At 75.0% G+C, this 57,671-nt stretch carries 51 protein-coding genes, 1 tRNA gene and 1 pseudogene (1 of these 53 running past the window's edge); 28 read left to right on the forward strand and 25 right to left on the reverse strand.

The features are described from left to right. Nucleotides 1–196 precede the first annotated feature (196 nt). The 3 genes from ACI795_RS09035 to ACI795_RS09045 form a co-directional block, all read right to left on the reverse strand. On the reverse strand, nt 197–652 hold the full coding sequence (locus ACI795_RS09035; RefSeq protein WP_457075288.1) for an acetamidase/formamidase family protein: 456 nt from the start codon (nt 650–652) through the stop codon (nt 197–199). Next, nucleotides 577–1,149, reverse strand: a complete 573-nt coding sequence (locus tag ACI795_RS09040) for an acetamidase/formamidase family protein (protein ID WP_457075161.1) — start codon at nt 1,147–1,149, stop codon at nt 577–579. The genes ACI795_RS09035 and ACI795_RS09040 overlap by 76 nt, the downstream gene beginning before the upstream one ends. 80 nt (nt 1,150–1,229) lie before the next feature. After that, nucleotides 1,230–1,517 (reverse strand): HU family DNA-binding protein, encoded by a 288-nt coding sequence (locus ACI795_RS09045; RefSeq protein ID WP_457075162.1) that lies wholly within the window; start codon nt 1,515–1,517, stop codon nt 1,230–1,232. Between the two features lie 336 nt (nt 1,518–1,853). On the opposite strand from ACI795_RS09045, the gene ACI795_RS09050 reads away from it, so the two are divergent. After that, nucleotides 1,854–2,783, forward strand: a complete 930-nt coding sequence (locus ACI795_RS09050) for an aldo/keto reductase (protein ID WP_457075163.1) — start codon at nt 1,854–1,856, stop codon at nt 2,781–2,783. 51 nt (nt 2,784–2,834) lie between these two features. Here ACI795_RS09050 and ACI795_RS09055 read toward each other — a convergent pair whose 3' ends face one another. Beyond that, complete coding sequence (locus ACI795_RS09055; protein WP_457075164.1) at nt 2,835–3,008, reverse strand: DUF1059 domain-containing protein; 174 nt, start codon at nt 3,006–3,008, stop codon at nt 2,835–2,837. 51 nt (nt 3,009–3,059) lie between these two features. Beyond that, the gene (locus ACI795_RS09060) at nt 3,060–4,154 is read right to left on the reverse strand and encodes an EAL domain-containing protein (protein ID WP_457075165.1); all 1,095 of its coding nucleotides are present in this window, start codon (nt 4,152–4,154) and stop codon (nt 3,060–3,062) included. A gap of 170 nt (nt 4,155–4,324) precedes the next feature. Between ACI795_RS09060 and ACI795_RS09065 the strand changes: the two genes are divergently transcribed. After that, the gene (locus ACI795_RS09065) at nt 4,325–7,144 is read left to right on the forward strand and encodes a SpoIIE family protein phosphatase (protein ID WP_457075166.1); all 2,820 of its coding nucleotides are present in this window, start codon (nt 4,325–4,327) and stop codon (nt 7,142–7,144) included. A 3-nt stretch (nt 7,145–7,147) separates the two neighbouring features. Here ACI795_RS09065 and ACI795_RS09070 read toward each other — a convergent pair whose 3' ends face one another. From ACI795_RS09070 to ACI795_RS09080, 3 genes are all read right to left on the reverse strand, one after another. After that, complete coding sequence (locus tag ACI795_RS09070) at nt 7,148–7,873, reverse strand: trimeric intracellular cation channel family protein (protein ID WP_457075167.1); 726 nt, start codon at nt 7,871–7,873, stop codon at nt 7,148–7,150. A 119-nt stretch (nt 7,874–7,992) separates the two neighbouring features. Continuing rightward, complete coding sequence (locus tag ACI795_RS09075) at nt 7,993–10,038, reverse strand: acyl-CoA dehydrogenase family protein (RefSeq protein WP_457075168.1); 2,046 nt, start codon at nt 10,036–10,038, stop codon at nt 7,993–7,995. Beyond that, nucleotides 10,035–10,745: a TetR family transcriptional regulator gene (locus ACI795_RS09080; RefSeq protein ID WP_457075169.1), complete on the reverse strand. Its 711-nt coding sequence runs from the start codon at nt 10,743–10,745 to the stop codon at nt 10,035–10,037. The genes ACI795_RS09075 and ACI795_RS09080 overlap by 4 nt, the downstream gene beginning before the upstream one ends. A 124-nt stretch (nt 10,746–10,869) precedes the next feature. Between ACI795_RS09080 and ACI795_RS09085 the strand changes: the two genes are divergently transcribed. From ACI795_RS09085 to ACI795_RS09135, 11 genes are all read left to right on the forward strand, one after another. Continuing rightward, nucleotides 10,870–12,153: an acetyl-CoA C-acetyltransferase gene (locus ACI795_RS09085; protein WP_457075170.1), complete on the forward strand. Its 1,284-nt coding sequence runs from the start codon at nt 10,870–10,872 to the stop codon at nt 12,151–12,153. 136 nt (nt 12,154–12,289) lie between these two features. Further along, complete coding sequence (locus ACI795_RS09090) at nt 12,290–13,645, forward strand: 3-oxoacyl-ACP reductase (protein WP_457075171.1); 1,356 nt, start codon at nt 12,290–12,292, stop codon at nt 13,643–13,645. Beyond that, nucleotides 13,645–14,493, forward strand: a complete 849-nt coding sequence (locus ACI795_RS09095; RefSeq protein WP_457075289.1) for a MaoC family dehydratase — start codon at nt 13,645–13,647, stop codon at nt 14,491–14,493. Before ACI795_RS09090 ends, ACI795_RS09095 begins: the two co-directional genes overlap by 1 nt. A 149-nt stretch (nt 14,494–14,642) precedes the next feature. Then, on the forward strand, nt 14,643–16,130 hold the full coding sequence (locus ACI795_RS09100; protein WP_457075172.1) for an aldehyde dehydrogenase family protein: 1,488 nt from the start codon (nt 14,643–14,645) through the stop codon (nt 16,128–16,130). 199 nt (nt 16,131–16,329) lie between these two features. Beyond that, nucleotides 16,330–17,859 (forward strand): ABC transporter substrate-binding protein, encoded by a 1,530-nt coding sequence (locus ACI795_RS09105; RefSeq protein WP_457075173.1) that lies wholly within the window; start codon nt 16,330–16,332, stop codon nt 17,857–17,859. Nucleotides 17,860–17,867: 8 nt separating this feature from the next. Next, entirely contained in the window at nt 17,868–18,800 is a 933-nt protein-coding gene (locus tag ACI795_RS09110; RefSeq protein WP_457075290.1) for an ABC transporter permease, read from the forward strand. Beyond that, entirely contained in the window at nt 18,797–19,792 is a 996-nt protein-coding gene (locus ACI795_RS09115) for an ABC transporter permease (protein ID WP_457075174.1), read from the forward strand. Before ACI795_RS09110 ends, ACI795_RS09115 begins: the two co-directional genes overlap by 4 nt. Continuing rightward, nucleotides 19,789–20,817 carry an ABC transporter ATP-binding protein gene (locus ACI795_RS09120; RefSeq protein WP_457075175.1) on the forward strand — a complete coding sequence of 343 codons (1,029 nt, stop codon included), beginning with the start codon at nt 19,789–19,791 and terminating at the stop codon, nt 20,815–20,817. The genes ACI795_RS09115 and ACI795_RS09120 overlap by 4 nt, the downstream gene beginning before the upstream one ends. Further along, entirely contained in the window at nt 20,814–21,848 is a 1,035-nt protein-coding gene (locus tag ACI795_RS09125) for an ABC transporter ATP-binding protein (RefSeq protein ID WP_457075176.1), read from the forward strand. Before ACI795_RS09120 ends, ACI795_RS09125 begins: the two co-directional genes overlap by 4 nt. A gap of 108 nt (nt 21,849–21,956) precedes the next feature. Further along, nucleotides 21,957–22,898 (forward strand): class E sortase, encoded by a 942-nt coding sequence (locus ACI795_RS09130; RefSeq protein WP_457075177.1) that lies wholly within the window; start codon nt 21,957–21,959, stop codon nt 22,896–22,898. A 9-nt stretch (nt 22,899–22,907) separates the two neighbouring features. After that, complete coding sequence (locus ACI795_RS09135) at nt 22,908–23,099, forward strand: hypothetical protein (protein ID WP_457075178.1); 192 nt, start codon at nt 22,908–22,910, stop codon at nt 23,097–23,099. A gap of 164 nt (nt 23,100–23,263) precedes the next feature. Here the strand turns inward: ACI795_RS09135 and ACI795_RS09140 are convergent, their stop codons facing one another. Further along, nucleotides 23,264–24,925 (reverse strand): helicase-related protein, encoded by a 1,662-nt coding sequence (locus ACI795_RS09140; protein WP_457075179.1) that lies wholly within the window; start codon nt 24,923–24,925, stop codon nt 23,264–23,266. Between the two features lie 268 nt (nt 24,926–25,193). Next, entirely contained in the window at nt 25,194–26,531 is a 1,338-nt protein-coding gene (locus tag ACI795_RS09145; protein ID WP_457075180.1) for an SGNH/GDSL hydrolase family protein, read from the reverse strand. 131 nt (nt 26,532–26,662) lie between these two features. Here ACI795_RS09145 and ACI795_RS09150 point away from each other — a divergent pair. From ACI795_RS09150 to ACI795_RS09170, 5 genes are all read left to right on the forward strand, one after another. After that, nucleotides 26,663–26,750 (forward strand) — tRNA-Ser (locus tag ACI795_RS09150). A gap of 238 nt (nt 26,751–26,988) precedes the next feature. Further along, nucleotides 26,989–31,236, forward strand: coding sequence for an ExeM/NucH family extracellular endonuclease (locus tag ACI795_RS09155; protein WP_457075181.1), 4,248 nt, complete (start codon nt 26,989–26,991; stop codon nt 31,234–31,236). A 151-nt stretch (nt 31,237–31,387) separates the two neighbouring features. Then, nucleotides 31,388–32,785 carry a TrkH family potassium uptake protein gene (locus ACI795_RS09160; RefSeq protein ID WP_457075182.1) on the forward strand — a complete coding sequence of 466 codons (1,398 nt, stop codon included), beginning with the start codon at nt 31,388–31,390 and terminating at the stop codon, nt 32,783–32,785. Continuing rightward, complete coding sequence (locus ACI795_RS09165; protein ID WP_457075183.1) at nt 32,778–33,473, forward strand: potassium channel family protein; 696 nt, start codon at nt 32,778–32,780, stop codon at nt 33,471–33,473. Before ACI795_RS09160 ends, ACI795_RS09165 begins: the two co-directional genes overlap by 8 nt. Nucleotides 33,474–33,562: 89 nt before the next feature. Next, complete coding sequence (locus ACI795_RS09170; RefSeq protein WP_457075184.1) at nt 33,563–34,582, forward strand: GGDEF domain-containing protein; 1,020 nt, start codon at nt 33,563–33,565, stop codon at nt 34,580–34,582. A gap of 35 nt (nt 34,583–34,617) precedes the next feature. Here ACI795_RS09170 and ACI795_RS09175 read toward each other — a convergent pair whose 3' ends face one another. From ACI795_RS09175 to ACI795_RS09185, 3 genes are read right to left on the reverse strand one after another with little or no spacing between them, the layout of a single operon-like run. Then, nucleotides 34,618–35,763 (reverse strand): NAD(P)/FAD-dependent oxidoreductase, encoded by a 1,146-nt coding sequence (locus ACI795_RS09175; protein WP_457075291.1) that lies wholly within the window; start codon nt 35,761–35,763, stop codon nt 34,618–34,620. A 1-nt stretch (nt 35,764) separates the two neighbouring features. Further along, the gene (locus ACI795_RS09180) at nt 35,765–35,953 is read right to left on the reverse strand and encodes a hypothetical protein (RefSeq protein ID WP_457075185.1); all 189 of its coding nucleotides are present in this window, start codon (nt 35,951–35,953) and stop codon (nt 35,765–35,767) included. Between the two features lie 46 nt (nt 35,954–35,999). Beyond that, a complete protein-coding gene (locus ACI795_RS09185) occupies nt 36,000–36,572 on the reverse strand; it encodes an LOG family protein (RefSeq protein WP_457075186.1) in 573 nt (190 codons plus the stop codon). Between the two features lie 184 nt (nt 36,573–36,756). Between ACI795_RS09185 and ACI795_RS09190 the strand changes: the two genes are divergently transcribed. Both ACI795_RS09190 and ACI795_RS09195 read left to right on the forward strand, forming a co-directional pair. Beyond that, a complete protein-coding gene (locus tag ACI795_RS09190; protein WP_457075187.1) occupies nt 36,757–38,448 on the forward strand; it encodes a hypothetical protein in 1,692 nt (563 codons plus the stop codon). Continuing rightward, on the forward strand, nt 38,448–39,035 hold the full coding sequence (locus ACI795_RS09195; RefSeq protein WP_457075188.1) for a hypothetical protein: 588 nt from the start codon (nt 38,448–38,450) through the stop codon (nt 39,033–39,035). The genes ACI795_RS09190 and ACI795_RS09195 overlap by 1 nt, the downstream gene beginning before the upstream one ends. A 71-nt stretch (nt 39,036–39,106) precedes the next feature. On the opposite strand, the gene ACI795_RS09200 is transcribed toward ACI795_RS09195, so the two are convergent. Together ACI795_RS09200 and ACI795_RS09205 are read right to left on the reverse strand one after the other, a co-directional pair. Continuing rightward, entirely contained in the window at nt 39,107–39,403 is a 297-nt protein-coding gene (locus tag ACI795_RS09200; RefSeq protein ID WP_457075189.1) for a hypothetical protein, read from the reverse strand. 63 nt (nt 39,404–39,466) lie between these two features. Continuing rightward, complete coding sequence (locus tag ACI795_RS09205; protein ID WP_457075190.1) at nt 39,467–39,820, reverse strand: VOC family protein; 354 nt, start codon at nt 39,818–39,820, stop codon at nt 39,467–39,469. A 116-nt stretch (nt 39,821–39,936) separates the two neighbouring features. On the opposite strand from ACI795_RS09205, the gene ACI795_RS09210 reads away from it, so the two are divergent. After that, a complete protein-coding gene (locus ACI795_RS09210) occupies nt 39,937–40,401 on the forward strand; it encodes an NUDIX domain-containing protein (RefSeq protein ID WP_457075191.1) in 465 nt (154 codons plus the stop codon). Nucleotides 40,402–40,446: 45 nt separating this feature from the next. Continuing rightward, entirely contained in the window at nt 40,447–41,124 is a 678-nt protein-coding gene (locus ACI795_RS09215; protein ID WP_457075192.1) for a Pr6Pr family membrane protein, read from the forward strand. On the opposite strand, the gene ACI795_RS09220 is transcribed toward ACI795_RS09215, so the two are convergent. Further along, nucleotides 41,111–41,896, reverse strand: coding sequence for an endonuclease/exonuclease/phosphatase family protein (locus ACI795_RS09220; protein ID WP_457075193.1), 786 nt, complete (start codon nt 41,894–41,896; stop codon nt 41,111–41,113). The two genes, ACI795_RS09215 and ACI795_RS09220, sit on opposite strands and share 14 nt — an antisense overlap. 116 nt (nt 41,897–42,012) lie before the next feature. Here ACI795_RS09220 and ACI795_RS09225 point away from each other — a divergent pair, with 116 nt between their 5' ends. The 3 genes from ACI795_RS09225 to ACI795_RS09235 all read left to right on the forward strand — a co-directional run bounded on the left by ACI795_RS09225 (nt 42,013) and on the right by ACI795_RS09235 (nt 44,057). Beyond that, entirely contained in the window at nt 42,013–42,903 is an 891-nt protein-coding gene (locus ACI795_RS09225; RefSeq protein ID WP_457075194.1) for a 1,4-dihydroxy-2-naphthoyl-CoA synthase, read from the forward strand. 22 nt (nt 42,904–42,925) lie between these two features. After that, on the forward strand, nt 42,926–43,255 hold the full coding sequence (locus ACI795_RS09230) for a hypothetical protein (protein WP_457075195.1): 330 nt from the start codon (nt 42,926–42,928) through the stop codon (nt 43,253–43,255). 178 nt (nt 43,256–43,433) lie between these two features. Continuing rightward, on the forward strand, nt 43,434–44,057 hold the full coding sequence (locus ACI795_RS09235; RefSeq protein WP_457075196.1) for a TetR-like C-terminal domain-containing protein: 624 nt from the start codon (nt 43,434–43,436) through the stop codon (nt 44,055–44,057). Nucleotides 44,058–44,063: 6 nt separating this feature from the next. Here the strand turns inward: ACI795_RS09235 and ACI795_RS09240 are convergent, their stop codons facing one another. After that, a complete protein-coding gene (locus tag ACI795_RS09240; RefSeq protein WP_457075197.1) occupies nt 44,064–44,762 on the reverse strand; it encodes a TetR/AcrR family transcriptional regulator in 699 nt (232 codons plus the stop codon). Continuing rightward, the gene (locus ACI795_RS09245) at nt 44,759–45,343 is read right to left on the reverse strand and encodes a DUF5946 family protein (protein ID WP_457075198.1); all 585 of its coding nucleotides are present in this window, start codon (nt 45,341–45,343) and stop codon (nt 44,759–44,761) included. Before ACI795_RS09245 ends, ACI795_RS09240 begins: the two co-directional genes overlap by 4 nt. 78 nt (nt 45,344–45,421) lie before the next feature. Here ACI795_RS09245 and ACI795_RS09250 point away from each other — a divergent pair, with 78 nt between their 5' ends. Continuing rightward, nucleotides 45,422–46,087 (forward strand): HAD family hydrolase, encoded by a 666-nt coding sequence (locus ACI795_RS09250; RefSeq protein WP_457075199.1) that lies wholly within the window; start codon nt 45,422–45,424, stop codon nt 46,085–46,087. Nucleotides 46,088–46,103: 16 nt separating this feature from the next. On the opposite strand, the gene ACI795_RS09255 is transcribed toward ACI795_RS09250, so the two are convergent. From ACI795_RS09255 to ACI795_RS09280, 6 genes are all read right to left on the reverse strand, one after another. Beyond that, nucleotides 46,104–47,096, reverse strand: a complete 993-nt coding sequence (locus ACI795_RS09255) for a glucosyl-3-phosphoglycerate synthase (RefSeq protein WP_457075200.1) — start codon at nt 47,094–47,096, stop codon at nt 46,104–46,106. A gap of 189 nt (nt 47,097–47,285) precedes the next feature. Next, complete coding sequence (locus ACI795_RS09260) at nt 47,286–49,424, reverse strand: phage holin family protein (RefSeq protein ID WP_457075201.1); 2,139 nt, start codon at nt 49,422–49,424, stop codon at nt 47,286–47,288. Continuing rightward, a complete protein-coding gene (locus ACI795_RS09265; RefSeq protein WP_457075202.1) occupies nt 49,421–50,098 on the reverse strand; it encodes a DedA family protein in 678 nt (225 codons plus the stop codon). The genes ACI795_RS09260 and ACI795_RS09265 overlap by 4 nt, the downstream gene beginning before the upstream one ends. Then, on the reverse strand, nt 50,095–50,910 hold the full coding sequence (locus tag ACI795_RS09270; RefSeq protein WP_457075203.1) for an MBL fold metallo-hydrolase: 816 nt from the start codon (nt 50,908–50,910) through the stop codon (nt 50,095–50,097). The genes ACI795_RS09265 and ACI795_RS09270 overlap by 4 nt, the downstream gene beginning before the upstream one ends. A gap of 31 nt (nt 50,911–50,941) precedes the next feature. Then, on the reverse strand, nt 50,942–53,545 hold the full coding sequence (locus tag ACI795_RS09275) for a diguanylate cyclase domain-containing protein (RefSeq protein ID WP_457075204.1): 2,604 nt from the start codon (nt 53,543–53,545) through the stop codon (nt 50,942–50,944). Continuing rightward, on the reverse strand, nt 53,542–56,202 hold the full coding sequence (locus ACI795_RS09280) for a putative bifunctional diguanylate cyclase/phosphodiesterase (protein WP_457075205.1): 2,661 nt from the start codon (nt 56,200–56,202) through the stop codon (nt 53,542–53,544). Before ACI795_RS09280 ends, ACI795_RS09275 begins: the two co-directional genes overlap by 4 nt. Before the next feature lie 85 nt (nt 56,203–56,287). Here ACI795_RS09280 and ACI795_RS09285 point away from each other — a divergent pair, with 85 nt between their 5' ends. Further along, nucleotides 56,288–56,731, forward strand: a complete 444-nt coding sequence (locus tag ACI795_RS09285; RefSeq protein ID WP_457075206.1) for a DUF5313 family protein — start codon at nt 56,288–56,290, stop codon at nt 56,729–56,731. A gap of 120 nt (nt 56,732–56,851) precedes the next feature. On the opposite strand, the gene ACI795_RS09290 is transcribed toward ACI795_RS09285, so the two are convergent. Further along, nucleotides 56,852–57,121, reverse strand: coding sequence for a hypothetical protein (locus ACI795_RS09290; RefSeq protein ID WP_457075207.1), 270 nt, complete (start codon nt 57,119–57,121; stop codon nt 56,852–56,854). A 263-nt stretch (nt 57,122–57,384) separates the two neighbouring features. On the opposite strand from ACI795_RS09290, the pseudogene fdh reads away from it, so the two are divergent. Further along, a pseudogene (fdh, locus tag ACI795_RS09295) lies at nt 57,385–57,671 on the forward strand (formate dehydrogenase); it runs 3,070 nt beyond the window's last position.

Below are 57,671 nucleotides of genomic sequence, written 5' to 3' on the forward strand. Positions count from 1 at the left end.
CCCCCCCCCCCCCCCCCCCCCCCCCCCCCCCCCCCCCCCCCCCCCCCCCCCCCCCCCCCCCCCCCCCCCCCCCCCCCCCCCCCCCCCCCCCCCCCCCCCCCCCCCCCCCCCCCCCCCCCCCCCCGGCCCCCCCCCCCCCCCCCCCCCCCCCCCCCCCCCCCCCCCCCCACGATCAGGTCACCTGATCCCGGGCGCCTCAGCGGATCGCGCCCCAGGGGAGGACGGCGTGCACGCCGACCACCTGGTTCACCACCTGGGTCACCCGCAGGTCGACCACCACGCTGGCCAGCGCGAGCGCGTCGGACCGGCTCATCCGGTGCACCGCGGCGACGACGTCGAGCATCGCGTCCAGCGCCACCGCCATCGCCTCGTCCAGGTCGTCGGCGACGCCCATGGTCACCCAGCCGGCCGGGGTCCTCGCCACCGGCGTGGTCAGCGCGCGGCCGAACAGGTCGGGCAGCACGTCGAGGGTGAGGTCGATCCGCTCCAGCGGGCACTCGATCGCGGTGCCGGCCACCTCGCCGTCGCCCTGGGCGGCGTGCCCGTCGCCGACCGACAGCAGCGCACCGGGCATGGTCACCGGCAGGTACAGCGTCGAACCGGCGACCAGCTCGCGGCAGTCCAGGTTGCCGCCGTGCCAGTAGGGCGGGATCGTCGAGTGCCGGCCCGGTTCCGCCGGGGCACGCCGACCACCCCGGGGAACGGTCGCAGCGCGACGGAGTGCCCGGCCTGGTTGCGCCCCACGCCGGCGGTCGCGTCGAGGGTCCACCGGTGGACGACGGGGGCGGCGGTCACCCCGAGCCACTCGTTGAGCGCCGTGGAGCGCAGCCCGACGTAGGTGGTGCCGAACGCCCCGGGGACGACGTCGTCGATGCGGACGGCGAGGACCTGCCCGGGCTCGGCGCCGCGGACGGCGACCGGGCCGGTGAGCGCGTGCCCGGCGGCCGGGTCGTGCGCGGGGTGGCGGGGGCGGGCGGCGAGGCCCTCGGCGGTGTCCGGGCCGGTGTAGGGGCCGGTCGACCAGCCGGAGTCCAGGGTGCCCAGCCGCACCGAGGAGCCCGGGTCGACGGTCAGCACCGGGGGGCGGTCGGGGTCCCAGGAGCCGTGCAGGGTGCGCTCGTCGGGCAGCAGGACGGAGTCGGGTGCCATGCGCTCATCCTCGCGGTCGCCCCGGACGCACCGACGCCCCCGTCCCGCGGCAGCGGGACAGGGGCGTCGGTGAGGAGGTCTTACTGCACCGGGACGGCGGCGGCGGCCTTCTTCAGGTTCGAGCCGGCGGTCACCTTGACGGTGTTGGCAGCGGCGATCTCGATGGACTCGCCGGTCTGCGGGTTGCGCCCGGTGCGGGCGGAACGCTGCGAGCGCTCGACGGTCAGCAGGCCGGGGACGGCCACCTTGTCGCCGCGGGTGATGGCCTCGACCAGCTCCTCCTGGAGACCGTTGATCACGGAGTCCACGGTGCTGGCGGGGACGTCGGCGCGCTTGGCGATGGCGGAGACGAGTTCGGCCTTGTTCATGCGAGTTCCTCTCGGTGTCGTGGTCGGCGGTCCGGCCCTCGGGCGGTCCGCCGTGGTCGTCGCGCCCGGTCCGACCGGGCGCGGCCCCCGTGCGTCCTGGCGGACGTCGGGGCCTCCACCAGGCCCGCCGCCGGTGTGGCGGGTGCCCGGTGGGCGGATCTGGCCGACCCCGTCGTCGACCAGCAACGGGCGGCACGTTGCCATGCCGACCTGGGTGTTGGCGAGCGCTGGGCCCGGATTTCCGGGGTTTCTCTACCCGCAGGTCACTTTCGTCACGCAGTTGATCACGCGGGGGCCGGCGCGCGCGGCACCGGGTGCCGCCTTAGCGTGATGGCCATGCCACAGCTCCCCGGGACCGACCTGACCGTCAGCGACCTCTGCCTGGGCGGCAACGTCTTCGGGTGGACCGCCGACGAGCCGACGTCCTTCGCCCTGCTCGACCGGTTCTCCGACGCGGTGCCCAGCACCCAGTCACCGTTCGTGGACACCGCGGAGATGTACGGCGACGGCGTCTCCGAGACGATCCTGGGCAACTGGATGGCCGAGCGCGGTGCGCGCGACCGCACGGTGGTGGCCACCAAGGCCAGCCCGGGGCAGAAGGAGCACCCGCTGTCGGCGGCGGAGATCCGGGCGGCCTGCGACCGGTCGCTGCGCAACCTGCAGACCGACCACATCGACCTCTACTACGCGCACTACGACGACGAGAGCACCCCGCTGGAGGAGACGCTGCGCGCCTTCGACGAGCTGGTGCAGGCCGGCAAGGTGCGGTACGTCGCCGCGTCGAACTACTCCGCGGCCCGGCTCACCGAGGCGCTGCGGACGTCGGACGAGCTGGGCGTCGCCCGCTACGTGGCGCTCCAGCCGCACTACAACCTGATGGAGCGCCCGGTCTACGAGGACGAGCTGCAGGCCGTCGCCGCCGAGCACGACCTCGGCGTCCTGCCCTACTTCGGGCTGGCCCGCGGCTTCCTCACCGGCAAGTACCGGGCGGGGCAGACGATCGACTCCCCGCGCGCCCAGGGCGCGGCGAAGTACGTGGGTGAGAAGGGTGACCGGGTGCTGGCCGCGCTGCAGCAGGTCGCCGACGCCCAGGGCGTGACCGGCGCCGCCGTCGCGCTGCGCTGGCTCGCCGACCAGCCCACGGTGACGGCGCCGATCGCCAGCGGCCGCGACGTCGAGCAGCTGGCCGACCTGCTGCCGATGCTGGACCTGGTGCTCACCGACGAGCAGCGGCAGCTGCTCACCGAGGCCAGCGCGGAGGGCTGAGCGCCCCTCGCCGGACCCGCACGAGCGGGTCCGGCGGGCGGGGCGGGGCGATCACACGGCGACGATGGCGGCGCGGACCTGCTCGACCAGCTCCGGCGGCACGCTGCCCAGTCCGTGGTCGGCGGTCGCGTGGGCGGCGACCTGGGAGAGGACGGCGTCCTCGTCCGGCGCGGTGAAGCGGGCGGTGCAGCCGGGGACGACGTCCCCGCAGGCGAAGGCCTTCACGGATCTCTCCTCGAGACTCGGCGGACCGGCCGTCGGGCGACGGCCGGGGGGTCAGGAGCTGGCGGCCGCGGAGGCCAGGTCCTCCATCCGCAGCAGGCCGAGGACCGCGCCGGTGCGGTCGGTGCAGATCACCGGGTCGAAGCGGTGCACCGGCGGGCGGGTCAGCGCCCGCTGCAGCGTCTCGGTCACCCCGGCCGAGGGGAGCACCCGCAGCGAGACGGGCGCGCGGTAGGCGGCGTTGGTGCGCGGGTCGGCGAGCACCAGCTCCACCGGCACCTCGTCCCGGTCGAGCAGCACGTACGGCGGGGGCGAGCCCGCGTCGTCACCGGTGCTGTGCTGCCGCACCGGGCGCAGCAGGCTGGCGACGCTCTCGCTGAGCTGGGCGCGGGCGACGCTGGCGCGCACCAGCTGCTCGGCCTCGGCGGACAGCGGGGCGAACCCGGGGGCGGGCCGGCCGAGCAGCCAGCCCTGGGCCAGCGGGACGCCGAGCCGAACGAAGGTCGCCAGCTCGCCGGGGGTCTCGATGCCCTCGGCCAGCAGCCAGGCGTCGATCCGGCTGGTGAAGGCGCCCACCATCTCGGCCAGCGCGGTCTTCACCGGGTCGGTGTCGGCGCCGGACACCAGAGCGCGGTCGAGCTTGACCAGCTGGGGGCGGACCTCGGCGATCTGCTGGAGCCCCGACCAGCCGGAGCCGGCGTCGTCGATGGCGATCAGCGCACCGCGGCCGCGCAGCGCGGCGGTCTGCCCGCGCAACGCGGCCAGGTCCGGGGTGGGCATGTGCTCGGTCAGCTCGATGACCACCCGGCGCAGCGTCGGTGGCTCGGCCAGCGCCGCCGCCACCGGGCCGCTGTCGAGCAGGTGCGGGCTGACGCTGACGGTGAGGAAGGTGTCCGGCGGCAGGTCCGGCAGGGCGGCGAGCGCCCGGCGCAGCGCGAGCGCCTCCAGCTGGGCGCTCAGCCCCGCCTCGGCCGCCGCGGCGAACCAGACGTCGGGGGAGGCCGTGCCGGGGAAGCGGGCGAGCGCCTCGTAGCTGGCGACGGTCGCGGTCGCGAGGTCGACGATCGGCTGGAACACGACGGTCAGGTCGTCGGCACCGGCCAACAGCGGACGGCAGTCCTCGCGCTGGGGAGGCAGGGTCGAGGTCACCTCCTCCAGATCGGCCCCACCGGGCGACTCCTTGAGCGTGACCGGGGCGGGCGCCGCTGACGCCGATCACCCGGTTCGTGCAGGTGACGTGCCAGCATGGTGGGCCGCACGCAGGCATCCGGACCCGCCGGACGTCGCCGCGCACCGGGACCAGGGGGAGGCAGGCCGGCGTGTCCGAGCTGCACCCGTCCCCGGACCCGCTCACCGACCCGCACCGGGTCGCCGCGGCTCGCAGCCTCGCCGCGGAGCTGACCGGCACCGCCCCGTTCGACCGGCTGGCGGGCATCGCCACCCGGCTGGTCGACGTGCCGTCGGCCCAGGTGGTGCTGCTGACCGACGTGGCCGTGGCCCTCGGTGGCGCCGGCTGGCCGATCGCGGTGGGGGAGGCCACCCCGCTGACCGACGTCCCCGGCACGGTCGCCGTCCGCGTCGGCTCGGCCCTCGTCGTCCCCGACGCCCGCGCCGACCCGCGGGTCGCCGGGCTGCCCGCGGTCGCCGCCGGGACGCTGGGCGCCTGCCTGTCGGTGCCGCTGCAGCTGGCCTCGGGGCACCGGGTCGGCGCGCTGAGCCTGCTCTCGCCCACCCCGCGGGACTGGAGCGAACGAGACGTCCGGGTCGCCCGGGAGGTCGCCGCGACCGTCGTCACCGAGCTCGAGCTGGTCGCTGCGTCGGCCGCCGTCCGCACCTCGCTGACCCGGCTGGAACTCGCGCTGGAGGCCGGTTCCGTCGGGGTGTGGGAGCGGGACCTGCGCACCGGCCGGGTCTCCTGGGACGAGCGCAACGCGGCGATCTTCGGCCTGCCCGGCGCCCAGGAGTGGGTCGGCGACGAGCTGATGATGGCCCGGCTGCACCCCGACGACCACGAGGCCGTGCGGGCCGCGATGCGCGCCGCGCTGGCCGGGTCCGGGGAGTTCCTGGTCGAGATGCGGGTGCTGCCCGTCGACGGCGGGGAGCGCTGGGTCGTCTGCCGGGGGCGGGTGCTCCGCGACTCGCGCGGGGAGCCGGTCCGGCTGGTCGGGACGACGGTCGACGTCACCGACGCCCGGCGGGACGCCGCACGGCGGCTGTCCGCCGTCCAGCGCGCCGCCGTGATCGCCGAGGTCGCGGTCGACCTGGCCAACGCGACCGGGATGGCCGACCTCGCCGAAGCGGCGCTGCGGGGCTGCGCCACCGTGCTCGGGGCGGCGGCCAGCGCGCTGGCGGTGCACGACCCGGTCGACGGCCGGCTGCGGCTGCACATGACCCGCGGGCTGGTCGACGCCGTGGAGGCCCGGTCCGACGTCGCACTGCCGGCCGGGGGCGTGGTGCTGGCCTTCGACGACGAGCTGCCCACCCAGTACGTCGCCCGGCACGGTGAACGGCTGCTGCTGGCCGACCGGGCCGCAGCGGTGGCCCGCTTCCCCCGGATGGCGGAGGTCGGTGAGCTGGTCGGGGTGCACGCCCTGGCCGCGCTGCCGCTGCGGGTGGAGGGCCGGCTGCTGGGCAGCTTCGTGGTGGTCTGGTCCGAGGCCCGGGCGTTCACCGACGACGACGTGGAGCTGCTGGAGGCCCTCGCCGCGCAGATCGGGCTCAGCGTCTCCCGGGCGCACGCCGACGCCCAGCGCGACGCGGCGGTGACCGCGCTGACCGCGGCCAACACCCGGCTGCAGCTGCTGGCCGAGGTGGGCCTGGTGCTCGCCGGGACGCTCGACATCGACCAGCAGCTCGCCCGGCTCGCCGAGCTGGTGGTGCCGTCGCTGGGCGACTGGTGCTGGGTGGTGGTCACCGACGAGCACGGCCGGATGCGCCGGGTCGCCTCCGCCCACCGGGACCGGTCCCGCCGCGGCGAGCTGGAGGCGTACGTGCGCGCCATGGTCGCCGGCATGAGCGACGAGGCGGCCGCCCGGGTGGTCACCCGCACCGGCCGGCCGCTGACGGTCACCCGGCTGGACGACGCCTACGTCGAACGGGCGCTGCCGGACCCGGAGGCGCGCGCGATGCTGGCCGCACTGGCGCCGGAGGCCGGCATCGTCGTCCCGCTGGTCGCCCGCGGGGAGACGCTGGGCGCCCTGGGCATCTACACCACCGCCGGCGGCGCGGCCCAGACCCGGGCGCAGCTGGAGACCGCGGTGGAGGTGGGCCGCCGCGCCGGGGCGGCGCTGCAGCAGGCCCGGCTGTTCGGCCGGCAGCGGCAGCTGGCCGAGACGCTGCAGCGCAGCATGCTCACCGCCCCGCCGGCGCCGGACCACTGCGAGATCGTCGTCCGCTACGTGCCGGCGGCGGCCGGGGCCGAGGTGGGCGGTGACTGGTACGACGCGTTCGTCCAGCCCTCCGGCGCGACGGTGCTGGTCATCGGGGACGTGGTGGGCCACGACAGCCGGGCGGCGGCCGCGATGGGCCAGCTCCGCGGGCTGCTGCGGGGCATCGGCCACCACACCGGCGGCACCCCGGCCGAGCTGCTCAGCGGCCTGGACCGGGCCGTCACCGGGCTCGACCTGGACACCATGGCCACTGCGGTGGTGGCCCGGCTGGAGCAGGACGACCGGGAGCTGCAGCAGGGGGAGACCCGGGTGCGCTGGTCCTCGGCCGGTCATCCGCCGCCGGTGCTGATCGACGCCGGGGGCCGGGTCACCCTGTTCGACGACGACGCCGACCTGCTGCTCGGCGTGGACCCGCGCACGCCCCGCACCGACCGGGTGGCCACGGTCGCCCGGGGCGGGACGCTGCTGCTGTACACCGACGGGCTGGTCGAGCGCCGGGACCGGGACATCGACGCCGGCATCGCCGAGCTGCGCCGGGTGCTCACCGACCTCGTCGACCTGCCGCTGGAGCAGCTGTGCGAGCAGCTGCTGGCCCGCATGTACCTGCCCGACACCGAGGACGACGTCGCCCTCCTCGCCGTCCGGCTCCACCCGCAGGGCCGGCCCCGTCCCCCGGAGGCCGGAGCTCAGCGGGTGCCCCTGGGGATCGAGCCCACCCCGGACGTCGTCCCCGGTGCCCCGCCGGGCTGAGGGTCAGCGCCGGCTGCGGCGGCGCAGCCTCCTGCGCCGCCCGGGGCGGGACAGCCGCCGGTCCAGCCGGCTCCGGGCCCGCTGCGGCAGGTCGACGGCGACCGGCGCCTCCCAGCCGCGCCACACCGACAGCACCCGCAGCGAGGCCACCAGGGTGACGACGATCGCGGCCACCGGGAGCGGTGGCAGGTCCAGCGGCCCGGCCAGCACGGTCAGCACGCCGGCCCCGAGCAGCGCGGCGACGGCGTTGTAGGGACCGGGCTGGACGATGTCCGCCCGCTGGGCGAGCAGGACGTCACGGATCAGCGTGCCGCCGACCGCGGTGAGCGTGCCGATGAAGACCACCGACGCGTTGGGCAGCCCGGCGAGCTGGGCCTTCTGCGCGCCGATGAGGGTGAAGAAGCCCAGGGTGAGCCCGTCGAGCACCACCAGCAGCCCGGTGAGCCGGGACAGCCACCCGGAGAAGTAGAAGGTGACGGCGGCGGTGACCGCCACGGTGGGCAGGTAGGCCCGGTCGGTCAGCGCGACGGGGGCGGCGTCGGCGAGCAGGACGTCGCGGATGAGCCCGCCGCCGAGCCCGCCGCTGACCGCCAGCAGCAGCACGCCGGAGACGGCGAAGCCCTCCCGGGCGGCCAGCAGCCCGCCGGTGAGCGCACCGATGACGATCGCCGCCAGGTCGACCACCCGCGGGATGCGCAGCGTCTCGACCGTCGCCGCCAGGACCTCCACGGCCGCACATCATCCCGGTCGCCGGCGCAGGCGGTCACACCCCGGCCGAGTGAGCAGTTGCGGCCGCCCCGCCCGGCGCGTCCTGGCGTGTCAGCGACCGCAACTGCTCACTCGAAGCCTCACTGGGCGGGGGTGAGCTCCAGGTCGGTCGCGGTGCCCTCGGCCTGCGGCTCGGTGCCCCGCGTCCGCAGCGCGGCGTCGTGGGCGGCCATCGTCTCCTGGCGGCCCGGCTCCTCGGCCAGGATCGCGCAGTTCAGCCACGCCTCGGGGATCGCGAAGGCGTCGACCAGGGTGCGCATGTGCGGGCGCAGCTCGGCCAGCAGCTCGTTCACCGCGCCGGTGAGCGCCTTGGCCCGGGTGGGGCTGAGCCGCGAGTGCTCCAGGTACCAGCCCTTGTCCGCCTCAATGGTGCTCAGCGCGAACAGGTCGCAGACCCGGGACAGCAGCGCCCGCGCCGCCGGGTCCGCCGTCCGCTCGATGCCGGCGACGAACGCCTCCAGCACCACCCGCTCCATGTGCGCCTCGGCGGCCTTGAGGGCGTGGTCCTGCACGTCGTTGAAGACGTCGAACTGCCGGCCGCCCTTGTGCGTGGCGGCGTTCTTGCGCAGCCGCTTGATCACGCCCTCCAGGACGTGCTTCTCCCGGTCCTCCAGCATCTTCAGCTGCCAGCCGCGGTCGGTGAAGGGGACGTCGTCCTCCCGGCCGGGGACGGCGTCGACCAGCCGCTGGATCAGCGCCCGGGCCGCGGTGCGCTCCAGCACGGTCTCCCGCACCTGCTCGGCGACGAACGCCGCCTTGCCCCAGCCGTCGAGGGAGCCGAAGGCGTCCCGGTAGCCGGTGAGCAGGCCCTTGGCGACCAGCTGCATCAGCACCGTGTTGTCGCCCTCGAAGGTGGTGAACACGTCGGTGTCGGCCTTGAGCCCGGGCAGCCGGTTCTCCTGCAGGTAGCCGGCCCCGCCGCAGGCCTCGCGGCACAGCTGGATGGTGCGGGTGGCGTGCCAGGTCTGCAGCGCCTTGAGCCCGGCGGCCCGGGACTCCAGCTCCCGCTGCGCCCCCTCGTCGACGGACTCGGCGCCCAGCACGTCGTGCATCGTGCAGAGCAGCTCCTCCTGGGCGAAGGAGAAGGCGTAGGTGCGGGCCAGGGCGGGGAGCAGCGTGCGCTGGTGCACCAGGTAGTCGTTGATCACCACCTCGCGCTCCTCGCCGGGGGCGGAGAACTGGCGGCGGACGTCGCCGTAGCGGACGGCGATCTCCAGGGCCACCTTCGCCGCCGAGGACGCCGAGCCGCCGACGCTGACCCGCCCGCGCACCAGGGTGCCGAGCATCGTGAAGAAGCGCCGGGTCTCGTTCTCGATGCTCGAGGTGTACGTGCCGTCGGGGGCCACCTGGCCGTACCGGTCGAGCAGCATCTCCCGGGGCACCCGCACGTGGTCGAAGGCCAGCCGGCCGTTGTCCACGCCGAGCAGCCCGGCCTTGGGGCCGTCGTCGCCGATGGTGACGCCGGGCATCGGGTTGCCGTGCTCGTCGCGGATCGGCACCAGCCAGGCGTGCACGCCGTGCCGCTGCCCGCCGGTGACCAGCTGGGCGAAGACGACCGCCATCCGGCCGTCCTGCGCCGCGTTGCCGATGTAGTCCTTGCGGGCGGCCTGGTGCGGGGTGTGCAGGTCGAAGGACTGCGTCGCCGGGTCGTAGGTGGCCGTCGTGCGCAGCTGCTGGACGTCGGAGCCGTGGCCGGTCTCGGTCATCGCGAAGCAACCGGGCAGGTCGAAGCTCATGATCGCCGGGAGGAACTCGTCGTGGTGGCGCTGGGTGCCCAGGGCCTGCACGGCGCCGCCGAACAGGCCCCACTGCACGCCGGCCTTGACCATCAGCGACAGGTCGGCCTGGGCGAGCATCTCGATGGAGACCACCGAGCCGCCGCTGTCGTCGGACCCGCCGTACGCCTGCGGGTAGCCGAGGCCGACGCGACCGGTGGCGGCCAGGTCGGCGGCCAGCCGGGTCACCCGCTCGCGGGCCTCGGCCATCGTCTCGCCGTGCACCGTGGCGTAGTGGGCCGTGCCGAGCTGCTCCCGGGCGTCGCGGCGCACGTGCGCCCAGCGCCCGTCGAGGACCTCGGTCAGCCGGGCGGGGTCGACCGGCGTCAGCGGCGTCGGTGTGCTGGTCATGCTTCCTCCATCGGACGGGCGGGGGGAGTGGTTGAGGGCCCGGGGGTGGACGGCGTCGGGGTGACGACGCCGCGCAGCCCGGTCCAGGCCAGGTCGGTCAGGTGAGCGGCGAGCTGGGTGCGCGGCATCGGGCGGTCGGCGCGCAGCCACCAGTCGGCGGCGGCGCGGACCAGCCCGATCACCCCGTGGCCCCAGGGCGCGGCGGCGGCGGTGTCCTGCCCGGCGCGCTGGAGCGCGGTGGACACCAGGGCGCCGACCTCGTCGCCGATGAGGTCGGAGAGGCTGCTGATCGGGTCCTTGCCCTCGGCGATCAGACCGGCCGGCCGGTCGACCAGCGCGTGCCCCACCACGAACCGGTAGACCGCAGGATCGGCCTCGATGAACGCCAGGTAGGTCTCCACGGCGGCCGAGACCATCTGCCGGGGGTGCTCGCTGCTGCCGATCGCCTCGCGCAGCTTGCGGACGAGCTGCTCGGCGACCCGGGCGCAGACGGCGACGTAGAGCTCGCTGCGGTCGGCGAAGTGCCGGTAGACGACGGTCTTGCTGGTGCCGGCCTCGGCGGCGATCTCGTCCATGCCGACACCGGGGCCGTGCCGGCCGACGGCGGCCAGCGTCGCCTCGACCAGCTGCTCGCGCCGCGCGCGCCGGTGCGCGTCCCAGCGGGAGTCGCGCCGGTCCCGCGGTGCGGCCGCCGTCTCGGTGTTCACGGGACCGAAAGTACCTGATACCGTCGGTATCAGACACCGATCACCCCCGCCGAGGCAGGAATGGCCATTTCTGCTCTGCCTGCGGGGGGCGGAGATGGCCATCAACGACCACGGAGGTCCTCCCATGGCTGAGCAGACCCGGAAGGCCGCGATCGTCGGCGGCAACCGCATCCCCTTCGCCCGCGCCAACGGCGCCTACGCCCGGGCGAGCAACTCCGACATGCTCACCGCCACCCTCGACGGGCTGGTCGCCCGCTTTGGGCTGCAGGGCGAGCAGGTGGGCGAGGTCGTGGCCGGCGCCGTCCTCAAGCACTCCCGCGACTTCAACCTCACCCGCGAGGCGGTGCTCGGCTCCCGGCTGTCGGCCGCCACCCCCGCCTACGACGTCCAGCAGGCCTGCGGCACCGGCCTCGAGGCGGCGATCCTGGTCGCCAACAAGATCGCCCTCGGCCAGGTCGAGTCGGGCATCGCCGGCGGCGTCGACACCGCCTCGGACGCCCCGGTCGCGGTGAGCGAGGACCTGCGCCGGCTGCTGATGGAGCTCAACCGGGCGAAGACGGTCCAGCAGCGACTCAAGGCGCTCGGCCGGCTGCGCCCTGGTCAGCTCGTCCCGGAGATCCCCCGCAACGCCGAGCCGCGCACCGGCCTGGCGATGGGCGACCACGCCGCGATCACGGCGAAGGAGTGGGAGATCGGCCGCGAGGAGCAGGACGAGCTCGCCGTCCGCTCGCACCACGCGCTGGCTGCCGCCTGGGACGCCGGCTTCTTCGACGACCTGGTGACGCCGTACCTGGGCCTGGCCCGCGACAACAACCTGCGCCCGGACACCTCGGTGGAGAAGCTCGCGAAGCTCAAGCCGGTCTTCGGCCGCGGCGACGACGCCACGATGACCGCGGGCAACTCCACGCCGCTGACCGACGGCGCCTCCGCGGTGCTGCTGGCCTCCGACGAGTGGGCCGCCGCGCACGACCTGCCGGTGCTCGCCCACCTGGTCGACGCGCAGACCGCCGCGGTCGACTACGTGCACGGTGGCGAGGGGCTGCTGATGGCGCCCGCCTACGCCGTCCCGGTGCTGCTGGCGCGCAACGGCCTGACGCTGCAGGACTTCGACTTCTACGAGGTGCACGAGGCGTTCGCCTCCACCGTGCTCGCCACCCTCAAGGCGTGGGAGAGCCCGGCGTTCTGCAAGGAGAAGCTCGGTCTGGACGCCCCGCTCGGGTCCATCGACCGGTCGAAGCTGAACGTGCACGGCTCGTCGCTGGCCGCCGGGCACCCGTTCGCCGCGACCGGCGGCCGGATCGTCGCGATGCTGGCGAAGATGCTGCACCAGGCCGGCCCGGGCAAGCGCGGGCTGATCTCCATCTGCGCGGCCGGCGGCCAGGGCGTCGTCGCCATCCTCGAGTCCTGAGCGCCGGCGTCCCGGTCGTCCGGCTCGACCCGGTCCACCGGACGTGGAGCCGGGCCACGGCGCGGCTCCACGTCCGGTCATGCGGCTCAACCCGGGTGAGCGCCCACCCCTGTCACGCACCACGGAAGGACCCCACGTGAGCGACTGGTACCGCGACTTCGCCAATTCCGGCGTCGGCACGACGATCACCAAGCAGCTGGGCCTGCCCCGGCCGGCGGAGCTGCGCCGGTACGAGCCCGGGCAGCCGCTGCTCCCCGGTCCGGCGCTGGTCGGGTCGGCCGGCGAGGGCCGGCTGCGGGAGGCCGTCACCCGGTTGCTGCGCGACGCCGGGGTCACCGTGGTCTCCCCGGTGGCCGCCGACGGTTCGGACGACGGCGCGAAGCTGGGCGCCGTGGTGCTGGACGCCACCGGGCTGACCGGCCCGGGCGACCTCGCCGCGGCCCACGACCTGCTCGCCCCCGCGGTGAAGCGGCTCGGCGCCAGCGGGCGGGTGCTGGTGCTGGCCGACCCGCCGGCGACGGCGGAGGGCCCGGCGCAGGCCGCGGCCCGGCAGGCGCTCGAGGGGCTGGTCCGCTCGCTGGCCAAGGAGCTGCGCAACGGCGCCACCGCCAACCTGGTGCTCGTCCCGGCCGGCGCGGAGGCCTCGCTGGGCAGCCCGCTGCGGTTCTTCCTCTCCGGCCGCGCGGCCTACGTCGACGGCCAGGTGCTCACCCTCTCCGCCGCCGACGTCCCGGCCGAGACCGACGCCGAGCGCCCGCTGGCCGGCGAGGTCGCCGTCGTCACCGGGGCCGCCCGCGGCATCGGCGCGGCGATCGCCAAGGTGCTGTCCCGCGACGGCGCGCACGTGGTGGTCGTCGACGTCCCGGCCGCCGGGGAGCAGTTGGCGCAGGTGGCCAACGAGATCGGCGGGACGGCGGTCGCGCTGGACATCACCGCCGACGACGCCGGCCCGCGCCTGGCGAAGCAGCTGATCGCCCGGCACGGCGGGGTGGACGTCGTCGTGCACAACGCCGGCATCACCCGCGACAAGCTGCTGGTGAACATGGACGCCGCCCGCTGGAACTCGGTGATGGCGGTCAACCTGCAGGCGCAGCTGGACATCACCCAGGCGCTGCTGGACACCGAGGGCGCGCTCAAGCCCGGCGCACGGGTGGTCAGCGTGAGCTCGCAGTCGGGCATCGCCGGCAATCGCGGGCAGACCAACTACGCGGCGTCCAAGGCCGGGATCATCGGGATGGTGCGCGCCTGGGCGCCGGAGTTCGCCGCCCGCGGCGCCACGATCAACGCCGTCGCGCCGGGGTTCATCGTCACCGAGATGACCGCGAAGATGCCCTTCGGCACCCGCGAGGTCGGCTCGCGGCTGAACTCGCTGCAGCAGGGCGGGCTGCCGGTCGACGTCGCGGAGACGATCGCCTTCCTCGCCCAGCCGGCCAGCGCCGGGGTCAACGGCCAGGTCGTGCGGGTCTGCGGCCAGTCGCTGCTGGGGGCGTGATGATCGTCCTGACCGACCCGCCGAACATGGCGGCGCTGTTCGCGAAGGCAGCCGTCACCGCCCGCGGCCGGGGTGGGGACCTGCCCGACACCCACCTGGCCCGCACCGGGGTGGCGGTCGACCCGGCGCAGCTGGCCGACTACGCCGCGGTCTGCGGGTTCCCGCTGGCCGACGCGCTGCCGGTCACCTTCCCGCACGTGCTGACCTTCCCGCTGCAGGTCGCGCTGATGGCCGACCGCAGCTTCCCGCTGGCGCTGCCCGGGCTGGTGCACGTGCGCAACCGGATCACCGTGAACCGGCCGATCGGGGTCGACGAGCGGCTGGACCTGGAGGTCTGGGCCGACCGGTTCGCGGCGCACCGGAGCGGTGCGACGGTCGACCTGGTCGCGTCCGTGCGCAGCCGCGGCGACGAGGTGTGGCGCGGCCGCTCGACCTACCTGGCCCGCGGTGCGACGGCGCCCGACGGCGCGCCGGACGCCGACGTCGAGGTCCCGGTGGGCGACGTCGAGCGGGTCGCCGCCCGCTGGCGGGTGCCCGACGACGCCGGCCGCCGCTACGCGAAGGTCTCCGGTGACGTGAACCCGATCCACCTCTCCGGGCTGACCGCGAAGGCGTTCGGGTTCAAGCGGGCGATCGCGCACGGCATGTGGGTGAAGGCCCGCGCGCTGGCGGCGCTGTCCGGCCGGCTGCCCGACGCGGTGAGCGTGGACGTCGGCTTCCGCAAGCCGCTGTTCCTGCCCTCGACCGTCACGCTGGCCACCGAGCAGGCCGACGGAGGCTGGGATCTCGCCGTCCGCAGCGAGAAGAGCGGCGTCGAGCACGTCGTCGGAGTCGTCCGGCCGGCCTGACCACCCGGAAGGGTGTGATCTGCCTTCCACTTCGCGGGAGACGGCTACGAAGAGTGGCGTGACTTTCCGTTGTCCTTGACGGACGGTTGCTCCACGACAGAGCCGTCGAACGACAGGCAGCCCGGCAGGGCTGCCGGCGAGAGGGAGACATGAGCACCGACACACTGGCCCAGGACCACGCCGAGCAGGTCGCGCTGCCCCCGGGCAAGCACTACATCGACGGTCAGTGGCAGGACGGCACCGGCACCGAGCGCCGCGACGTCGTCGACCCGTCGACCGGTCGCGTGGTCACCACCATGCCCGAGGGCACGGTCGAGGACGTCGACCGCGCCGTCGCCGCCGCCCGCCGGGCCTTCGACAGCGGGCCCTGGCGCACGATGAGCGCCCGCGACCGCGGCGCGATCCTGCAGCGCGCCGCCCAGCTGATCCTGGAGAACGGCGAGGAGCTGGCCCGGCTGGAGAGCCTGGACACCGGCAAGCCGATCACCTTCGCCCGGCAGATCGACACCAACACCACCGCCGAGCACTTCTCCTACTTCGCCGGGCTGGCCGGTGCGATCGAGGGCGCGACCCGCGGCATCCGCGGCCCGGGCCTGGCCTACACCCGGCGCGAGCCGCTCGGTGTGGTCGCCGCGATCACGCCGTTCAACTTCCCGATGATCCTGTCGACGTCGAAGATCGCCCCCGCCCTGGCGGCCGGCAACACCGTCGTCCACAAGCCGGCGGAGGACACCCCGCTGACCGCGCTGCGAATCGCCGAGCTGCTCACCGAGGCCGGGCTGCCGGCCGGGGTGCTCAACGTGGTCACCGGCCACGGCGCCGTCGCCGGCGACCGGCTCAGCCGGCACCCGGACGTCGACCGGATCGCCTTCACCGGCTCGACCAAGGTCGGCAGCATGATCGCCGCCACCGCGGCCGCCAACGTCACCCCGGTGACCATGGAGCTGGGCGGCAAGTCGGCGAACATCGTCTTCGACGACGCCGATCTCGACGAGGCGGTCCAGGCCGCGGTCTCCGCGTTCGTCTTCAACACCGGCCAGTTCTGCATGGGCGGCACCCGGCTGCTGGTGCAGCGGGGCGTCTACGAGCAGGTGCTCGCCGGCGTCGTCGGCGGGGCCACCCACGTGCCGGTCGGCGACCCGCTGGACGAGGGCACGATCGTCGGCCCGATGGCCGGCGAGCGGCACCTGGAGAACGTCGAGCGGTACGTCGCGCTGGCCACCGGCGAGGGCGGCAGCGGCCGGGTCGTCGCCGGCGGGCAGCGGATCGAGAAGGACGGCGGCTTCTACATGGCGCCGACCGTCGTCGCCGACGTCGCCCAGGACTCCCGGCTGGTGCAGGAGGAGATCTTCGGCCCGGTGCTCACCGTGCAGGTGTTCGACACCGAGGAGGAGGCCGTCGCGCTGGCCAACGGCACGCCCTACGGGCTGGCCGCCGGCCTGCACACCAAGGACGTCGCCCGCGCCCACCGCGTCGCCGCGCAGCTGGAGGCCGGCCTGATCTGGGTGAACACCTACGGCATCCTCGACGTCGCACTGCCCTTCGGCGGCTACAAGGCCTCGGGCTACGGCCGGGAGAACGGCCCCGAGGCGCTCGACGAGTACCTGCAGACGAAGTCGGTCTACGTCGCGCTCTGAGCCGCGCGACACCCGCAGCGGCCGCCGTCCCGGATCCCGGGGCGGCGGCCGCTGCCGTTCCCGCCACGGCGTGCGGTCCGCCGGCGCCGGGGGCAAGATCACGAGACGGCAACGATCACCCGTTCCGCCCTGCAACCACCCCGGGGGCGGGGTGAGGGTCGAGAGTGCATCTCTGTCGTCGACCTCCGGAGGCAAGCCCGTGCGCGCCCCACGACTCCTGTTCCTCGCCACCGCCGGCGCGCTCACGCTGAGCGCCTGCTCCGGCGGCGAGAGCGTCGACACCGGCAACGGCGGTGGCGGTGCCAGCGGCGACAACGTCCTCGTCGCCGCCGTGAGCGCCCAGCCCGACCAGTTCGACCCGCACGTGACCAGCGCCTACCCGAGCTTCCAGGTGCTGGAGAACGTCTACGACACCCTCGTGGTCCCCAACCCCGAGGACCTCACGATGGAGCCCAGCCTCGCCACCGAGTGGGAGACCAGCGAGGACGGCCTCACCTGGACGTTCACGCTGCGGGACGACGTCACCTTCCACGACGGCAGCACCTTCGACTCCGCCGACGTCGTCTACTCCTACAACCGGATCATCGACGAGGAGCTGAACAACGCCTACCGGTTCGCCACCGTCGAGTCGGTGGAGGCCGACGGCCCGCAGACCGTGGTGATCACGGTCAGCCAGCCGACGCCGAACCTGCCCGCGCTGATCGGCGGCTTCAAGGGCATGGCGATCCTGCCCGAGGGCGCGGCCGAGCAGTACGACCTCACCACCGAGGCGGTGGGCACCGGGCCGTTCACCCTGGAGAGCTCCGACGCGGGCAGCACCGAGCTCGCCGCCTACTCCGACTACTGGGGTGGCGCGCCGAGCATCGACGGCGTCGAGTTCCGCTACGTCACCGAGCCCGCCGCTGCGCTGACCGCGCTGGAGAACGGCGAGGTCCAGTGGACCGACAACGTCCCGCCGCAGCAGATCGAGTCGCTGCAGGGCAACGACGAGGTCGAGCTGGCCACCACCCCCAGCGTCGACTACTGGTACATGTCGATGAACTACGCCCGGGAGCCGTTCGGCAACCCGCAGGTGCGCCAGGCGATCGCGACCGCCGTCGACCGCGACGCGGTCACCGAGGCGGCCCGGTTCGGCGCGGCCCAGCCGAACCAGACGGCGATCCCGGAGGACAGCTTCTTCCACTCCGACTACGCGCCCTACGACGCCGACCCGGCGGCCGCCGAGCAGCTGCTCCAGCAGGCCGGCGTGCAGACGCCGATCACGATGGGGCTGATGGTCACCGACGAGTTCCCGGAGACGGTGACCGCCGCGCAGGTGATCGCCAGCCAGCTGCAGCCGGTCGGGATCAACGTGGACGTGCAGACCGTGGACTTCGCCACCTGGCTGGACCGCCAGTCCCAGGGTGACTTCGACGCCTTCCTGCTGGGCTGGCTGGGCAACATCGACCCGTTCGACTACTACCACGCCCAGCACATCACCGGCGGCTCCAGCAACTACCAGGGCTACAGCAACCCGGAGGTCGACCGGCTGCTGACCGAGGCCGCCAGCGAGACCGACCAGGACGCCCGCAAGGACCTCTACGACCAGGCAGCCCAGCTGATCGTGGACGACGCCTCGTACGTGTACCTCTACAACCCCGACGTCGTGCAGGCGTGGGCGCCGGGGCTGTCCGGCTACACGATCCGCCCGGACAAGGCGATCAACTTCGAGGACGTGGAGCTGCCCTGACCGGCTACCTGCTCCGGCGCACCGGTCAGTCGCTGGTCGTGCTGGTCGGGGTGAGCATCATCGTGTTCGCCCTGGTCCACCTCGTCCCCGGCGACCCGGTGCGCCTGGCGCTGGGCACCCGGTTCTCCCAGGAGAGCTACGACGCGCTGCAGCAGCGGTCCGGGCTGGACCAGCCGCTGCTGCAGCAGTACTTCAGCTGGGCGGGCCGGGCGCTCACCGGTGACCTCGGGGTCAGCTTCCGCAGCGGCGAGCCGGTGACGGCGCAGATCCTCGAGCGGCTGCCGGCGACGCTGACCCTGGCGTTCGCGGCGATCGTCGTGGCGCTGCTCATCGCCGTCCCGCTGGGCACGGTCTCCGCGCTGCGCCCCCGGTCGCTGGTCGACCGGGGGGCGACGGTGCTCAGCCAGATCGGCATCTCGGTGCCGGACTTCTGGATGGGCATCGTGCTGATCCTGGTCTTCGCCGGGACGCTGGGCTGGCTGCCCTCGGGCGGGTACGTGCCGCTGACCGAGGACCCGTGGGGCTGGTTCCAGCGGCTGATCATGCCGGCGGTCGTCACCGGCGTGGTCTCCGGTTCGGTGATCACCCGCTTCGTCCGGTCCAGCGTGCTGGAGGCGCTGGGGCAGGACCACGTGCGGACGGCGCGGGCCAAGGGGCTGCGGGGCCGGCAGGTGCTGAGCTGGCACGTGCTGCGCAACGCGCTGCTGCCGCTGGTCACCGTCACCGGCGTGCAGCTGGCCTACCTCCTCTCCGGCGTGGTCGTGGTGGAGATCGTCTTCTCCTGGCCGGGGCTGGGGCAGCTGGCCCTGCAGGCGGTGCAGGCCCGTGACTACCCGGTGCTGCAGGGCGCCGTGCTGCTGTTCGCGCTGGTGTTCCTGCTGGTCAACCTGGTGGTCGACCTGCTGTACAGCCGGCTGGACCCGAGGATCGCGCGCCGATGACCACTCCTGCCGACCCGGGCCCGAGCCCGGCCGCCGAGCCGCCGGACGGCGGTCCGTACGGGTCCGCCACCGTCGGGACGCCGACCGCCGGGCAGTCGACCGACCAGCCGACCGCCACGCTGCGACCGGAGCGACCGCGCTGGCGGGAGACGCTGGGGCTGCTGCTGCGCAACCCGACGGCGGCCGTCGCCGCCGGGTGGATCCTGCTGATGATCGTCGTCGCCCTCTTCGACGACCTGCTGGCCCCGCAGACCGCCAACGAGATCTCCGTGGCCGACCGGCTGCAGTCGCCCAGCCTGGAGCACCCGTTCGGCACCGACGACCTCGGCCGCGACGTCCTCTCCCGGGTGGTCCTGGGCGCCTCGGTCTCGCTGCGGGTGGGGCTGGTCGCGGTCAGCATCTCGCTGGTCGTCGGCACGTTGATCGGGCTGCTCGCCGGCTTCTACGGCAAGTGGGTCGACGACGCCCTGATGCGGTTCATGGACATGCTGTTCGCCTTCCCGGCGGTGCTGCTGGCGATCTCGATCGTCGCCATCCTCGGTCCGGGCCTGACCAACACGACCATCGCGATCGGCATCGTCTACATCCCGATCTTCGCGCGGGTCACCCGTTCCAGCGTGCTCAGCGTGCGGGAGGAGGTCTACGTCCGGGCGTCCCGGTCGGTGGGCTCCTCGGACCTGCGGCTGCTGTTCCGCCACGTGCTGCCCAACGCCGCCCCGCCGATCATCGTGCAGACCTCGGTCAGCCTGGCGTTCGCGGTGCTGTCGGAGGCGGCGCTGTCCTTCCTCGGCCTGGGCACCCAGCCGCCGGACCCGTCGTGGGGGCTGATGCTGTCGGAGGGGCGCGGCTACATCGAGCTGGCCTGGTGGATCGCGGTCTTCCCGGGGCTGGCCATCTTCCTGCTGGTGCTGTCGTTCAACCTGCTCGGCGACGGGCTGCGCGACGTCCTGGACCCGCGGCAGCGGACGGCGATGAGCGGAGGTCGCCAGTGAGCGGGCAGCCGGTGCTGGAGGTCGAGGACCTGCGGGTGCGGCTGCGCACCCCGCGCGGCCCGGCCGACGTGGTCAACGGGCTGAGCTACCGCGTCGCCCGGGGCGAGACGGTCGCGGTGGTGGGGGAGTCGGGCAGCGGCAAGAGCGTCTCGGTGCTCGCGCTGATGGGGCTGCTCCCCGACGGGGTCGCCACGGTCAGCGGCGCGGCGAGGCTGGACGGCGAGGACCTGCTGACCATGCGCCCGGACCGGCTGCGCCAGGTGCGCGGGCCGGGGATCGGGATGGTCTTCCAGGACCCGATGACCTCGCTCAACCCGGTGCTCACCGTCGGGCGCCAGCTCGTCGAGGGCATCCGCGCGCACGACGACGTCGGCAAGGGCGCCGCCCGCACGCGCGCCGCCGAGCTGCTGGCGGAGGTGGGGCTGCCCGATCCGGCGAAGGCGCTGGACCGCTATCCCCACGAGCTCTCCGGCGGCATGCGCCAGCGGGTGATGATCGCGATCGCGCTGAGCAGCTCCCCGGCGTTGCTGATCGCCGACGAGGCCACCACCGCCCTCGACGTCACGGTGCAGGCGCAGATCATCGAGCTCATCGGGCGGCTGCAGCGCGAGCACGGCACCGGCGTCGTCTGGATCACCCACGACCTGGGCGTGGTCGCCGGCATCGCCGACCGGGTGCTGGTCATGTACGGCGGGCGGTGCGTGGAGGACGGCACGGTCGACGACGTGCTCGAGCACCCCGCGCACCCCTACACGCGGGGCCTGCTGGGCGCGCTGCCCGACCTGGCCGAGCCACGCGCCGACGGCACGGTGCCCGACCTGGCCACGGTCCCCGGCACCCCGCCGGCGCCCACCGACCTGCCGGCCGGCTGCGTGTTCTGGCCCCGCTGCCCGGTGCGCGCCGACCCGCGCTGCGAGACCGAGCAGCCCCCGCTCGCCGTCGTCCCCCACCGCCGGAACGGCCGTTCCGGCGGGGAGTTGCCGCACCGGGCGGCCACCTGGTGCACCGAAGGGGAGAGCCGATGAGCGAGGACGACGTGCTGGTCTCCGCCCGCGGCCTCGAGGTGCACTTCCCGATCCGTTCCGGGGTGCTCCGCCGCACCACCGGTGCGGTCCGGGCGGTCGACGGCGTGGACCTGGAGATCCGCCGCGGCGAGACGCTCGGCCTGGTGGGGGAGTCCGGCTGCGGGAAGTCGACGCTGGGCAACGCGCTGCTGCGGCTCGTCGAGCCGACCGGTGGCACGGTGACCTTCGACGCCACCGACGTCACGACGCTGTCGGCCGGCGACCTGCGCCGGATGCGGCGGCGGGCCGGGATGGTCTTCCAGGACCCGTTCGCCTCGCTCGACCCGCGGCGCACCGTGGCGCAGACGGTGGCCGAGCCGCTGGAGGTGCACGGCCTGCACCCGGGACGGCGGGAGCGCGCCGCCCGGGTGGGGGAGCTGCTGGAGCTGGTCGGGCTGGACCCGGCGGTGGCCGGGCGGTACCCGCACGAGTTCTCCGGCGGTCAGCGGCAGCGGGTCGGGATCGCCCGGGCGCTGGCCGGGGAGCCGGACTTCCTGGTCTGCGACGAGGCGATCGCCTCCCTCGACGTGAGCGTGCAGGCGCAGGTGCTCAACCTGCTGCGCGGGCTGCAGCGCCGGCTGGGGCTGACCTTGCTGTTCATCTCGCACGACCTGTCCGCCGTCCGGCACGTCTCGGACCGGATCGCGGTCATGTACCTGGGGCGGATCGTGGAGGTCGGGCCGGCCGCGGCGGTGGGCAGCGAGCCGCAGATGCCGTACACCCAGGCGTTGCTGTCCGCCGTCCCCGTGCCGCACCCGTCGGTGGAGCGCACCCGGGAACGGATCGTGCTGCGCGGCGACGTCCCGTCACCGGCGGCGGTGCCCAGCGGCTGCCGGTTCCGTACCCGCTGCCCGTACGTCTTCGAGCCCTGCGACGACGTCGACCCGGCGCTGCAGCCGGCCGGCGTGCCCGACCAGCTCGCCGCCTGCCACCTGCACGGGGTGGTCGGCACCCCGGTGGCCGAGGAGCACGGGGCAGCTGCGCAGTCCTGAGGTCACCGGGCACGACGCGCCGGGCAGCCACCGCGGTGCGCGGCCCGGGCTCGCCTAACGTCCGCGACGGCGGCACGTGGCCGTCGGTGGTACGAGCCGGGGGAGCGCATGGTCGACCCGCAGCGGTCCTCGGACGAGGACCTGGGCAACACCCAGCGCTGGGAGCGCGTCCCGGACCTGCTCCCCGCTGCCGGGCCCGGGCAGGGCGCCTTCGCTGCGGACCCGCGCGGCGCCGGCCTCCCGGCCGCGCCGGCGCCCGCGTGGACGTGGGACGAGGACGACGAGGGCCCCGGGTGGGAGTGGGACGACGAGCCGGTCGACCAGGAACCGGCACCGCGCCGGGGCTCGTTCGGGCAGGCGCTGGCCCGTGGTGTGGGCGAGCTGCTGGTCACGGCCGGGGTGGTGGTCCTGCTCTTCGTCGTCTACGAGGTCTACGTGACCGACCTGCTCGCCGACCGCCGCCAGGACCAGCTCTCCCAGGAGCTGCACGAGACCTGGGACGCGCAGCCGGCCGCCCCCGAGCAGCTCGTCGAGCCGCCGGTCGGCGAGCCCCTGGGGGTGCTGCACGTGCCCCGGCTCGGTGCGGACTGGGCCCGCGTGGTGCTGCAGGGGACGACGGAGGACGAGCTCTCCCAGGGGCCGGGCCACTACGCCGGGACGGCGATGCCCGGACAGCAGGGCAACTTCGCGGTGGCCGGCCACCGGGTGGGCCGCGGGTCCCCGTTCCTCGACCTGGACCAGCTGCAGCCCGGCGACCCGATCGTGGTCGAGACCGCGGGCAGCTGGTACGTCTACCGCGTGCTGGGCGACCCCGCCGACGGCGGCCCCGGCATCCCGGGGCAACAGATCGTCACCCCGGAGGAGGTGTCGGTCATCGCGCCGACCCCCGGCGCCCCCGGCGCCCCGCCGTCGGGGGCCTACCTGACCCTCACCACCTGCCACCCGAAGTACTCCGCCCGCCAGCGGCTGATCGTGCACGCCGTCCTCGACGGTGCGCCGATCAGCAAGGCCGAGGCCCCGGACGGGCCGCCGGCGCTGGCCGGCGGCTGAGGAGGACCCGTGTACGGCTGGATCTGGCGTCATCTCCCCGGCGGCACCGCGAGCCGGGCGGCGTGCGCCCTGGTGCTCGCCCTGGGCGTCGTGGCGCTGCTGCTGTTCGTCGTCTTCCCCTGGGTGGAGCCGCGGCTGCCGTTCACCGACGTGACCGTCGACCCCGGCGCGGACAGCGTCGGCGGCACGTCGGGCGGCTGAGCCCCGGTGTGACGGCGTCGTCCCGGCTCGCGGGCGACGGTCCTCACCCTCGTCGGGGGATGCTCCTCTGCCGGCCCGCCGGTGCGCTCTCCGACGTCGTGGTGGGGGCCCGCGTCAGCCGCGACGGCGGCTGAGCGGGCGTCCCACCCGAGCGCCGGGACCGGTCAGCCGCGGCCGCTGCGGCTCGGCCGGCGGCCCTGCCGGGAGCCCGAGCGCGAGCCGGGACGGCGGTCGCCGTCCCGGGGCCGCCCGCCGTCGCGCCCGCGACCGGCGGGCCGGGAGCTGCACGGCCGGCAGGTGCTGAACCACGGGGCGATCGCCGTGCCGCACTCCGCGCACTTGCCCGAGCGGCCGATGGAGATGGCGTCGGGCAGCAGCTCGCTGATGCTCTCCGCGCATTCCTCCTCGACCCAGGCGGCGTCCTCGCTGCTCAGCCCCGCCACGTCGGGGAACTGGCGCAGCAGCGTCTGCGCGTCGCGGGCGGCCGCGGCGGCCTGCTCGAAGTCCTCGACCGACCCGCCGCGCGGGACGTCGGGCAGCACCGTCTCGGCGGCCACCGGCAGCCCGACGGCGTGCCGCAGCGCGGCGCGGGCCAGGGTCAGCCAGCGGATCCGCCGGGGTGGGTTGTAGTCGATGGCCAGGTTGACCAGCCGCCACACGGTCTCCAGGTCGCCGGCGGCGCCCAGCGGGCCGCGCAGCAGCGGCAGCAGGGCGTGCACCCGCACGATCAGCGGGGTGACGTCGTCGGCGGTCATCCCGGTGTCCCGGGTGGCGCGGCGGGCCCAGGCCATCCAGCGGGTGAGCGCCTCGGGCAGGTCGACGGCCTCGAACGCGCCGAGGTCGGCCAGCTCCGGCCGCAGTCGGGGAGCCCGCTTGGGCAGGTCGCTCATCTCGTCGCCGCGGGCCACGGCGGCGCCCTTGGCGACCAGCGCGGGCACCGGCTTGAGCCCGGCGACGCCGGTGAGGACGCCGACGCTGCCGTGCCCGGTGAGGCCGTAGCGGCCGGCGCGGCCGGCGATCTGCGCGGCCTCCCAGCTGCGCAGCGGGCGCACCTCGACGCCGTCGAACTTGCTGGTCTCGGCGAACAGCACGGTGGTCGCCGGCACGTTGATGCCGTGGCCGATGACGTCGGTGGTGACCAGCACGTCGAAGTCACCGTCGGTGAACTTCTCGATCACCTCGCGGCGGGTGGCCGGGGGCAGCGCGCCGTAGAGGACGCCGACCTTGCCCGGCCGGTGCTGGTCGAGCTCGGCGGCGACGGCGTAGACGGTCTTGCGGGAGAAGGCGACGACCAGCGTCTGCGGGCGCACGGTGGCCGGCTTGACCGGGGCGTGCAGCACGTCGAGCCGGGACAGCCGCTTGTGGTTGACCACCTCGATCGACTGAGCGTCGGCGACCAGCGGCTTGAGCAGCAGGTAGGCCTCGGCGGCGGAGATCAGGTGCATCTCGCGGAACTCGCCGGTCAGCAGGAGCCGGGCCCAGTGGTGGCCGCGGTCGGGGTCGGCGACCCAGTGCGACTCGTCGAGCACCAGCAGCTCGCCGCGCATCGGGGCCTTCTCCACCGTGCAGCAGACGATCGGCGCGAAGGGGTCGATCTCCTCCTCGCCGGTGGAGAGCCCGACGGTGCCCGCGGGCAGCTGGGCGGAGAGCTTGGCGTAGGCCTCGTGCGCGAGCTGGCGCAGCGGGGCGGCGTAGACGCCGGAGCCGGTGGCGGCCAGCGCCTGCAGCGACTCGTAGGTCTTGCCCGAGTTGGTGGGGCCCAGGTGGAACACGACCGACTCGGGGCGGACGGTGCGGCTGGGCAGCTCGGGCGCGGCGCCGTCCACCCAGATCTGCTGGGCGGTCTTCTCGTCGCGGGCGGCCTTGCGGTCGGCCTCGCGCGCGACGGCCTCACGGGCGGAGGAGCGGTCGCGGCGGCGGGGGGCGGACTGCTCGGGAGCGGTTGCAGACAGGGGGTGTCCTTCGGTGGGGGACGGGAACCAGGGGGAGGTCGACGCGGTGCCACGGACCTCAGCCTGGACAACAACGCGCGCCCCCCGGACATGCCCGGCGCGGGGCCGGGCCCTCCCTCCCGGCCCCGCGCTCCCGCGACTGCTAGCGGAACAGCTGGGTGGGCACGGCGGCGGCGAGCGCCGCGTACCCGGCCGGGTTGAGGTGGAGGTGATCGCCCTCATCGTAGGCCGGGAGCAGGCGCTGCGGGGCCGACGGGTCGCGCGTCACCCGATCGAAGTCCAGCACGGTGTCGAACGTGCCGCTGCTGCGGATCCACTCGTTGACCGTCCGGCGGGCGGCCTCACGGTGCCCGGCGGGGTCGTCGTAGCCCTCGTTGCCGCCGAAGGGCAGCAGCGTCGCGCCGTGCACGGCGATCCCCTGCGCGTGTGCCCGGACGACGATCTGCTGGTAGGCGCGGATGAGCTCGGCGGCGACCGCGGACTGGGCCTCCGGGGTGGCCGCTGCGGTGCCGATGTCGTTGACGCCCTCGAAGACGACGAGGTGCTCGACCCCGCTCTGGGCCAGCACGTCGCGGTCCAGGCGGGCCAGCGCGTTCGGGCCGAGGCCGTCCTGCAGCACCCGGTTGCCCCCGGCGGCCTGGTTGACGACGGCGACGTCGCGGGTGGCGGGCTTCTCGGCGAGCCGTGCGGCCAGCAGGTCGGGCCAGCGGTCGTTGCCGTTCGTGGTGGAGCCGCGGCCGTCGCTGAGCGAGTCGCCGAGGACGGCGACCGCGCGGGTCCGCTTCCCCGCGGTCACCTCCAACCCGCTGATCAGGTACCAGCGGTCGATCGCCGTCGCCCCGGCCAGCTCGACGTCCTCGGCGTGGTCACCGTGGACCAGCCAGGAGGTGGTGCGCGAGCCGGGGTGGCCGGTGAGCTGGTCGGAGGCCTGGCCGGCAGCCAGGTACAGGGTGACCGTCAGGTCCGCCTCGGCCGGCACGTCGGCGGCCAGCGGGTCGGAGACCATCAGGGCGCCGGTCGGGACGACGGTGGAGGCCTGCCCGCCGAAGGTGAGCTGCCGCGACGTGCCGGGCTGGACGGCGCTGGCCCCGGCCTGGCCGCCGGCCGGCAGGGCCACCACCGCCTTGGTGATCGGCAGCGGCGCCCCGCCGAAGGCGTTGCTGACCCGCAGCCGCAGCTGGTCCCCGCCGATCGTGGTGTGGATCGTCTGGCGGAGCGTGGTGTCGGCGAGCACCAGGCCGGGCTGGGTGAACGGCGCCGGCGGCATGTTGTGCGGCTCCACCAGCTGCGGCATCGCCGTCCAGGTGGTCACCCACTGCTGTGCGTGGTCACCGCGCAGGGGCTGCACCCCGGAGGCGGCCACATCGGTGACGGCGGCCGGGGCGGCGGGAGTGCTGCCAGCCGGGGTGGGCGGACCCAGGACGACCGCACCGGCGAGGAGCAGGGAGCCCAGGGGCAGGGCGGCGGACAGCTTGCGCATGGTGGTGGTCTCCTGCCTCGCTGTAACGGACGCGAACGGACCGTAAAGCAGGAGTGTGACGTCTGCAACACCGGGCCGGTGCAGGCGGGATCCCGGTCGCCCCGGGCGGGGCGCTAGCCTCGACGGCGCCAGGAGGGCTCGCCTAGTGGCCGATGGCGGCGGTCTTGAAAACCGCTAAGAGGTAACCCCTCTTCGTGGGTTCGAATCCCACGCCCTCCGCTCAGCTCACGGCCCGGTGCGCAGTCGGCGACGGTGGATCACGTGCCGTAGATCACAGCTGTCCCAGGTGTCGGGCCTATCGCCAGCTCAGGCGGCCGGACAGTGACGGACCTGTCCAGAACGATCACTGGTCGTCCCGTGGTGGACACGCGGTGTTCACCCGAGGGAGTGAGAGTCTCCGCGTCCTTCCGACCCGTACCGACCGGAGGCCTTCGTGCCCGTGAACCACCGGGCGGCAGTGCGCAGAGTTGCTGCCGTCACCGCCGTCGCCGTGGGGGGTGCTCTGCTCGGCGCGTCTCCCGCGCTGGCGATCGAGCCGCCCGCCGGCAGCCCCTTCATCAGCGAGTTCCACTACGACAACGGCGGATCCGACGCCAACGAGCGCGTCGAGGTCACCGCCGCACCGGGCACCGACCTCACCGGCTGGACCCTGGTCGGCGTCAACGGGAACGGCGGCGCCACCTACTCGCCCAAGGCGCTGTCCGGCGTCGTCGGCGAGTCCGGCATCGTGGTCGTGGACTTCCCCGGCCTGCAGAACGGCAGCCCGGACGGGCTCGCGCTGATCGGCCCGGACGGCGCGGTCGTCCAGTTCCTCTCCTACGAGGGCACCTTCTCCGCCACCTTCGGCGACACGGAGGGCGAGTCCACCGACGTCGGGGTCGCCGAGACCGGCAGCGGTCCGGCCGAGGGGTCGATCCAGCTGATCGACGGCGCCTGGGTGGTCACCGACACCAACACCTTCGGCGCGGTCAACGAGGTCGTCGAGCCGGAGCCCGAGCCCGAGCCCGAACCGGTCGACTGCGCCACCGACGGCCTCACCGCCATCACCGACGTGCAGGGCACCGGCGAGGAGAGCCCGCTCGTGGGCGACACCGTCACCGTCGCCGGCGTCGTGACGAGCAGCCCCGACGGCTTCGGCAGCCTCTACGTGCAGGACCCGACGGCGACCCCGGGCGCGGCCTCCGCCGCGGTCAACGTGTTCGGTTCCACCGCGGGCCTGGAGATCGGCGACGCCGTCCAGGTCACCGGTGAGGTCGCCGAGTACAACGGCCTGACCCAGGTCGAGGCGACCGGCGTCGCGCTCTGCGCCGAGGACGCCGCGCTGCCCGCCCCGGTCAGCATCGACTGGGCGCAGACCGACGCCGCTGCCCGCGAGGCGCTGGAGGGCATGCGCTTCGCGCCCACCGGCGACTACACGGTCACCGAGGTCTACAACCTCAACCGCTACGGCGAGATCATGCTGGCCGCCGGCACCGAGCCGCTGCGCACGGCCACCGACGTGGTGGAGCCCGGCGAGGCAGCGGTCGCCTACGAGGCCGAGAACGCCGCACGCGTCCTCCTGCTCGACGACGGCCGCAGCACCAACCTCAGCACCGCCGGTCTCGAGCCCGGCTACGGCTCGGTCGAGGACGCCGTCCGGGTCGGGGACCGGGTGACCTCCTTCGGTGAGGTGCCCTACGTGCTGGACTACCGGTACGACGCCTGGCGCGCGCAGCCGGCCACGGTCGTGACCGCGGAGACCACCGGGAAGGCGTCGTTCGACGATGCCAACCCGCGCACCGACGCCCCCGAGGAGGTCGGCGGCGACGTCCAGGTGGCGTCGTTCAACGTGCTCAACTACTTCACCACCTTCGGGGGTGAGGCCCGCGGTGCGGAGAACGCCGAGGAGTTCGCCCAGCAGCAGGCGAAGATCGTCGCCGCGATCAACTCCCTGGGCGCCGAGGTCGTCTCGCTGGAGGAGATCGAGAACTCGGTCAAGTTCGGCGAGGACCGCGACGAGGCCCTGGCCGCCCTCACCGCCGCGCTGAACGCCGCGGCCGGCGAGGACCGCTGGGCGTTCGTGCCCTCGCCGGCGGTGCTGCCGCCGACCGAGGACCAGGACGTCATCCGCACCGCCTTCATCTACCAGCCCGCCGCGGTGGAGCTGGTCGGTGAGTCGGTGGTCGACACCGACGAGGAGTGGGTGGGCCGGGCCCGCCAGCCGCTCGCGCAGACCTTCCGCGCGGCCGGTGAGGAGTTCACCGTCGTGGTGAACCACTTCAAGTCCAAGGGCTCCGTGCCGACCCCGGCCCGTCCGGGCGACACGGACACCGGCGACGGCCAGGGCAACGGCAACGCCACCCGCGTGGCCGAGGCCCAGCGGCTGGTCGCCTTCGTCGACGGGCTGGAGACCAAGGCCGAGAACGTCCTGCTGATCGGTGACCTGAACAGCTACACCATGGAGGACCCGCTCGACGTCCTCGCCGAGGCCGGCTACGCGAACCTGGAGACCGAGTTCGGCTCCGGTGAGAGCAGCTACGTGTTCAGCGGCCGGGTCGGCTCCCTCGACCACGCGTTCGGCTCGCCGGCGCTGGCCGCCGACGTCACCGGCGTCGACATCTGGAACATCAACTCCGTCGAGTCCTACGGCTACCAGTACGACGGCTACGAGGGCTGGTACGACGACGACCCGTTCCGCTCCTCCGACCACGACCCGCTGGTCGTCGGCCTGGACCTGGGCGAGCCGGGCACGGGCGGCGGCGACGGTGAGGACGACGGCACCGTCGACCTCCAGCTGCTGGGCATCAACGACTTCCACGGCCGGCTCGGCACCGCGGTGGCCCTGGCGGGCACCATCGAGGAGCAGCGGGCCCGCGAGGGCGTCGACGCCACCCTGCTGCTCTCGGCCGGGGACAACATCGGCGCCTCGCCGTTCGTCTCCTCGAGCCAGCAGGACCGGCCGACCCTCGAGGTGCTCAACGAGATGGGGCTGCAGGCCTCGGCCGTGGGCAACCACGAGTTCGACCGCGGCTTCACCGACCTGACCGGCCGGGTCGGGGTCGACGGGGAGAGCGGCCTGGCCGACTTCCCGTACCTCGGCGCCAACGTCTACCGCGACGGTGCGCCGGCGCTGCCGGAGTACACCCTGCTGGAGGCCGACGGCCTCACGGTGGGCGTCATCGCCGTCGTCACCGAGGAGACGGCCTCGCTGGTCTCCCCGGCCGGCATCGAGGGCATCACCTTCGGGGACCCGGTCGAGGCCACCAACCGGGTCGCCGACGCGCTCACCGACGGGGTCGGTGACGAGGCCGACGTGATCGTCCTGCTCGCCCACGAGGGCGCGCCGGAGGGCGAGGCCACCAGCACGCTGGAGGCCCAGCTCGCCGCGGACACCGCGTTCGCCGCGATCGTCAACGGCGTGGACGCGGACGTGGACGCGATCTTCACCGGGCACACGCACCAGACGTACGCGTGGCAGGCGCCGGTCCCCGGCACCGACGGCACCCGCCCGGTCATCCAGACCGGCTCCTACGCCGCGGACCTGGGCCGGATCGTGCTCTCCGTCGACGAGGCCACCGGTGAGGTGACCGCCTCGACGGTGGAGAACCTGCTGCTCACCAAGCGGCCGGCCGCGGAGCTCACCGCCGCCTACCCGCGCGTCGCCGAGGTCGCCGAGACGGTCGCCGCCGCGCAGGCGGTGGCCGAGGAGGTCGGCAGCGAGGTCGTCGGCTCCGTGAGCGGCGACATCACCCGGGCCTTCACCACCGGTCCGGACGGCGGGCAGGTCGAGGACCGCGGGTCGTACTCGGCCCTCGGCGGGCTGGTCGCCGACAGCTACGTCTCCGGCGCGGCCGACAGCGCGATCGAGCCGGCCGACCTCGGCCTGGTCAACCCCGGTGGCCTGCGGGCCGACCTGCGCTACGGGGAGGACGGTGTGATCACGCTGGCCGAGGCCAACGAGGTGACCCCGTTCGCCAACGACCTGGTCGTCACCTCGCTGACCGGGGCCCAGCTGGTGGAGGTGCTGGAGCAGCAGTGGCAGCCCGCGGGCAGCTCGCGGCCGTTCCTGGCCCTGGGCGCCTCGAGGGAGCTGACCTGGTCCTACGACCCGGACGCGCCCGCCGGGGAGCGGATCATCGTCGACAGCATCCGGATCTCGGGCGAGCCGATCGACCTCGGCGCCACCTACCGGGTGGCGACGAACAGCTTCCTGGCCTCCGGCGGTGACAACTTCACCACCTTCGCCGAGGGCACCACGGAGCAGACCGGTCTGATCGACTTCGACGCCTTCCGGGCGTACCTGGAGGAGAACTCCCCGCTGGACCCGGCGGACTACACCGGCCGGGCCACCGTCGGGGAGGCCGAGGAGCCGCAGGCGCCGGCCACCGTCACGGTGTCGCCGTCCACGTTCGCCCGCGGCGACAAGGTGACCTTCTCGGTCACCGGCTTCGGCCCCGAGGAGCGGGTCGTGGTCACCGTCGGCGGGAAGCGGCTGGGCAACGTCCGCACGGACGCCGAGGGCGCCACCTCGGTGCGGGTGACGGTGCCGAACTCGGTGGCCCTGGGCACCGTCCAGGTCACCGCGACCGGCGCCACCTCGGGCACCACTGCGGAGGTCGAGGTGCAGGTCACGGAGAAGCAGAAGCCGGGCCACGGGCACGGCTCGGGCTTCGTGGGCCAGCTCCTGGGCTGGCTGTGGCAGCTCCTGCGGGGCTGGCTGGGGTGATCCACCCGAGCTGATCGGCACGTGCCGCGAGCGCGTGCACCGGTACGACGACGGGCCTCCGACTCCGGTCGGGGGCCCGTCGCCGTTCCCGTGGCCGGCGCGCGCCGTGGCGCGCCGCGGCCCGTTCAGCCGGGGGGACTACGGTTCCCCGGTGCCCAGCAGGACCCGCTCCGCACGACGAGCGCGTCCCGCGGGCGAGCGGCCACCCCGGGTGCGCCGGCTGCCGCACCTGCGCCATCCGGCCCAGGTCGTCGTCGTCGCGTTCGCCCTCGCCGTCTCGGTGGGCACGCTGCTGCTGTGGCTGCCGATCGCGAGCGTCCCCGAGGGCAGCCCGACGTTCGTCGAGGCGCTGTTCACCGCCACCTCCTCGGTCTGCGTGACCGGGCTGACCGTCGTCGACACCCCCACCTACTGGACCGGGTTCGGCGAGGCGGTGATCCTCGCGCTGATCCAGGTCGGCGGGTTCGGGATCATGACCCTGGCCTCGGTGCTGGGCCTGGTGCTGGCCCGCCGCCTCGGGCTGCGGGCCCGCCTCAACGCCGCCGCCGAGACCAAGAGCGTCGACGTCGGCGACATCCGCCGGGTGGTGATCGGCGTCGCGACGATCAGCTTGCGGTTCGAGGCCGTCGTCGCCCTCGCGCTCACCGCGCGCTTCGCCCTCGGCTACGACCAGCCGCTGCCCGAGGCGCTGTGGAACGGCGTCTTCCACGCCGTGTCGGCCTTCAACAACGCCGGCTTCGCGCTGTACACCGACAACCTGATCCCGTTCGCCACCGACCCGTGGATCTGCCTGCCGATCAACGCAGCCGTCATCGCCGGCGGCCTCGGCTTCCCGGTGCTCATGCAGCTGCGCCGGGACGTGCGGCTGCCCCGGAAGTGGACGATGAACACCCGGCTGGTGCTGCTGGGCACCGGCGTCCTGCTGGTGGCCGGCACCGTCGTCCTCACCGCGCTCGAGTGGCGCAACCCGGCCACGCTGGGCCCGCTGTCGGTGCCCGGCAAGCTGCTGGCCGGGTTCACCTCGGCCGTCATGCCGCGCACCGCCGGGTTCAACGTCCTCGACGTAGGCGCGATGGAGCCGGCCAGCTGGCTGGTCACCGACGTGCTGATGTTCATCGGCGGGGGGCCCGCGGGCACCGCCGGCGGGATCAAGGTGACCACCTTCTTCGTGCTGGTGTTCATCATCCTCACCGAGATCCGCGGTGAGGGTGCGGTGAACGTGCTCGGCAAGCGGCTGCCCCGCTCGGTGCAGCGGCAGGCGATCACCGTGGTGCTGCTCTCGGTGATGGCGGTGGTGCTGCCGGTGCTCGCGCTGCTGGTCGTCACCACCTTCACCCTCGACCAGGTGCTCTTCGAGGTGGTCTCGGCGTTCTCCACCGTGGGCCTGTCCACCGGCATCACCGCCGACCTGCCGTCCGCCGGCCAGCTGCTGCTGGTCGTGCTGATGTTCATCGGCCGGCTCGGCCCGATCACCCTCGCCTCCGCGCTGGCGCTGCGCCAGCGGACCCAGGCCTACGAACTCCCGAAGGAGCGACCCGTCATTGGCTGACTGGCTGCACCCCCGCCGCTCCGGTGGCCGGCGGTCCCCGTCCAACGCCGTCGTCGTCATCGGCCTGGGGCGGTTCGGCTCCGCCCTCGCCCTGGAGCTGATGGCCGCCGGCACCGAGGTGCTGGGCATCGACGCCGACCCCGACATCGTCCAGGAGCTCAACGGCCGGCTCACCCAGGTGGTGCGCGCCGACTCCACCAAGGAGGAGGCGCTGCGCCAGCTGTCCGTGCCCGACTTCGACCTGGCGGTCGTGGGCATCGGCACCGACGTCGAGGCGAGCATCCTCACCACCTCGCTGCTGCTCAGCTTCGGCATCGACGACCTCTGGGCCAAGGCGCTCAGCGAGCCGCACGGCCGCATCCTGCGTCAGCTCGGCGTCCAGCACGTGATCTACCCCGAGCACGACATGGGCCGGCGGGTGGCGCACCTGGTCCGCGGCATGGTGCTGGACTACATCCAGTTCGAGGACGACTTCGCCATGGTCAAGACCCGGCCGCCGGCGGACACCATCGGCAAGCGGCTGGGCGACACCGGTGTGCGGACCAGGCACCAGGTCACGGTCGTGGCGGTCAAGCGGCCGGGGGAGGGCTTCACCTACGCCACCGCGGACACCGTGCTGGAGCCCGACGACGTGATCATCGTGGCCGGCCGGACGAAGCTGGCCGAGAAGTTCAGCCAGCGGGCCTGATCCCTCACTCCTTGGGGTCGGCCGGGGATCGGTCGTACACAGTCGATCTTCCCGGCTGTCGTTGACCGGGTGTGCGCCTGCCGACGTCGATGAGGGCCCGCGACCCGCGGGCCGCTGCGCGCACCGCGCTGCCCATCATCGCCGTCGTCGCCGTCGTGATGGCGGTCTTCACCTTCTTCGGCCCCAACTCGGTCAGCGCGACCACCCGGACGGCGTCCTGGGGCACCGTCGCCCTGCTGCTCGCCGTCGGGGTGCTGCTGCGGTCGGCCTCCGCCGACTGGCTGGACCGCACCGGGCTCTTCGTGTTCCTCGGCGTGCTCGGCGTCGTCCTGGTCTGCGCCATGAACGTGATCACCAACGACCCGTCCGCGGCCGCGCAGGCGTTCCTCTCCTTCCCGGTGCTCTGGGTCGCCGCGCACCTGCGGCGGGCGGCGGTCGCGGTGGTCACCTCGATCGCGGTGCTGCTGGACGCCGCCGTCCTGCTGGTCCTGCTCCCGGTGGAGCCGGCGCTGACCGACCTGGTCTTCTTCGGCAGCGTGCTGGTGGTCATCTCGCTGATGCTCGTGCGCGCCGGGGACGTCCAGGAACGGCTGGTGGCCGCGCTGCACCAGCAGGCGAGCGTCGACTCGCTCACCGGGCTGGTGAACCGCCGGGTGCTCGACGAGGCGCTGACCGGCGCGCTGGCCGCTCCGCTGCACCCGCAGGGGACCGCGCTGGTGCTCGTCGACGTCGACTCGTTCAAGGCGATCAACGACCAGCACGGCCACCCGGTCGGCGACGACGCCCTGGTGCACGTGGCCGGCGTGCTGCGCCGCGTGGTCCGGACCGGCGACGCGGTGCTCAGCCGGATGGGCGGGGACGAGCTGGCGGTGCTGCTGCCGGGCTGCCCGCCCGACGTCGCCGTGCGCCGGGCCGCCGAGGTGCTGGACGCCGTGCGGTCCGCGCCGCTGCAGCTGCCCGGCGGGTCGCTGCTGGCGCTGTCGGTGAGCCTGGGCGTCGCGCACGCCCCGGCGCACGCCACCGGGCTCGAGGAGCTGTACGCCGCTGCCGACGCCGCGCTGTACGCCGCCAAGCGCGGGGGCCGCGGCCGGGTCGCCCTCGCCGGCTGACCGCCCCCGGTGGGATCAGGTCCCCTGATCACTGCTCAGCGCAGCCGGCGGGCGGTGGCGGCCAGTGTGCGGGCGGTGAGCCGCCCGTCGGCCAGGCCCAGGCCCACGACGTCGTCGAAGACCGCCTGGTCCTCGGCGGCGGCGCGGACGACGCCGTCCATCAGCCGTGGCCAGCGGGACAGCTGCGAGGCGACCCGGACCGATCGCAGGTGCCCGCCCAGCCGCCGGGCCAGCATCTCCCGGTGCACCGCGCCGGCCCGTCCGCCGTGCGCCGCGGCGAGACCGGCCAGCGCACCGGAGAGGACCGCGTAGAAGATGCCCTCGCCGGTCAGCGGGTTCACCAGCGAGCGGGCGTCACCGGCCAGCAGCACCCGGCCGTCGGGGGTGCGCGGGTGCCCGGTGGACAGCGGGAGCCGGTGGGCGCGCAGCTCCTCGGGCGCGACCCCGGGCAGCAGCCGGTGCAGCCCGGCGACCAGCCCGGCCCGGGTCACCCCGCCGGAGACGAGTTCCCCGTACCCGACGTTGGCCCGGCCGTCGCCGATGGGGAACGACCAGGCGTAGGCCGGCCAGCGCTGGTCGGTGGTGGTCACCACCTGCACGCCGGCCTGGCCGGGCGGCTCGGGGGCGTACCCGCGGATCGCCACCGCCAGCCGGTCGGCCCGGTTCGGGGGCACGCCCACCGCCCGGCGGACGGCGGACTCGGCCCCGTCGGCGCCGACGACCACGGAGGCCGTCCAGCGCCCGTCGACGTCCACGGAGTCGCCGCGGTCGGTCACCGACCGCACCGTGTGCCGGGCGAACCGCACCCCGCGGTCCAGCACCCCGCCGTCCAGGACCTGGGCCAGCAGCCGGCCGTCGAGCACCGCGCGCGGCACCACCACCGACGGACGGCGGGTGGCCCGCTCCACGACGTCCCCGCCCGGCCCGGTCAGCCGCAGCCGTGGCACGCCGGGGAACCCGGCGGTCAGCGCGGCGACGTCCAGGCCGAGGGCGGCCAGCACGTCCAGCGCCTCCGGGGCCACCCCGTCCCCGCAGACCTTGTCCCGGGGGAAGTCCGCCCGGTCCACCACCAGTACGTCGGCGTCCGGCGCGGCCCGGCGGGCCGCCGCGGCGCACGCGGCGCCGGCCGGCCCGCCACCGACGACCAGGACGTCGACGTGCTCGGGCGGGCGGGCGGGCAGGTCAGGGCTCCTCGGAGGTGATCGGCGGGTCCGGGGTGCCGGTCGTCTCGCAGTTCTCGTCGTGCGTGTTGCCGCTGCCGGCGTCGCAGTCGGTCTCGCCGCGGTTGACGTCGATGTTGTCCCCGCCGCAGCCGGTCAGCACGGTCGTGCCCGCGATCAGCAGGGCCACGAGGGTGTTCTTCAGTCGCATGCCGACCCGGGTGCCCAGCCGGGCCCGGGGTCAACCGGCGGCGCGCTCAGGCGGTCGGGGTGGGCGTCCACTTGCGGGCCGGGTGCGCGTAGCCCTCGATGAAGGCCAGCAGGCCGGCCGCGTCGTGCACCACGCCGAGCGCGTCGAGCCGGTTGGCCGCCAGGTAGCCGTCGTCGACCATCCGCCGCAGCTGGGTCAGCTGCGGCTGCCAGAACCCGTCGACGTCCAGGAAGGCCGTCGGCTTGGCGTGCAGGCCGAGCATCCCCCAGGTCCAGGCCTCGAACAGCTCCTCCAGGGTGCCGGCGGCGCCGGGCAGCGCCACGAACGCGTCGGCGAGGTCGGCCATCAGGGCCTTGCGCTCGTGCATGGTGTGCACGACCTCCAGCCGGGGCAGCCCCGGGTGGGCCAGCTCGTCGTCGACCAGGTGCTGCGGGATCACCCCGACCACCTCGCCGCCGGCGGCGAGCGCGGCGTCGGCGACCACGCCCATCAGCCCGACGCGCCCGCCGCCGTAGACGATCCCCACCCCCGCCTCGGCGAGCTCGGTGGCGAAGGTGGCGGCGGCCCGCTGGTGGCCCTGCGGACCGGCCTGGGAGCCGGTGAAGACGGCGATGCGCACGCACGGACCCTAGGCACCCGGGTGACCGGTCGCCGGGGGTGGGCGCCCGTCGGGCCGCCCACGGCAGGCGTGGCCGCCCGTCCGGAGTTGTTCACCCGATGTGGCACTCCGTGTCACCCGTTCGTGGGGAGCGCCCCGCAGAGTCCTCCCGACGGATGCGCCACGGACGATGCGGGAGCACTTGATGAGTCACGACCACGGACACGGTCACCACCACCACGACCACGACCACGACCACCACCACGGCGAGGTGACCGGGGCCGAGGGCACCTGGGCCGACCCGGAGGCCGACGACCCGTTGTCGGTCTCGCGCCGCGCCTTCCTGGCCACCGCGGCCGCCGTCGCGGGCGCCGCTGCCGCCGTCGGTGGCGGGGTCGCCGGCGTCGGCCAGGGTGTCGCCCGCGCCGCCGACGGCGGCACGACGACGAACCCGTGGAAGAGCGGGATGCGCTACCTCGCCGGCGACCACCACATCCACACCCAGTACTCGCCCGACGCGCAGTACGACGTGCTGACCCAGGTCATCAAGGGCCGGCAGTACGGGCTGGACTGGATGGTCATCACCGACCACGGTGGCGTCGCACACCAGAAGCTCTCGATCGACAAGATCACCCCGGAGATCGAGCGGGTCCGCCGCCAGTACGCGGGCACGATGATCTACCAGGGCCTGGAGTGGAACATCCCGAGCGCCGAGCACGCGACCGTGATGCTCCCGCCCGGCAACGCGACCGTCGACATCCTCAAGGCCTTCGAGGCCGGGTACGACGGCAGCGTGCTCTCGGCGAACGGCGTCCGCGGCGACATGGAGCCCTACGCGATCGAGGCGCTCAAGTACCTGGAGAACCAGGTGCGCAACCGGCGCGTGGAGATGGCGCTGATGTTCGCCAACCACCCCAGCCGCAAGGGCATCGACAGCCCGCACGAGATGCGCAACTGGCGGGACGCGGCACCGCAGGTCGCCGTCGGCATGGAGGGCGCGCCGGGACACCAGGCGGCCGGCATCCCGGAGTCGCAGGGCGGCCCCGGCAGCGGCCGCGGCTACTACGACGGCTCTCCCGGGTCGGCGAGCTTCCCCGGCTACCCGCTGGAGTCCTACCGCACCTGGGGCGGCTTCGACTGGATGACCGCGAAGGTCGGCGGCATGTGGGACTCGCTGCTGGCCGAGGGCAAGCCCTGGTGGGTCACCGCCACCTCCGACTCCCACCGGGTCTTCCGCGACACCCGCGTCCAGGGCCCGCTGGACTTCGACACCCACGGCACCAAGGGCGACCCGGTCGACACCGGCCGGCCGATCACCCAGTACGGCGACTTCTGGCCCGGCCAGTACAGCAGCACCCTGGTGGCGGCGGACTCCCGCTCCTACCTCGGTGTCATGCAGGCCCTCCAGGCCGGCAAGATCGTCGCCGTGCACGGCCGGATCATCGAGGGCCTGGACGTGCGGGTCCGCTCGGCCAACCACGGTGATGCGCAGGGCGCCACGCTCGGTGGCCGCACCTGGGTTCGCCGCGGTGGCGACGTGACCGTCACCATCACCGTCAAGGTGGCCGGTGGCGCGAACGCCAACGGCGACGTGCCGAAGCTGGCGAAGGTCGACCTGATCAGCGGCCCGGTCACCGGTCCGGTCGGCGACCGGGACGTCTTCACCGCGCCGGAGACCAGCGTGGTGAAGACCTTCGAGGTGGGGCGCGGCCGGGCGCAGTGGACCTTCGAGCACACGTTCACGAACGTGGACCGCTCGTTCTACGTCCGCCTGCGCGGCAGCGACGGCAAGCAGATGGACTCCGCGGGCAACCCGCTCATCGACGTCGTCGGCGATGCGAACCCGTGGGAGGACCTCTGGTTCTACGCCAACCCGGTCTTCGTCGACGCCGTCTGATGACCGGCCTCTGGTGGGGCGGCGCGTCCGCGGAGCGCGACCCCGCGGACGCCCACCTGCTGGCGGCCGTCGACCGGGCCCTGACCGGGTCCGGGGCCGCGGCGGAGCTGGTCTGCACCCACGTGGACCGCTCCGCCGCGGACCCGCGGACCGGGGTGTCGATCCGGCTCTCCGGTGCGCCGGCCGACCCGGGGGCGACGCAGGCCGCGCTCGCCCGCGAGCTGGGCGGGCCGGTCCTGGTCGAGCCGGCGCAGGAAGGTGACGACGACGCGGCTCCGGCCCGGACTGCGCTGGCCGAGGCGCCGTCCGCGGTGGCCGGGCGGGTGGTCCGCTTCCCGGGAGCCGACGGCGTCCGGGGGCGGGTGCAGGTGGCCGAGCTGGTCGCCGGCACCGCGGTCGAGGACGTCCAGGCGGTGGGCGCGACCATCGGCCCGGAGGACGTCGTCGACTCCGGGCCGAACGGCTTCCTCCGGCCGCAGCTGACGGGCGGGCGGATGACGCTGCTGGTCCAGCGGGCCGCCGGTGGGGTGTTCCTGCCCTTCGAGATCGAGAACCCGCACGTGTGCTGCGAGGGCGGCGGTCACTGACCCCCGTCCCGCAGTGATGGCCATCTCCGCCCCCGCACCGGGGCGGAGATGGCCATCTCCGCGTTCGGGGGTCAGACGACGGGGGTGGCGAAGCCGATCTCCATCGACGCGATGCCCGCCGGGAAGGTCTCGAACGCCCGGGCGCGCTCAGGGGAGGCGTTGTACTCGGCCTCGACCCGGCGGAACTCGGCCTCGTCCCCGTCGCGGGCGACCGCCCAGGTGAAGGTCTCGTGCTCGGCGTCGGCCAGGGCGAACAGCAACCGGAACCCGTACTGCTCCCGCACCGGGGTCAGGGTCGGGAACCAGGCCAGGAAGTCGGCCAGCCGGCCGGGCTCGAGCTGGTAGCGACGAAGCTGCACGGTCTCCATGCCGCCCATCCTGCGCCGGACCCGGTCCGGGCCCGGCGCAGGGGCGCGCTCAGGGCGCCGCTGTCAGGACGAGGGCGGCGCGTAGAACTGCAGGTCGTTGCCCTCGGAGTCCTTGAACGGGGCGATCCGGCCCCACGGGTGGTCGCTGATCCCGCCGGTGAACTCGACGCCCTTGTCGCGCAGCACGGCCACCTCGCCGTCCAGGTCGCCGTCGGGCTGGAAGGTGATCACCGCGCCGCCGTCGGTGGGCTGGGCGTTCTCCCGGGCGTTGAGGCCGATCATCAGCCCGCCGGCGTCGAACTCGCTCCAGTCCTCGGTGGTCTTGGTCTCGCTCAACCCCAGGGTGTCCCGGTAGAAGGCCCGGGCCCTGTCCATGTCGCTCACCGGCACCCACACGCTTGCCACTCCGCTGGCCATGACTCTCCTCAGCTCGATCAGGTCGTGCCCCGCGAGTGCCCCGGGGCCGGGGCGGGCAACCGCCGGTGACGGCGCGGCACACTGGCGGGCCGGACCACGACGACGAGAGGACGGCGGTGCGCTCCCCGACCGACGGCTGGACCACCTGTGCGCTCGGACACCGCCACTGGGGGCTGGCCGGTGCTGCCGGGCTGCTGGTGCACCGGAGCGGCGCCGACGGCGTGGAGGTGCTGCTGCAGCTGCGCGTCGGCTGGTCGCACCACGGCGGCACCTGGGGCACCCCGGGCGGTGCGCTCCACCCGGCCGAGTCCGCCGCGGACGGCGCGCTGCGGGAGGCGGGGGAGGAGCTGGGACTGCGCCGGGCCGACCTGGTGCTCGGCGCGGAGTCGGTCGACGACCACGGCGGCTGGCGGTACACCACGGTGCTCGCCTCACCCGCCGGCCGGCTCGACGCCGAGGACCTGGTGCTCAGCGACGAGAGCTCCGGTGCCGGCTGGTTCCGGGTCGCGGCGCTGCCCGACGTGCTGCTGCACCCGGGGCTGGCCGCATCGCTGCCGGTGCTGCTGCCGCTGCTGGGCTGAACCCACTGGGCTGGAGTTCGGCGGTGCGCAGCCGACCCTGACCGGGTGAGCGATGCCGACCCGACCCTCCGCACCACCGCCGCCCGCGTCTGGTGGGCCGTGCTCGCCGTCGTCGTCGCCGCCTCCGTCGGCACCGAGCTGGTCCGGGCGCTGCTGGACACCGGCAGCGACGCCGGCGCGCTCGCCCGGGTGGTGCGGTTCCTGAGCTGGTTCACCATCCAGTCCAACCTGCTGGTGCTGGTCGCGGCGCTGCCGCTGGTCCGCGACCCCGGGCACGACGGCCGCATCTGGCGGGTGGTGCGCCTGGATGCGCTGCTCGGGATCTCGGTGACCGGCCTGGTGTTCGCCGCCGTCCTGGCCCCGACGACGCACCCGCAGGGCCTGGGCTGGTGGACCAACGCCGGCACGCACTACGTCGTCCCGGTGGTCGCCGTGGTCGGCTGGCTGGTGTTCGGCCCGCGGCCCCGGGTCACCGGCACCACGATCGTGGCGGCGCTGGGCTGGCCGCTGGCGTGGATCGCCTACACCCTCGCGCACGGTGCCCTCACCGGCTGGTACCCCTACGGCTTCCTCGACGCGCAGGCGCTGGGCTACGGGACGGCGCTGCGCAACCTCGGCGTCGTCGTCGCGCTGTCGGTGGCGTTCCTGCTCGTGGTCGGCGTGCTGGACCGGCGGCTCCCGCCCACCGGCGCGCCCCGGCTGCCGGCGGTCAGCCGGGCGTGACCGTCGCGGTGACCAGCCGGTGGTCGCCGAAGGCGAGCTGACGCACCCGCGGCTCGGTGGACCGCACGTCGGCGCCGCCGAGCAGGTGGTCGAACTGCACGCGCGGCGCCGGCGCGGGGTAGGTCGGTGCCGCGACCAGCCGCCGGCCACCCCAGACCCGCGCCGGCAGCGGCCCGATCAGGTTCAGGTCGCCGGCCAGCACGACCGGGCCGGGCAGCGCAGCCGCCCAGCGGCGCAGCCGCAGCAGCTGGCGCACCGCGGTGTGCGGGGCGAAGGACAGATGGGTGCCGACCACGGTGCACTCGTCGAGCTCGGCGGCGATCGCCAGGCGCGGCTCGTCGGGGAACCACCACAGCTTCGTCCGGCCGGTCCGCGGGTCCGGTGCCTGCAGCGGCAGCCGGGCCCGGCCGGCGCCCAGGGCGTGCACCGACCAGCGGCGCACCGGCAGTCGGCTGAACAGCGCGATCCCGTAGTGCGGAGCGTCCGTCGGGTGCTCCGGCCCGCGCAGCCCCGGTGGGGCGGGGGCCCAGCTGCGGAACGGGTCCGGCGTGCCGGCGACCGTGGCGGCGAACCGCCAGTCGGTCGCCCCCAGCGCGGCGGCGACCAGGGTGGGCTGGTCGGTGTGCTGCGAGCGGGGCTGGCCGACGTCGACCTCCTGCACGGCGAGCACGTCGACGTCCACGCCGTCCAGCGCTGCACGCAGGGCCGCGGGGTCCAGCGAGCGGCCCCGGGCGTCGCGGCCGGAGGCGAGGTTCAGCGTCCCGACCCGCACGGCGCGACGGTAGCCCGGCCGGCGCCTTCCACGCTCTCCGTGCGCGTCCCCTGTGCTGCAGCGCGAGGAACGCGCACGGAGAGCGTGGGCAGCGGGGCGACGGATAGGTTCGCCGGGTGAGCGCACGCGAGGACGTCTCGGAGACCTTCGACCCCACGGCGTGGCAGGAGGTCCCCGGCTTCGAGGGCCTGACCGACCTCACCTACCACCGGGCCGTGGACGCCGGCGTCGTCCGGGTGGCGTTCGACCGCCCCGAGGTGCGCAACGCCTTCCGGCCGGAGACGGTCGACCAGCTGCTCGCCGTCCTCGAGCACGCCCGGCTGTCCCGGGACGTCGGCTGCGTGCTGCTCACCGGCAACGGCCCGAGCCCGAAGGACGGCGGCTGGGCGTTCTGCTCCGGCGGTGACCAGCGGGTGCGTGGCCGGTACGGGTACGAGTCCGCCGGGGGCGCGAGCGGCCGGCTGCACATCCTGGAGGTGCAGCGGCTGATCCGGTTCATGCCGAAGGTGGTCGTCTGCGTGGTGCCCGGCTGGGCGGCCGGTGGCGGGCACAGCCTGCACGTCGTCGCGGACCTGACGCTGGCCAGCGCCGAGCACGCCCGGTTCAAGCAGACCGACGCCGACGTCGGCAGCTTCGACGGTGGTTTCGGCTCCGCCTACCTGGCCCGCCAGGTGGGGCAGAAGTTCGCCCGCGAGATCTTCTTCCTGGGCGAGGAGTACACCGCCGCCGACGCGCACGCGATGGGCATGGTCAACCGGGTGGTGCCGCACGCCGAGCTGGAGGCCACCGCGCTGGACTGGGGGCGGCGGATCGTCGCCAAGAGCCCGACCGCGCAGCGGATGCTCAAGTACTCGTTCAACCTGATCGACGACGGGCTGGTCGGCCAGCAGCTGTTCGCCGGGGAGACCACCCGGCTGGCCTACATGGCCGAGGAGGCCGTCGAGGGGCGCGACGCGTTCCTGGAGAAGCGCGACCCGGACTTCGGCCAGTTCCCCTGGCACGTGTAGGACGACGGAAGGAGCAGGGCAGATGATCGTCGAGGTGATCACCGGTGCGGACGAGGTGCCGGAGGTGCAGGTGGCCGACGTCGAGGACCTGGGGCGGCTGCACCTGGCTCTCGGTGCGCTCACCGACGAGGAGGCCGACCGGGCGCTGCGGGCGGCCGGACTGGGCCGGCTGGACGGCGGCACCGGCTTCCTGGACGTCGCCGCGCTGCGGACTGCCGCTGAGCGGGAGGCGCGTACCCCTGACTGGGGGGATCGGTTCGACGCGATGGTCGCCGCCGCCGCGGACGCCGGCTGGACCGCCGACGACGGTGCCAGCCTGCGCGCGCACGTGGAGCCGGCCGCCTCCGCCTGACCGAACGGGCAGGTCAGCGCGTCGCCCACCGGGGACCGGTGTGGCCCGGCGGCGCGCCCGGCGGGGTGCTTCGCGGGCTACCGGACGACACCGGGCGGTCTCGATTCGGAACCTGTGATTTCAATGTGAGTGCGCGCGGTTGTTGTGGTCACTCCACCTTCTTGGGCACGATTGCACGGTGACGACCACCGACGCGCCTCTCCGCCCTGCCGGCGCACGTCCGCCGGGCCGTCCGCTGTCCACGGAGCTCTCCGAGCAACTGGTGGCGGTCGCGGTCGACATCCTGGCCGACGAGGGCTGGGGGCGGCTCAACAGCGACCGCGTCGCCGCTCGCGCGCGGGCCGGGAAGGCCGGCATCTACCGCCGCTGGCCCACCATGGCCGCACTCGCCCGGCACGCCCTGAGCACCGGCACGCTCGTGCAGCTGCCGGACGACGCCGGCTCGCTGCGCGCCGACCTGTGCGCGCTGCTCGCCCCCTGGACCCGCCCGCTGGAGCGGATGGAGCGCGCCGCGGCGAGCCTCGTCGGCCCCGCCCGGCACGACGCGGACCTGCGCGCCGGCCTGGAGGAGTCGCTGGTGCATCCGCTGGCCGCCGTCGTCCGGGAGCTCGCCGCCCGGGAGGCCGCCCGCGGCCGCGAGCTGCCGCACGAGCGGGTCGCGCTGCTCGGGTCGCAGCTGCAGGCGCTCTGGTGGCAGCGGTACAGCGCCTTCGGCAGCGAACCGATGCCGATGCCCGAGGTCGAGGCGCTGGTGGGCGACGTGCTGATGCCGATCGTCGAGCCGGGCGGCACCGCTTCCTGAGGCCGGTCAGCCCCCGGCGGGCTGCCTGTCCCCAGGGGTGCCGCCGGTCAGGCGCCCGCTCAGCACCCGGAGGCACTCCTGCAGCGCGTCGAGGGTGGGGGCGGTGTGCTCCCGAGCCCGGCGCTGCTCGGCCTCGCCGGCCGTCTCGTCGAGCACCAGCCGGCGGTGCTCGAGCACCAGCACCCGCCCGGCGACCATGAACAGCGCGGCGGCCAGCTCGCTGACGAACCGGGTGGTCACCGGGTCCGCCGGGTCGTCGTCGGGGGCGACGGCCTGCAGCTCCCGGGACACCCGCTGCCAGGCGTGCTCGACCAGCGACCGCTCGCGTGCCTGCAGGCTCGCGCTCTGCGCCAGGGCCTCCAGGTAGCTGCGGTTCTGCGGCCGGGTCTCCAGCTCCAGCAGGGCGGTGAGGTCCGCCTCCAGGTACTCCCGCAGCGCCGTCGTCGGGTCCGTCCCGGCAGGCCGCTCCGCGACCGCGGTGGCGGCGGCCTCCACCCACGGCGTCCGGCCGTCGAAGAAGAGGTCCTCCTTCGTCGGGAAGTGGTTGAACACCGTCTGGACGGCGACGTCGGCGGCGGCGGCGACGTCGGCGATGGTCACGCCGTCGAAGCCGCGCTCGGCGAACAGCCGCTGCGCGACGCTGCGGATCTCGGCCCGGGTCTGCGCCTTGCGCAGTTCCCGACGGCCCCCCGTGGCCTCGCTCACGGCACCCAATCTAGGTGCTCACGGCCATGGTGTGTGGCAGCGGTCTCACCCCGGGGTGGCGAGTCGCCCACCGCCGCACGCAGCCGGTCGTGTGCGGGCGCCCAGTCCGCCCACACCGCGGTCGCCCAGGACCGCACCAGCGCGGGCAGGTCGACCACGTCCAGGTCGGCGGCGAGGTCGGCGACCGTCGTCGTCCAGCGGGCGGGCGGGGTCAGCCCGGCCGGCGCGGAGTCCCGGCCGTCCTCGGCGGCCGGCGCCCGGCCGTGCTCCAGGGCCAGGCACAGCCGCACCGCGGCCGCGGCGGGCTCGCCGGGCACCAGGTGCTGGGCGTCGTAGGCGTCGGTGGCCAGCTGCAGCAGGCCGGCGGCCCGGGGGTCCTGCGCGCGCTCGTCGCGCAGCCCGCGGACGGTCACCGCGAACAGCGCCGCGCAGCCCGGTGAGGCACCCGGGTGCCGGGCGGTCACCCCGCGGACGACGGCGAGCACCGCGCCGCACCCCGGGCAGGTCGCCGTCCCGGTCGGGCCGGCGGCCGGGAGCGGGGCGGACCGACGGACGCCGGCGCGGGGATCGGCGGTGCTCACACCGACCGATCGTGCCGCACCGGGCCGCTGTCCGCCGGGGTGTGGGTGAGACGGCGCGCGAGTGGGCAGGTCACCGGCATGGCCGAACCCACCATCGCCGTCCTGGACGTCGACGGCACCCTCGTCGACTCGAACTACCAGCACGCCCTCGCCTGGTACCGGGCCCTCCGCTCGCAGGGGGAGACCTTCCCGGTGTGGCGCCTGCACCGGCTCATCGGGATGGGCGGGGACCAGCTGGTGAGCGCGCTCGGTGGGGAGGACCTGGAGCGCCGGGTCGGCGACGCCGCCCGGGAACGCCAGGGCGAGGAGGTCGACCGGGTCATCGACGAGATGGCGCTGCTGCCCGGCGCCCGGGAGCTGCTGCTGGCGATCAAGGAGCGCGGGCACCGGCTGGTGCTGGCCAGCTCCGGCAAGCCCAGGCACGTCGACGCGTTCCTCGACCTGCTCGACGCCCGGGACATCGCCGATGACTGGACCACCAGCGGCGACGTGGAGGCGTCCAAGCCCGCGCCGGACCTGCTGCAGGTGGCGCTGCAGAAGATCGGCGCCGACTCCGGCGCCTCCGCGGTGATGATCGGCGACTCGGTCTGGGACGTCGAGGCGGCGAAGAAGGCCGGGATGCCGGCGATCGTCGTCCGCTCCGGTGGCTTCGGGGACGACGAGCTGCGCGACGCGGGCGCGGTCGGGGTCTACGACACCCCCGGTGACCTCGCCGCGGCGCTGGACGACACCCCGCTCGCCTGAGCCCGGGCGGCCGGCCTCAGCCGACGACGCCCGCGCCGAGCGCGGTGTACTCCGCCACCGCGCACAGCGGCGGGCGCTCGTCGGTGGCCACCGTCGTGCTGGTCGGCACGAAGCGCCGGCCGTCGTGCTGGAACTGGGTCAGCAGGCCGCCGGGCTCGAGCCGGCGTCGTTCCGGCCGGCCGCGCTCGGCGCGGGCCAGCACGGTGGAGACGATCTGGCCGGCCATCCTGCCCAGCGCCTCGTCGGTCTGGTGCGAGTGCTGGCGGGTGCCGAGGTCGACCTGGGCGAGCCCGTTGAGGCCGCAGACCTGCAGCAGGTCGACCAGCAGCCCCACCTCGACGCCGTACCCGGAGACGAACGGCACCTGTTCCAGCGCGGAGCGGCGGCCGGCGTACTCCCCGCCCAGCGGCTGGACGAACCCGGCCAGCTCCGGCCACAGGGCGTTGAGCAGCGGGCGGGCGGTCAGCTCGGTGACCCGGCCGCCGCCGGCAGGGCGGTGCTCGCCGTCGACGGTCAGCGGCCGGGTGTAGCAGCCCTTGACGTAGTCGACCCGCGGGTCGGTGAGCAGCGGGATGAGCAGCCCCGGCACGTAGTGGCTGACGTCGCCGAGCAGGTCGGAGTCCATGAAGACGACCAGGTCGCCCGTGGTGGCGGCCACGCCCTTCCACAGCGCCTCGCCCTTGCCGCGGCGGCTGCCGTGCCCGGGCAGCACGTCGGCGGCGGCGACCACCTCGGCGCCGGCGGCGCGGGCGACCTCGGCGGTCGCGTCGGTGGAGTCGGAGTCGATGACCACCAGCTCGTCGATCAGCGGGACGCCGTGCACCCAGCGCGCGGTGAGGTCTCGGACCAGGGTGCCGACGGTGCTCTCCTCGTCCCGCGCGGGCAGGACGACGCTCACGCGGTGCCCGCCGCGGCGCTTGGCCAGCAGGAGGGCGTCGACGTCGATCTCGGCCAGCGAGGTGGCCGACGTGGTGCGGTTCTCGAACCAGGCGCGGGCGTCAGGTCGCATCAGCCCACTGTCGAGCACGGCGTCACCCCCTGCACGTCGCCGGGGCGTCGTTCACGTGAACTTCACGCACTCCCCGCCTGCCAGCGTGCCGGGCGGGGTCGTCGACGGCAACCGCCGCAGGTCCGTCGGCCGGGTGGCCCGGGCGCGTCACCTCTTCCGCAGGATCGGTCGTTTCGGCGGAAGAGCTGGTCAGGCGGGTGCGGCGACCCGGTCCGCGGCAGGAGCCGCCGGCTCGGGGTGGCCGAGGTCGGTCAGCCACCCCCGCAGCACCCGGTGCAGGTGCTCGGCGCCGACGATCTCGCCCGGGTCGGCGAAGGACCGCGGGTGCAGCAGGAAGCCGTGCTGCTGGGGCCCGCCCAGCCCGCCGTGCGAGCCCACGTGCGGCTCGAACGGCGACGCCTCGTCGGTCTCCGGGTCGTAACGGCTGTTGATCACCACGTCGGGGCAGTGCGCGAAACCGGACACCCGGGCGACCAGCGCCGCGGCGTGCTCGCCGTAGCGGGCCAGCGGGTCGGTGCCGATGACCACGCCGCTGTCCAGCCGGTGCAGCCCGTCGCGGCCGAGCACCACCGGCCCGAACTCGGTGGAGTGCACCAGCAGGAAGCCGACGCCGGGGTGGTCGACCAGCGCCGGCAGCAGGTCCGGCCACCGCCGTTCGATCGTCTCCAGCGGCACCCTGCCGGCCAGGTCGGCGAAGGACACGTGCGCCATGTGGCCGGAGACGCTGACGACGACGCCGGGAGCCGCGCGGCGGACCGCGCCGTGCTCCCCGGCCGGGGTGGCGCCGGGCTCCCCGGGAGCGGTACGGCCGACCCGGTCCCGCAGCCGCCGGGCGATCAGCCCGCTGCCCTCGGCGAGGGCGGAGGTCACCTGCCAGGACTCGGCGGGCCGGCGGCTGTCCTCGACGGGGGCCGGCCGGCGCAGCCCGAGCAGCCGGCGCCGCGGGGCGGGTGGGACCGGTCCGCCGCACAGCCGCCCGACCAGCTGCTCGACGGTCTCCCCGAACCGGTCGGCGAACGCCTGGCCCTGGGTCTGCCCGTGGTCGGACAGGCACACCAGGTGGTAGCGGCGCGGCGCCAGCTGGGCGGCCCGCCACAAGCGGCCGATCTGCTGGTCGATGCTGCGCAGCACCTCGAGGCTGTCGAAGCGCTCGATGCCGGAGTGGTGGGCCACCTCGTCGTAGCCGAGGAAGTCCGCGTAGACGACCGGGCGGCCGGCGAGCATGTCCTCCAGCAGCGCGTTCACCACGACGTCCCGGGCGATGACCGTCGTCCCGGGCCGCGCCAGCGGGTAGAGGCCCCCGCGGCCGACCCGGGGGCGGACGTCGGCGCGGCGCTGCCGGGCCGCGGCCGACAGCTCCCGGTAGACGTCGACCAGCGACACCGCGAGGGTGCGCAGCGCGTTGGCCGGGTTGGCGAAGTAGGCGTAGTAGCCGGCGCCGATGCGGTCCCGCGCCCGCCGTTCCCGGCGCGATCCGCTGGGCACCACGAGGGCCAGCGAGCTCATGGTCAGCGAGACGTGCGGGGCGTCGCCGGTGAACAGGTTGCCGCGCCCGGCGCCGTCGCCGGCGAGCAGGCCGCGGCCGTCGGAGTGCCGGCGCTCGACCGCGGCGGCGTCCTCGGGGTGGGAGACGGCGACGACGCGGTCGCGGTCCTTCTCGTACCAGCGGAAGCCGAGGATGTCGTCGTTGGAGCCCTGCAGGATGCCGCAGACGCTGGCGCCGGTCTGCGAGCTCCAGTCGGTGTGCCAGGAACGCAGCACGTGGCTGTCGGCGCGCAGCCAGGCGGCGAGGGTGGGCATGGAGCCGTCCCGGACGGCGCGCCGGGCGACGTCGTGCCCGAGGCCGTCGATCTGCAGGAACAGCACGCCCGGTGGGCAGTCGCCCAGGGCGACGCCGCCGCGCCGGCGGCGGGCGCGGCGGAAGAACAGCTCGTCCTCGTTGATCGCCAGCGCGCTGCTGACCACCCCGGCGACGCCGGCCATCGCGACGGCGACGACGACGCTGGTCCCAAACGAGTGCACCTCGACGCCGGGGAGGGCGTGGAAGACCGCCAGCACGGCGGCGCCCAGCAGCAGGAAGCTGCCCAGCCCGAGGGTGAAGAACGCGACCGGCAGGGCGATCCGGATGACCAGCGGCCACACGACGGCGACCAGCACCCCCAGCAGCAGGGCGGCGACCGGTGGCTGCCACCACGCCCGCATGTCGAAGCCGGTCAGCCACTCGTCGAGCAGCACCAGCGCACCGGTGACCGCCGCCCAGACCAGCAGCAGCCGGGCCAGGGTCCGCCCGCCGCGCAGCACCCGGCCGGACGACGTCGCCTCGCTCACGGCCGCTCGCAGGCGGCCGGCAGCGCGGCGTCGGCCGGGTTCGCCTCCGGTGCGGAGCGCGGGGGCGTGGGGGTGGGGGTGGCGGGGTGGCGGTGGCGGTGGGCCGAGGCCAGGTTGAGCACCAGGCCGACGGCGAGCACCAGCAGGGTCGCGATCAGGGTGGCGATCAGCGGGGAGTCGAAGATGCCGCCGCTGACCACGCCGAGCAGCGCGTAGGCGGCCGCCCAGGCGGTGGCGGCGACGAAGGAGGCGGGCAGCAGCCGGCGCCACGGGTAGGCCAGCGCCCCGGCGGCGAGCAGCACCGGGATCCGCCCCGCGGGCAGCAGCCGGCCGATGACGACGATCTGCCAGCCGTGCCGGGCGAACTGCTCGCGCACCTCCTCGATCCGCTCCGCGTGCTGGCCGCGGGCCACCCAGCGCACCGCGGCCGGCCCGCCGAACCGGCAGATGGCGAAGGTGACGACGTCGCCGGTCCAGGCACCCAGCACCGCCAGCAGCAGGACCACCGGCAGGGAGAGCGCGTCGGTGGTGAGCGCGACGGCGGCGCCGGCGCCGACGACGGCACCGGTGGGGACCACCGGCACGATCGAGCCGAGCAGCACGCCGCCGAACAGCACCGGGTAGCCGATCGAGCCGGCGTCGGTCCAGCTCACCGCCAGCACCTGCGCGGTCACGGGGTCCGCTCCGCGGCCGAGGGCAGCCGCACCGGCGCCCCGGGCTCGGTCAGCGCGACGGCGGTGGCCGGGGCGGCCGCGGCGACGGCGGCGGCGAACCGGCGCGGCGGCTCGGTGAGCAGCGTCCGCATCCGGGCCCGCCAGGGGCTGGGCAGCTGGGTGATCCCGGCGACGGCGAGGGTGCCCCAGTGCACCGGGACGGCGACCCGCGGGCGCAGCAGCCGCACGGCCTCCGCGGCGCGCTCGGGGTCGAGGTGCCCCGGCCCCAGCGTGGGACCCCAGCCCCAGACCGGCAGCGCGGCGACGTCGATCCCCTCGGCGCCCAGGTCGGTCATGCCGGGGAAAAGGTCGGTGTCACCGGCGGCGTAGACCGTCCGCCCGCCGCCCTGCAGCAGGTGGCCGACCGCCGGTGCGTGCGGCCCGTGCGTGAGCCTCGGGCCCCAGCGGTGCCCGGCGTGCCGGGCCTCGGTGGCGGTCACGGTCAGCCCGCCGTCGGTGGTGCTCTGCCCGGGGGTGAGCTCCTCGACGGCGGTGAAGCGGTGCGCGCGCAGCCACGACCCGGCGCCGCGGGGCACCAGCACCGGCGTCGACCGGCCCAGCAGCCGCAGCGAGGGCAGGTGCAGGTGGTCGTTGTGCAGGTGCGAGATGACCACCAGGTCGACGCCGGCCCAGGTCTCCGGTGGCAGCGGCGGGGCGACCCGGCGCACCGGACCCAGACCGGCGGTCAGCAGGGGGTCGGTGAGCACGGTCCGCCCGGCCAGCTCCACCCGCAGGGTGGAGTGGCCCAGGAAGTGCAGGGAGGCCGTGTTCACCGACCCAGTATCGGCGCGGCCGGGGTCCCGGTCACCCCACTCCTGCGCGCGGTCGGGTCGCCGGGAGGGGGGCCACGACGGCCGAGGACGGGTGCCGCTGCAGGGCGGCGACCTGCGCGGCGGTCAGCCCGCTGGGCAGCACCGGGCCGGCGAGGGCCACCTCCCCCTGCACGCGGAGCTCGTGGAGCAGCTCCGGGGAGGTGATCTCCTTGGCGACGGTCGACACGTCGAAGCTGCGGGCGCTGCGGCCGATCGCGCCGAGCACCTCCAGCGTCCGGTCGCGGTCGGCGCCGGCCGACAGGTTGCGGACGTCGACCATGACCACCTCGAGGGGCAGCCGGGCGAGCTGGGACCACAGCGTGGAGCCCATGCCGTAGTCGTCCAGCCCCAGCCGGACGCCGGTCCGGCGCACGGCGTGCAGGGCCGGGATGAGCGCCGCGGACGACGTCTGCAGCACGTCCTCGGTGACGAAGAGGGTGAGCCGGGGCGGCGCCAGGTGGGCGGCGGCGAGCGCGGCGGCCACCTCGTCGGGCAGCTCCTCGGCGTGCACCAGCCCCGCGGGCAGGTCGACGGCGACCAGCAGCTGGTCGTCCAGGGCGGCGACCTCGGCGCACGCCCGGGTGAGCAGCCACCGCTGCATCGCGGCGGTCTGCCCCTGCCGCTCGGCGGCGGCCCACAGCTCGGCGGCGGGCAGCACGCCCAGCTCGGGGTGCACCCAGACGGGCTGGGCGTGCAGCGCGGCCAGGACGCCGGTGTCGCCGTTGGCGATGGTGTCGAAACGGAGCTGCACGTCGCCGTCGGCCAGCGCGGCGGCGACGGAGCTGGTGGCCGCGGCCAGGGACACCCGGTCCTCGCTGTGCACCCGCCAGCAGCCCTTGCCGGCCTGCTTGGCGGCCCGCAGGGCGGCGTCGGCCTGGCGGAAGGCGAGCTGCCCACCGCCGGGGTGCACCCGGCACAGACCCACGCTGGCCCCGACGCTGAAGGTGCGCCCGCCGACCCGGTAGGGCCGGGCGAGGACGTCCACGACCCGCTGGGCGGCCTCGGTGGCGGCGTCCTCGGCGCCGGCCAGCAGCACGGCGAACTCGTCACCGCCGAGCCGGGCGACCAGGTCCTCGGCGCGCACCAGGCCCTCCAGACGGCGGGCCACCTCGACCAGCAGCAGGTCACCGGCCTCGTGGCCGGCGGAGTCGTTGACGGCCTTGAAGCCGTCCAGGTCCAGCACCAGCAGCGACCGGTCCCCGGCGGCCGGGACCGCCATCTCCTGGAACAGCATCGCCCGGTTGCGCAGCCGGGTCAGGTGGTCGGTGAACGCCATCCGCTCCAGCTCGCGCTCGCGGCGCCGGCGGGTGGTCACGTCGCGCAGGTGCAGCACCCGCCGGCCGCTCCCGGGCCGCTCGTGGTGGGTGACCTCCAGGTCGCGCGGTTCGCCGCCGGCCGGCAGCACCCGCAGGTGCAGGGCCGGGGCGCCCTCCCCGACGACGGCGGTCAGGTCGCGCGCCACCCGGGCCCGGTCCTCCTCGTGCAGCAGGTCCAGCAGCAGCGGGTTCGGCGCGGCGTCGGAGAGCCCCAGCAGGGTGCGGGCGGCCGGGGAGGTGAACTCCAGGCGGAGGTCGGCGCCGACGATCGCCACGCCGTCGGAGCTGGCCTCCACCAGCCCGCGGAAGTCCTCCTCGCTGCGCACCAGGTCGGCGGTCATCCGGCCGGTGTCCCGGATGCGGACGGCGGTGCGCAGCAGCAGGAGCGTGATCAGCGCGGCGGTGCAGGCGATCTCCCCGGCGCCGATCGGCAGGTCCAGGATCAGCGCCAGCACCAGGGTGACCGGCACGCCGACCAGCGCCACGACGACGACCACCACCCCGGCCGCGTTGACCCGGGGCGCGGCCCCGGGGTCCGGCCGCTCGGTCGGGGCGAGCGCGACCGTGTGCAGGCCGGTGGCCATGGCGAGCACCACCGCGACGTCGGAGGCCGCGGCCAGCGGCTCGACCGGGGAGACGGTCTGTGCCGCGATGAGCCCGGACGCCAGCCCGAGCAGCGCGGTCATCAGGATCATCGCGCTCGCCGACCGGTGCACCGCGGCCGAGGAGACCGTGCACAGCGCACCGACCGCGCCGATCGCGACGGCGGGGTAGAGGCCGTAGGCCAGCACCACCGGCGCGAGCGCGGACGGGCTGGCGCCGGGGGCCAGTGCGGTGGAGAGGACCAGCACGTCGGCGACGATCACCAGGGCGACGGTCACCAGCAGCCCGTCGATCACCAGGATCGGCCACCGGGTGCCCCGCACCCGGCCGCCGATCAGCGCGGCGGTGACGACCGGCCCGAGCGCGGCGAGGAGCATGAACGCGTCGGCCGTCCGGAGGCCGTCCACCGAGCTGCCGTTGCCGGCGCTGGCCAGCAGGCTGGCCACGGAGTACAGCAGTGCACTGGTGCCCAGGACCTGCCAGGGCAGCCGTTCCCGGCGGTCCGTCCCCCGGGTGAGCCGGTGGCACTGCCAGGCGCTCCAGCAGCCGAAGACCGCCAGCACCCCGTCGTCCCACTGGGGCAGCGCGCCGGCGGGGCTGACGGGCACCGTGACGGCCACGCCGGCCAGCGCCAGCAGCACCGGCAGCAGCAGCTGCGGCCGGCGGTGCCCGGTCACCCCGCCACCTCAGGGGCCGGGTGGGCCGCCGGGCCGACGGTGGCGGTCGCCTCCGCGGTGCCGTCGGGCAGCTCCCCGGTCAGCGCGTCGGGCTGCAGTGGGCGGGCCAGCAGGTAGCCCTGGATGAAGCGGTGCCCCATGTCGCGCAGCAGCTGCAGCTCGGTCGCCGTCTCCACACCCTCGACGACGACGGCCAGGCCCAGGCTGCTGCCCAGGTGCAGCACCGACGCGCACAGCGCCCGGCGCTGCGGGTCCCGCTCGACGTCGGCGAGGAACTGCCGGTCCATCTTCAGCACGTCGATCGGCAGGCCCACCAGGTAGGCCAGCGACGACCAGCCGGTGCCGAAGTCGTCGACCGCGATCCGCACGCCCAGGCGGCGCAGCAACTGCAGGTCGGCGACGACGTGGTCGTCGTCGAGCAGCACCGACTCGGTGATCTCCAGCAGCAGGCGCGACGGCGCGAGCCCGCTGTCCTCCAGCGCGGCCAGCACGTCGTCCACCAGCTCGCCGGTGCGCAGGTGCCGGGCGGAGATGTTGACGGCGACCGCGAGGTCGGCGTGCGGCAGCCCGGCGACGGTCGCCGTGGCCCGGTGCAGCACCCAGCGGCCCAGCTCGCTGATCAGCGCCGACTCCTCGGCCAGCGGCACGAACTCCGCGGGGGACACCTCGCCGTAGACCGGGTGGCGCCAGCGCAGCAGCGCCTCGACCGACGTCGTCCGGTGCAGCGCCAGGTCGACGACCGGCTGGTAGACCAGGTGCAGCTCGTGGCCGGCGAGCGCCTGCGCCAGGTCGGCGCGCAGCGCCTCCTCGCGGTCCTGGTTCATCCGCAGCGCGTCGGAGTGCCGGCGCACCCGGCCGGGGCCGGCTGCGCGGGCGCTGCGCAGCGCCAGGTCGGCCCGGCGCAGGGCCTCTCCGGCGTCGGCGTCGGCGGGCAGCCACGTCACGCCGGCGGCAGCGGTGAGCCGCACGGTGCCGGTGCCGGTGAGCACGGGCTCCACGGCGGCGACCAGCCGGCCGGCCACCGTCTCGGCGTCGGCGATGGTGCCGCGTACCAGCACGGCGAACTCGTCGACGCCCGCGCGGGCCAGCCAGTCGTCACCCCGCAGGACGCGGCTGAACCGGGTGGTCAGCTCGCGCAGCACCGTCTGGTCGCCGTCCTGGGGCAGCCCGTCGACGCCGAGGACCACCAGGGCGGCGGCCGCCGTCGAGGTGTCGCGGAGCGTGGCGGACAGCCGCTGGGTGAGCGCGGAGCGGCTGGGCAGGCCGGTGGCCGGGTCGGTGGTGCTGAGCGCGGTGAGGTCGAGGTCGGCCGGACGCGGGGCGGTGGCGCTGACGTCCCGGCAGTACAGCACCAGCGCGCCGACGTCGGGGTCGCCGCGCAGGTCGCGCACCTGGGCCCGGATCAGCCGCCAGCGGCCGTCCAGGTGCTGGATGCGCGCGGTGCGGGTCTTGGTGTCCGTGCCGTCGGGCTGCGGGGCCGCGAGCGCGGCGATCAGCCCGGGTGCGTCGTCGGGGTGGACGGCGTCGGCGATGGCCAGCCCGACGGTGCGCTGCGGGTCCAGCCCGAGCAGCTCGGTGATCGAGGGGGAGACCCACCGCACCCGCAGCTCGTCGTCCAGGATCACGATCGGGTCGGCGCTGCCCCGCACCAGCGTGCGGAAGTACGCCTCGGAACGGGTGAGGTCGGCGGTGAGCTGCCGCTGCGCCCGCCAGGTCACTGTCTGGTGGACCATCAGCACCCCCAGGCCGACCAGCGCCAGGGTGGTGCCGGTGATCGTCAGGTTCCCGGTGACGGGCACGCTGACCAGCAGCAGGCCGCCGCCGACCACGGCCGTGGCGTGCGGCAGCAGGGCGCCCAGCGCCGAGCTGCTGTGCGGGGCCCCGCAGTGGGCGGGCGCGGCGCGGTCGGTGCGCACGGCGATGCCGACCAGGCACAGCCCGAGCACGCTGAGGGAGCAGGCGAGGTACTGCACCGGCCCGGGGCCCGACGTGACGGAGGCGAAGCCGGAGGCCACCGATGCGCAGCACTGCGCCGCGAACACCAGCAGGCCCACCCGCCGTGCGGCCGGCGGGCTGGCCGCGACCAGCAGCAGTGAGCAGCCGGTGCCGATGGCGATGGCGAACAGCAGCGCGAACATGGCGATCGTCGCGGGCTGGGACAGCAGGCCGCTGTCGGCGATGGTCAGCCGGTAGATGGTGTGCACCGTCAGCAGGTCGGCGATGACGAAGAGCACGAGCGAGGTGAGCAGCTGGGCGCGGTGCACCCGCAGCCGGCGCAGGTCGATCAGCCGGGTGATCGCCGCCACGACCAGCAGCTGACCGGGGACGCTGCCCAGCGCGGTCTGGCCCCAGGGCACCAGCATCCCGGCCAGGGCCGCACCGCCGCCGCCGAGGCCCACCGAGAGGGCGTACCAGCGCCAGGCGGCCGGGTGGGCGCTGTGCGCGGCCCCGCGGGCCAGCAGCACGGTGGCGCCGATGATCACCGCGAAGTTGAGCGCGACCGGGGCCATCGGGCCGAGCACCGGGCCGGCCGCCGCCGTCACCAGGCCGGCGGCGAGCGCCAGCAGCAGCGCGCGGCCGAGCCGCGGTGCGGCCGTGGCACGCCGGGTCGGGGCGGTCACGGCCCGCGCCGGGGCGGCGAGGACTCCTGTGGTCACCTCCCCGTGTTCGGGACCGCGCAGGAACTGCTCCACCGCTGCCGCCCGTCGGCTCACCCCTCGGGGGGAGTGGTACGAACGAGGCGTGCAGCCTGCGGACCGACCGGACGGCGACCGGGTGGTGCGCCCCGGGCCGCTGCGGTGGCTGGTGTACGCCTTCGGCGGTCGGCTGCCCGCCGAGTACGGCCCCTGGGTGCTGCACGACACCACCACGCGCACCTGGGCCTGGCGCCACGTCGCGCGGTCGCTGGTGCAGCTCGCCGTCCCGGTCACCCTGGTGCTCCTGCTGGTGCCCGGCCCGTTCTGGATCCGCGGCATGGCCGCCCTGGGTGGGGTGGCGATGGGGTTGATCTTCTCGCTGGCCTACATGACCGAGACCACCGAGCACCGGCTGGTGCGGGCCGGCTGGCCCGCCGGCACCGCCGCGGCCGCGCACGACCGGGCGGCGCGGGAACGGCTGGTGGCCGAGTCGGTGCGCAAGCGGGAGGCCGCGGCCCGCCGGGCGGCCCGCTACCGCGGCGAGGGCTGACGCGGCGCCGTCGTCGGCGTCCCTGCTCCCGCCACCCGGCCCGCTTGCCACGCGTTCCGGTCGCTTCCCCCGTCCTGCAGCGCGAGGGAGGTGACCGAAGAGCGTGGGATGTGCCGGAGGTCAGCCGCCGGCGGACCTCCGGTTGGCCGCGCGGCCGACGAGAGCTGCCACCAGTGCGCCCAGGGCCAGGAGCGGGAGGTAGGCCACGACGTCGCGCTCACCGTTGATGACCGAGATCCCGGCCAGCACGACCACCAGGCTGCCGCCGACCGCGAGGGCGGTCCTGCTGCGGAAGGGGGCCGCCGCGGCAGCTCGGTGCTCGGGGTCGCGGTACCTGATCGCCAGGGTCACGACTCCCGATAGCAACAGCAGGTAGACCACCGGCTCCATCGTGCGGACCTCCGTCTCACCAGCAGCAGTCGTCCACTCCGACGGCCACCGTAGGGGTCGACCACCCGGTGGACCTCAACGGCGCGCACGGACGGCGCCTGACCGGTGTCCGGCGGCCGCCGTCCGGCTGGACCCCCTCGGGCGCGGGTCGGCCCGCATCCGCGCCTCGGCCCCCGGGGGGCTCATGACGGTCTCGTGTCGACCCGACCCGCCGGGGGGAGCCGGACGCGCGCGGTCCCCGATCAGGTGGCAAGCTCAGCCACGTGAAGACGTGGCTCGATGCGTGGCCGGTGTTCCGGCAGCTGACAGGTCCTGACCCGCTGGGCCGTGGCACGGCCGCGCGCAGCAAGGCCACCGAGCAGGTGGTCAGCCGCACCGCCACCGCCGACCGGGTCGTGAAGTCCGTCTGCCCCTACTGCGCCGTGGGCTGCGCGCAGCGGGTGTTCGTGAAGGACGAGCAGATCGTCCAGATCGAGGGCGACCCGGACTCCCCGATCAGCCGCGGCCGGCTGTGCCCCAAGGGCAGCGCCAGCAAGCAGCTGGTGACCAG

The sequence above is a fragment of the Modestobacter sp. SYSU DS0290 genome (assembly GCF_054050955.1).

Excerpts from the sequence above, each read along its gene's own strand:
- ACI795_RS09040 (WP_457075161.1), bottom strand. The coding sequence starts at position 1,149 with ATGGCACCCGACTCCGTCCTGCTGCCCGACGAGCGCACCCTGCACGGC.
- ACI795_RS09045 (WP_457075162.1), bottom strand. The coding sequence starts at position 1,517 with ATGAACAAGGCCGAACTCGTCTCCGCCATCGCCAAGCGCGCCGACGTC.
- ACI795_RS09050 (WP_457075163.1), top strand. The coding sequence starts at position 1,854 with ATGCCACAGCTCCCCGGGACCGACCTGACCGTCAGCGACCTCTGCCTG.
- ACI795_RS09075 (WP_457075168.1), bottom strand. The coding sequence starts at position 10,038 with ATGACCAGCACACCGACGCCGCTGACGCCGGTCGACCCCGCCCGGCTG.
- ACI795_RS09085 (WP_457075170.1), top strand. The coding sequence starts at position 10,870 with ATGGCTGAGCAGACCCGGAAGGCCGCGATCGTCGGCGGCAACCGCATC.
- ACI795_RS09095 (WP_457075289.1), top strand. The coding sequence starts at position 13,645 with ATGATCGTCCTGACCGACCCGCCGAACATGGCGGCGCTGTTCGCGAAG.
- ACI795_RS09100 (WP_457075172.1), top strand. The coding sequence starts at position 14,643 with ATGAGCACCGACACACTGGCCCAGGACCACGCCGAGCAGGTCGCGCTG.
- ACI795_RS09115 (WP_457075174.1), top strand. The coding sequence starts at position 18,797 with ATGACCACTCCTGCCGACCCGGGCCCGAGCCCGGCCGCCGAGCCGCCG.
- ACI795_RS09125 (WP_457075176.1), top strand. The coding sequence starts at position 20,814 with ATGAGCGAGGACGACGTGCTGGTCTCCGCCCGCGGCCTCGAGGTGCAC.
- ACI795_RS09130 (WP_457075177.1), top strand. The coding sequence starts at position 21,957 with ATGGTCGACCCGCAGCGGTCCTCGGACGAGGACCTGGGCAACACCCAG.
- ACI795_RS09145 (WP_457075180.1), bottom strand. The coding sequence starts at position 26,531 with ATGCGCAAGCTGTCCGCCGCCCTGCCCCTGGGCTCCCTGCTCCTCGCC.
- ACI795_RS09170 (WP_457075184.1), top strand. The coding sequence starts at position 33,563 with ATGAGGGCCCGCGACCCGCGGGCCGCTGCGCGCACCGCGCTGCCCATC.
- ACI795_RS09180 (WP_457075185.1), bottom strand. The coding sequence starts at position 35,953 with ATGCGACTGAAGAACACCCTCGTGGCCCTGCTGATCGCGGGCACGACC.
- ACI795_RS09190 (WP_457075187.1), top strand. The coding sequence starts at position 36,757 with ATGAGTCACGACCACGGACACGGTCACCACCACCACGACCACGACCAC.
- ACI795_RS09195 (WP_457075188.1), top strand. The coding sequence starts at position 38,448 with ATGACCGGCCTCTGGTGGGGCGGCGCGTCCGCGGAGCGCGACCCCGCG.
- ACI795_RS09200 (WP_457075189.1), bottom strand. The coding sequence starts at position 39,403 with ATGGAGACCGTGCAGCTTCGTCGCTACCAGCTCGAGCCCGGCCGGCTG.
- ACI795_RS09205 (WP_457075190.1), bottom strand. The coding sequence starts at position 39,820 with ATGGCCAGCGGAGTGGCAAGCGTGTGGGTGCCGGTGAGCGACATGGAC.
- ACI795_RS09230 (WP_457075195.1), top strand. The coding sequence starts at position 42,926 with ATGATCGTCGAGGTGATCACCGGTGCGGACGAGGTGCCGGAGGTGCAG.
- ACI795_RS09250 (WP_457075199.1), top strand. The coding sequence starts at position 45,422 with ATGGCCGAACCCACCATCGCCGTCCTGGACGTCGACGGCACCCTCGTC.
- ACI795_RS09255 (WP_457075200.1), bottom strand. The coding sequence starts at position 47,096 with ATGCGACCTGACGCCCGCGCCTGGTTCGAGAACCGCACCACGTCGGCC.
- ACI795_RS09290 (WP_457075207.1), bottom strand. The coding sequence starts at position 57,121 with ATGGAGCCGGTGGTCTACCTGCTGTTGCTATCGGGAGTCGTGACCCTG.